Genomic DNA, 55,563 nt, shown 5'->3' with positions numbered 1-55,563 from the left:
TTTTTTTGCGTCTGTTTCCCCTGCGCAGGGCTCCGTCTCCTGCCGTCACTCCATCTGATTGCCGCGCTTTTTTGCAACATGCAGGTCGTTGCGTGGTCAACGCAAACCCCAATTGTGTTTGGGGCAATGTGCCTGAACCGCTGCCCGGTCCATCACACTCTGCCTGGGTGTAGCTCTGCCACGCCGCAATTGAAACTGGATACACGGACTCTGGAATGACGGATGCTTGAACTTGTTGCTGCCTTTATCTGCCTCACTTCGCTGCTGACCTATGTGAACTTCCGCTTCATCGGTCTGCCGCCCACTATCGGCGTGATGGTCACTGCGCTGATGTTTTCGCTGATCCTGCAGGGCCTGAGCCTGATGGGCTTTCCGGGCCTGGAAAATCGCGTTCAGGAACTGATCGGCCAGATCGATTTCGGCGATCTGCTGATGAACTGGATGCTGTCCTTCCTGCTGTTTGCGGGCGCACTGCACGTCAACCTGGCGGACCTGCGCAGCTACCGCTGGCCTATCGGGCTGTTGGCGACCTTCGGCGTATTGATCGCAACCACCGTGATCGGCGCACTGGCGTACTGGATCTTTGCCCTGTTCGGCTGGCACGTCAGCCCGCTCTACTGCCTGCTTTTCGGCGCGCTGATTTCGCCGACCGACCCCATCGCGGTACTGGGCGTGTTGCGGACTGCCAATGCCTCGAAGCCGCTGAAAACCACCATTGTCGGCGAGAGTCTGTTCAACGACGGCACGGCGGTTGTCGTGTTCACGGTGTTGCTGGGCATCGCGCAACTGGGTGAAACCCCGACCGTCGGTGAAACGGCCATGCTGTTTGTGCACGAAGCCGTGGGCGGCGTGCTGTTCGGCGGCCTGATCGGCTATGCCGTGTACCTGATGATCAAGAGCATCGAGCAGTATCAGATCGAGGTCATGCTAACCCTGGCATTGGTCATCGGCGGATCGGCGATGGCGTCGGAGCTGCACGTTTCCGGCCCTATCGCGATGGTCGTGGCTGGACTGATCATCGGCAACCTGGGACGCAATCTGGCGATGAACGACATGACCCGTCGTTACATGGACGGTTTCTGGGAATTGCTGGATGACATGCTCAACGCCATGCTGTTCGCGCTGATCGGCATGGAGCTGTTGCTGCTCCCATTTTCGTGGCAGCACCTGACTGCCGCAAGCCTGCTGGCCGTGGCGATTCTGCTGTCGAGGTTTGTCACGGTGGCACCGGCGATTATGCTGCTGCGTCGCTGGCGCTCTGTGCCGCAGGGCACCATACGTATTCTGACCTGGGGTGGTTTGCGTGGCGGTGTTTCCGTTGCGCTGGCACTGGCGCTGCCGACCGGGCCGGAACGCGACCTGCTGCTGAGCATTACCTACATCGTGGTGCTGCTGTCGATCCTGTTGCAGGGCCTGACCATCGGCAAACTGGTCAAGGCCGTCACGCGGGAGCCACAGGTGAAGGACTCGGCGCACTGAGTGAGTCGCAATCGGTTGCGGAGCCTCAGGCGCTGCGCGCCGTATTGAACAGGGTCATCGTCATGGCGCGTCGGTAATCGCTGGGCGTCTGGCCTGTCTCGACGCGAAAGTGCCGGTTGAAGTTGGAGAGGTTGGCATAGCCGACCTCGAAGCAGATGTCCGACACCGACATGTCGGACTGCAACAGCAATCGGCAGGCGCGCTGAATTCTCAGTTTTCGCATCAGGTCGATGAAACCGTGACCGGTGTTGCGTTTGAAGAAACGTGAAAATCCCGGATCGGTCATCTCCAGGCGTTGGGCGATCACCGACAGACGGATGTCATTGGTCAGCTCGCTCAACAGATAGTCGAACGCCTTGTTGATCCGCTCGGCGCTGCGCGCGTCCAGCGTCGGTGCGTAGCAACTGCTGGCAAGCAGATGAGCTTCCTGAGACGGAGCCTTGACCAGCGTATTGATCAACTGCAGAAAAAGTATCAGCCGCTCCAGACCCTGCGCCGTACCGATGTCTTCCATCAACCGCGCCGCCTGCACCGCCGTTGCACCCGAGAATTCAAGACCGCGACGCGCCTGCTCGAACAGACGCTGCAACTCGCCCAGTTCCGGCAGCGTCTTGCGCAACGCCAGCAGCGCAGCACCGTCGAACTGCAAGACCACGTCGCGCCCCGGCAGATGCTCGCCCGGCGCCAGATCACCTATCCAGTCATGGGGCAGGTCGGGGCCGATCAGCGCGACATGCCCTGCGTCGAAACCGCCGATGTAATCGCCCGCCACCAGCTTGCCGCTGCCACGGCGGATCAGGTGAATCTCGAATTCGGGATGATGATTCCAGCGCGCCAGGGCGTAGGGATAGTCGTGCTCGTACCAGCGAAAACACTGGTCCGGTTCGGGAAGAATGACTTCCAGTTCGGCGGGACGCTGCTCGAAAAGAGCGGCTCGGCTGTCAGGCATTGCAGGCGCCTTTTATCGTTATGGGTGCTTCGTGCAGGCACCAACATACGCCTGCCTGATCCTCTCTCGCTAGCGGCGATACCGACCGGCACTGATACTTTTTTGATTTCGGACGACCGGAGGACATTCGGTTAAAAAAGTATCGGAATGGCATCCGCAGTGCGTTTGTCCGGGTTCGGTTTGGCTGCTGTAATCGGGTCTCCGCCGTGGCAGTTGCCTACCACAAAAGCAGCCTCGTTTCACGAACACCACGGCCAACAACAAAAACAATGACTCCCGCCATCAGCGGCGCGGAGTGGAGAGCACGACGATGAAGATGCACAAAGCGCTTTTCCTGTCTGCCGGTCTGTCCTTCGCCCTTGTCAGCCACGCGGCTGAGACCATCACCATCGCTACCGTGAACAACGGCGACATGATCCGCATGCAGCGCCTGTCGAAAATCTTCGAGCAACAGCACCCCGACGTGAAGCTCAACTGGGTGGTGCTGGAAGAAAACGTACTGCGCCAGCGCCTGACCACCGACATTGCGACCCAGGGCGGCCAGTTCGATGTGCTGACCATCGGCACTTACGAAACTCCGTTGTGGGGCGCCAAGCAATGGCTTGAGCCGATTACCGGTTTGCCGCCTGAATACGACCTGCAGGACATTTTTCCGGCCGTGCGTCAGGGCCTGTCCGTGAAAGACACGCTATACGCCCTGCCGTTCTACGGCGAAAGCACCATCACCTATTACCGCACCGACCTGTTCAAGCAGGCCGGACTGACCATGCCGGAGCACCCGACCTGGACGCAGCTGGGCGAGTTTGCCGCCAAACTGCATCAGCCCGACAAAGGCCTGTACGGCATGTGCCTACGCGGCAAGGCGGGCTGGGGCGAGAACATCGCACTGCTGAGCACCATGGCGAATGCCTTCGGCGCGCGCTGGTTCGACGAACAATGGAAGCCTGAACTGACCAGCCCGGAATGGACCAGAGCGGCAAACTTCTATGTCGACACCCTCAAGAAGTACGGCCCGCCCGGCGTGACCAGCAATGGATTCAACGAAACGCTGGCCCTGTTCAACAGCGGCAAGTGTGCGCTGTGGGTGGACGCCAGCGTCGCGGGATCGTTCACCACCGACAAGGAACAGAGCCGGGTCGTCGACAGCGTTGGCTTTGCGCCTGCACCTACCGAAGTCACCGACAAGGGTTCATCGTGGCTCTACGCGTGGTCGCTGGCAATTCCCGTCACCTCCACACATAAAGAGGCCGCCAAGGCGTTCATCACCTGGGCGACGTCCAAGGAATACATCCAGTTGGTGACCGAGAAAGACGGCATCAGCAACGTACCGCCAGGCACTCGTACTTCGACCTATAACGAGGCTTATCTAAAGGCCGCGCCGTTCGCCAAGGTGACCTTGCAGATGATGCAGCACGCCGATCCTGCGCATCCGTCCGCCAAGCCGGTGCCTTACGTCGGCATTCAGTACGTGACCATCCCGGAATTCCAGGCCATCGGCACCTCGGTCGGCAAGCTGTTCACCGCAGCGTTGACCGGGCAGACCACGGTCGAACAGACCCTCGCTGCGGCCCAGATGGTGACTGAACGGGAAATGAAACGTGCCGGGTATCCCAAGTAATCCGACACACTTCTAAAGGACGGATAACGAATCATGAATAGACTGGAAGGTAAAAGCGCGCTCATCACCGGTTCTGCCCGCGGCATCGGCCGCACCTTTGCGCAGGCCTATATCCGCGAAGGTGCAACGGTCGCCATCGCCGACATCAATCTGCAACGTGCACAAGCCACCGCTAGCGAACTCGGGCCGAACGCCTATGCGGTCAGCATGGACGTGACCGATCAGGCGTCCATCGATCAGGCAATCGCTGCCGTGGTGGCGCAGACCGGCAAGCTGGACATCCTGATCAACAACGCTGCGCTGTTCGATCTGGCACCGATTGTCGACATCACCCGCGAGAGCTTCGAGCGCCTGTTCTCGATCAACGTCGGCGGTGCGCTGTTCACGCTGCAGGCGGCTACCCGGCAGATGATCGCCCAGGGACATGGCGGCAAGATCATCAACATGGCCAGTCAGGCGGGACGTCGAGGTGAAGCACTGGTCGGTGTGTATTGCGCGACCAAGGCTGCCGTGATCAGCCTGACCCAGTCGGCCGGTCTGGACTTGATCAAACATCGCATCAATGTCAACGCCATCGCGCCCGGCGTGGTGGACGGCGAGCACTGGGACGGCGTCGATGCGTTGTTCGCCCGCTATGAAAATCGGCCGCTGGGTGAAAAGAAAAGGCTGGTCGGCGAACAGGTGCCCTTCGGACGCATGGGCACGGCGGATGACCTGACCGGCATGGCGATTTTCCTCGCCTCGGCGGACAGCGAGTACGTGGTGGCGCAGACGTATAACGTGGATGGCGGCAACTGGATGAGCTGATCCTGTGAACAAAAGCCGGTCGCCACTTCCATTGACGGGGCGATTGGCTAAGATGCCCGGACCGCACGTCGTGATCCGCGGCATCACCGAGGCACAGGAGCTGCAATGTCCACCGAAGAGGAGCTCGCCATTTCCGGCGGCACACCGATGATTCCCGATCAGCGTCGAGAGCTGATGCTGCGACAGTTGCGCAAGCATCAGGTGCTCAGCGTGCACCAGTTGATGGAGATGTTCGATTGCTCGCACATGACCATCCGCCGAGACATCGCGTTGCTGGAGCAGGAAGGGCGTGCCTATTCGGTCACAGGCGGGGTGCGCATCGCCAGTCAGGTGCACAGCGAGCCCAGCCATCAATCCAAGGCCGTGGTCGAGCTGCCGCACAAGCAGGGCATGGCGCGACTGGCGGCCGGTCTGCTGCATCCGGACATGACGATCTATCTGGACGCAGGCACCAGTACGCTGGAAATCGTGCCGCACATTGTTGCGCTGTCGGGTATGACGGTGGTCACCAATGACTTTGGCGTGGTGAACGCACTGGCCGATGCCGGGCACGTGGATGTGATTCACACCGGCGGCCTGCTCGATCATCCGAACCGCTCAAGCGTCGGCGGGCTGGCGGCTGCGACCTTGCGGCAACTGGCGACGGACGTGGCGTTCATGTCCACCAGTTCGTGGGATCTGCAGCGCGGCACCACGACGCCCTCGGCACTGAAAGTCGAGGTCAAGCAGGCTGCGATGCAATCTGCTTCGCAAACCGTACTGGTTGCGACCAGCTCCAAATACGGCACCTTTGGCATGTACAAGGTCGCCGCGCTGGACCAGTTCGACACCATCATCACCGACGCCGCCCTGGCCGAGGCTGCCGCCGACGGCATCCGCAAACAACGCATCGAACTGCTCCTCGCCCCGGTAGGCGGCAAGCGCTAGGTTCGTCCCGCCCTCACCTGCGCGTCACCTTTATAAGAGGACGCGGAGCGTCCCGAGATGCATTCACACGCTGGAGCGTAGGAACGATCAGCGTGAGGGCTGAAGCCGTATGAATGATCGTGCCTGTGACGCTCAGCGTCAGCGTCCCACCCTGCCCGATGGAAAAACCCTATCGATGTTAACTTATGTGAAAAATAAAAATACTTCACATTATTTACTCATTGATCCACTATCCGATTCACAGATCAGAACAATAACGTCCACATGCCGGTCTCACAGGCGCGGACACTGACTTTGAGGATTACTGCATGAACACTAAGAATGTTGGCGTCATCGGCCTGGGTGCGATGGGTCTGGGCATTGCCCGTTCGTTGCTGCGCAGCGGCTTCAATGTGCATGCCTGCGATGTGCGCACCAGCGTGACCGAGGCGTTCGCTCAGGAAGGTGGTGTTGCCTGTGAGTCCCCGGCGGCCATGGCCGCTGCCTGTGACGTGATCGTCACGGTCGTGGTCAATGCCGAGCAGACTGAAACCGTGCTGTTCGGCGAGAACGGTGCCATCGCCGCGCTGCGTCCCGGCAGCCTGGTGATCGGCTGCGCCACCGTCGCGCCGACCTTCGCGGTCGAGCTGGGTGAGCGTCTGGCTGCACAGCATCTGCTTTACCTCGACGCCCCGATCTCCGGCGGCGCAGCCAAGGCCGCTTCCGGCCAGATGACCATGATGACCTCCGGCCCCGCCGAGTCGTACGCCAAGGCTGAAGCCATCCTCAACGGCATGGCAGGCAAGGTCTATCGCCTGGGCGACGTCCACGGTCTGGGCTCGAAAGTCAAAATCATTAATCAGTTGCTGGCCGGCGTGCACATCGCCGCGAGCGCCGAAGCCATGGCGCTGGGTCTGCGTGAAGGTGTCGATGCCGACGCGCTGTACGAAGTGATCACCAACAGCGCAGGCAACTCGTGGATGTTCGAAAACCGCGTGCCGCACATTCTCAATGCCGATTACACGCCGCTGTCTGCCGTCGACATCTTCGTCAAGGACCTGGGCCTGGTGCTGGATACCGCCCGCAGCAGCAAATTCCCGCTGCCGCTTTCGGCCACCGCACACCAGATGTTCATGCAGGCCTCCAGCGCCGGTTTCGGTCGCGAGGATGACTCGGCCGTGATCAAGATTTTCCCGGGCATCGAACTGCCGAAAGCCAAGACCGATAAAGCCTGAGGAGCCTTCGATGAGCCTGACTCACTCTCGCCCGTTGCTGGGCTGCATTGCCGATGACTTCACCGGCGCGACCGACCTGGCCAACATGCTGGTACGCGGCGGCATGCGCACTGTGCAGAGCATCGGTATTCCGAGCGCCGAAATGGCGGCCGGTCTGGATGCCGACGCTATCGTCATCGCCCTGAAATCCCGCACCACGCCTTCGGCCGACGCAGTCGCCGAATCGCTGGCCGCGCTGGAATGGCTGCGTGAGCGCGGTTGTGAACAGATCTTCTTCAAATACTGCTCGACCTTCGACTCGACCGCCGCTGGCAACATCGGCCAGGTCAGCGAAGCGCTGCTGGAACAACTGGGCAGCGACTTCACCCTGGCGTGCCCGGCATTCCCGGAAAACGGCCGCACGATTTTCCGTGGTCACCTGTTCGTGCAGGACCAGTTGCTCAGCGAATCGGGCATGCAGAATCACCCGCTGACGCCAATGACCGATGCCAATCTGGTGCGCGTGCTGCAAGCTCAAACCACTCACAAGGTCGGCCTCCTGCGTTACGACAGCGTCGCCAAAGGCGTGGACAACGTGCGCAGCAAAATTGCCGAACTGCGCGCCGAAGGCGTCAGCATGGCGATTGCCGATGCGCTGTCCGACGCCGACCTGTACACGCTGGGCGAAGCCTGTGCCGACCTGCCGTTGCTGACCGGCGGATCGGGGCTGGCGCTAGGCTTGCCGGGTAACTTCCGCAAAGCGGGCAAGCTGCGTGATCTCGACGCGGCCAAACACATCAACGTGGGCGGCGGCGAAGTGGTGCTGGCAGGCAGCGCATCGGTTGCCACCAACGGTCAGGTTGCGGCCTGGCTGGAAGGCAATCGCCCTGCCCTGCGCATCAACCCGCTGGACCTCGCCGCGGGCAAACCCGTGGTCGAGCAGGCGCTAACCTTCGCCAAAGATGCCGGGCAAACCGTACTGATCTATGCCACCAGCACGCCGGATGAAGTCAAAGCCGTGCAGAAAGAGCTGGGCGTGGAGCGCTCCGGCGCAATGGTCGAGGACGCGTTGGGTCAGATCGCCAAGGGTCTGCTGGACGCGGGCGTGCGACGTTTCGTGGTCGCAGGCGGTGAAACCTCCGGCGCAGTGGTTCAGGCGCTGGGCGTGCAACTGCTGCAGATCGGCGCGCAGATCGATCCGGGGGTCCCGGCCACCTTCAGCACTGGCGCCCAACCGCTGGCGCTGGCCCTCAAGTCCGGCAACTTCGGCGCACGCGATTTCTTCTCCAAGGCCCTCAAGCAACTGGCGGGGGAAGCCTGATGATCGACGAAAACGCTCTGCGTCAGGAAATCTGTGATGTCGGCAGGCTGCTCTACGGCCGTGGCTACACCGTCGGCAGCGCAGGCAACATCAGTGCTCGTCTCGACGATGGCTGGCTGATCACGCCGACCGATGCCTGTCTGGGTCGCATGGACCCGGCCGACATCGCCAAGGTCAATCTGGCGGGCGAATGGGTCTCCGGCAACAAGCCGTCCAAGACCCTGGCGCTGCACCGCGAAGTCTACGATCGCAACCCGGAAGTCGGCGGCGTGGTGCACACGCACTCCACGCATCTGGTGGCGCTGACGCTGGCAGGCGTGTGGCGTGAAGACGACATTCTGCCGCCGCTGACGCCTTATCAGGTCATGAAAGTCGGGCACATTCCGCTGATCCCTTACGAACGTCCAGGCTCGCCGAAGGTCGCCGAGCAGGTCGCGCAGCTGGCCAACACCGTGCGTGGCGTGATGCTCGAACGACTCGGCCCGGTGGTCTGGGAAAGCTCGGTGGCCAAGGCCTGCTACGCCCTGGAAGAACTCGAAGAAACGGCCCGTCTGTGGCTGATGAGCAACCCCAAACCTGCCCCGCTGGAGCCTGCGGCTCTGGAAGAACTGCGGCAAGTGTTCGGCGCCAGGTGGTAACCGAAACCCATTGATCCGGAGGCGCGTCGCGCCTCTTGGCCAACCCCGGCGTGGCCGGAAAACAATAACAACAGGAATCGAGAGCATGACTTACCTACATCCCGTTTTTGTTCGGATTTGCTCGCTGTCACCCTTTGTCACTCCTGAAGGGAGCGCGCAGGCATGACGCCAATCATGTTGATGGTCGTGGCCGGTGCGGGCATCGCACTGCTGTTGTTTCTGGTCCTCAAGTACAAATTCCAGCCCTTTGTCGCCCTGATGCTGGTCAGCATCATCGTGGCGCTGGTCGCGGGTGTTAAGCCTGCCGATCTGGTCGCCACGATTGAAGGCGGCATGGGCAAGACCCTGGGTCATATCGCGATCATCATTGCCCTGGGCGCGATGATCGGGCGCATCATCGAACTCTCCGGTGGCGCCGAGGCGCTGGCCAGAACCCTGATCAACCGTTTCGGCAACAAGCGCACGCCGCTGGCGCTGACGGTAGCGGGTTTCATGGTCGGCATTCCGGTGTTCTTCGAAGTCGGCGTGATCATTCTCATGCCGCTGGCTTATGGCGTGGCCCGAGCCGCACGCAAGCCGCTGATGATCTTTGCCCTGCCGATGTGCGCCGCGTTGCTGGCGGTCCACGCCTTTCTGCCGCCGCATCCGGGCGCTGTTGCCGCAGCCAGCCAGTTGGGCGCGGACCTGGGTCGCGTGCTGATGCTGGGTATTCCGATTGTCGCCGTGCTGTGTGTGATCGGTTACTTCGTAGCCGGTCGCATGACCCGCAAGACCTACCCGATGACCGACGACATTCGCGCCGAAGTCTACGGCCCGCACGTCACCAACGAAGACCTGAAAGCCTGGGCACGCAACGACTATTCCAACGTGCGTGAAGCCACCGAAACCCGCTCGATGGGTGCCGAGGAAAGCGCCAGCAGTCTGGCGAGCAAACTGCCGCCTGCGCCTGCACCGGGCTTCGGTCTGATCATCGCGCTGATTCTGCTGCCGATCGTGCTGATCCTGATGGGTACGCTGGCAACCACCATGTTGCCTGCCGATTCGACAGTGCGCGCCATCCTGACTGTGCTCGGCGCGCCACTCGTGGCGCTGTTGATTGACACACTGCTGTGCGCCTGGCTGCTGGGTTCGCGTCGTGGCTGGAGCCGCACGCAAGTCTCCGACGTGATCGGCTCGGCGTTGCCGGGCGTGGCGATGGTGATCCTGATTGCCGGTGCCGGTGGTGTGTTCGGCAAGGTGCTGGTCGATACCGGTATCGGTGCGGTCGTCTCCGAAGCGCTGCGCAATACCGGTCTGCCGGTGCTGGCGCTGGGCTTCCTGCTGACCCTGCTGCTGCGCGCCGTGCAAGGTTCGACCACCGTTGCGCTGGTCACCACCGCCGGCATCCTCAGCCCGCTGATCGCAACCCTGGACCTGAGCGCCAACCACTTGGCCCTGCTGTGTCTGGCCATGGGCGGTGGCGGTCTGGCGATGTCGCACATCAACGACGCCGGTTACTGGATGTTCACCAAGCTGGCCGGCCTGAACGTCGCCGACGGCTTGCGCACCTGGACCGTACTGGTCACGCTGCTGGGCACACTGGGCTTCGTGATTACCCTGCTGCTTTGGCCATTCGTCTGACCCTTTGAAGACTGGAGTTAACATGCCTCGTTTTGCCGCCAACCTCAGCATGCTGTACCCGCAGCATGATTTTCTTGAGCGCTTTGCCGCAGCGGCCGCCGACGGTTTCGGCGCGGTCGAGTACCTGTTTCCCTACGCCTGGACACCGCAGGAGCTCAAGCAGCGCTTGAGCGACAACGGTCTGGTGCAGGCGCTGTTCAATGCGCCGCCGGGCGACTGGGATGCATGCGAACGAGGCATCGCCACCCTGCCGGGTCGTGAAGCGGAATTTCGCAGCGGCATCGAACGTGCGCTGGAGTACGCGCAGGTGCTGGGCAATGACCGGGTTCACGTCATGGCCGGCCTGCTGCCCAGTGAAAACCTGCGCGAACGTCATCAGGCGGTGTATCTGGAGAACCTCGCGTTCGCGGCCGAGCAGGCCAAGGGCGCCGGGGTGACGATCCTGATCGAGCCGATCAACACCCGCGACATGCCGGGCTTTTTCCTCAATCGTCAGGATCAGGCGCAGGACATCTGCAAACTGGTGGGTGCCGATAACCTCAAGGTGCAGTTCGACTGCTACCACTGCCAGATCGTCGAAGGCGACCTGACCAGCAAACTGCGTCGCGACTTTGCCGGTATCGGTCACATTCAGATCGCAGGTGTGCCGGATCGCAACGAGCCGGACCTGGGCGAACTGAACTACGAGCACCTGTTCAACGTCATCGACGAGCTGGGCTATAAAGGCTGGATCGGCTGCGAATACCGCCCCAAAGGCGACACCAGCGAAGGGCTGGCGTGGTTGCGGCAGTTGCAGGGGAAGTAATCACACTGATCGACAGCGGACGCGGGGCGTCCTGAGAGGCGTTACCACGCAGAGCATGGGAACGATCATAGGCCTTGAGAACACTGATCGTGCCTACGCTCCGCGCTCATCGTTATACACAAGTCGCAATGAGCATCTGGAGCGGGCACTATTCCGACCGTGTGCGGACTTGTCCGCGAAAGCTGGTACATACGGTGAAGATGCAGCGTCTGAAACGCAGTATTCGCGGACAAGTCCGCTCCCACTTTCAGGTACCGCATTCATTCAGGTCGACTTGTGTATAACGATGAGTGCTCCGCGTGGGCATGCAGCCCATGACGCTCTGCGTCACATTCCAGAGTGGACGCGGAGGAGCGATCAATACCGCTTACTCAGGCGCGTCAAACTGATCCTTGATGTAGCGAATCTCGGTCCGGCCATGCGGCGCGGGCTGTCCGTCTTCGCCCAGGTTGACGAACACCATCTTCTCGACCGTCAGGATGCTCTTGCGGGTGATCTTGTTGCGGACCTGACACATCAGCGTGATCGAGGTGCGACCAAACTCGGTGGCGGTGATGCCCAGCTCGATGATGTCGCCCTGACGCGACGCACTGACAAAGTTGATCTCGGAAATGTACTTGGTCACCACACGCTGGTTGCCCAGTTGGACAATGGCATAGATGGCCGCTTCTTCATCGATCCAGCGCAACAGGCTGCCGCCGAACAGGGTGCCGTTGGGGTTCAGGTCTTCAGGCTTGACCCACTTGCGGGTATGGAAATTCATGTTCACTCCTGAGCGTCTTCGATAAGAGAACCGCATGATGGCAGAGCCAGCCACTCGCGCCCATGCCTTGACCCATTGTGACTGTGTATCGGGGCAATTGACGCCCCGCAACCCACATGAAAAAACAGCACACCTAAGCCGTTGTGCGCCAAGAACATTCCGGCAAGTGCCGATCCAGACGCCCGCCAGCCGACAGAAAACCTTGGGAAGAATCGCCAGCGCAGCTATACTGCCCTCCGTTTCAAGCGGCCATCCACGCTGATGCCGTTCCCGCCACCTGTCCGAGGGGCGCTGCAGCAGGTTCTCCCTGTCAGGCTCGGATGGGGCGTTGTTTGACCGACTGATGCTCAGTCGGCAAGCCTTAAACGCACAACGGCGCCCATTCGCATTTTTATGGAATGGAGACTCTCAATGAGTGCTGTAATCACGCCCGCAGAATTCAACGATTTCAAGGTTGCCGACATTTCCCTGGCTGCCTGGGGCCGTCGCGAAACCATCATCGCCGAATCCGAAATGCCAGCCCTGATGGGCCTGCGCCGCAAGTACGCCGGTGAGCAGCCTTTGAAAGGCGCGAAAATCCTCGGCTGCATCCACATGACCATTCAGACTGCCGTGCTGATCGAAACCCTGGTTGCCCTGGGTGCCGAAGTACGCTGGTCGTCCTGCAACATTTTCTCTACTCAGGATCAGGCCGCTGCTGCCATTGCTGCTGCCGGTATCCCTGTGTTCGCCTGGAAAGGCGAGACCGAAGAAGAGTACGAGTGGTGCATCGAGCAGACCATCCTGAAGGACGGTCAGCCTTGGGACGCCAACATGATCCTCGACGACGGCGGCGACCTGACCGAGATCATCCACAAGAAATACCCGGCGATGCTGGACAAGATCCATGGCGTCACCGAAGAAACCACCACCGGCGTTCACCGTCTGCTGGACATGCTGGCCAAGGGCGAACTGAAGATCCCGGCCATCAACGTCAACGACTCGGTGACCAAGAGCAAGAACGACAACAAATACGGCTGCCGTCACAGCCTGAACGACGCCATCAAGCGCGGCACCGACCACTTGCTGTCCGGCAAGCAGGCGCTGGTGATCGGCTACGGTGACGTGGGCAAGGGCTCGGCCCAGTCCCTGCGTCAGGAAGGCATGATCGTCAAAGTGACCGAAGTCGACCCGATCTGCGCGATGCAGGCGTGCATGGACGGTTTCGAGCTGGTTTCCCCGTTCATCGACGGCGAGAACGACGGCACCGAAGCGAGCATCGACAAGGCGCTGCTGGGCAAGATCGACCTGATCGTCACCACCACCGGTAACGTCAACGTCTGCGATGCCAACATGCTCAAGGCATTGAAGAAGCGTGCCGTGGTCTGCAACATCGGTCACTTCGACAACGAAATCGACACCGCTTTCATGCGCAAGAACTGGGCATGGGAAGAAGTGAAGCCACAGGTTCACAAGATCCACCGCACCGGCCCTGGCGCGTTCGATGCACAGAACGATGACTACCTGATCCTGCTGGCCGAAGGCCGTCTGGTGAACCTGGGCAACGCCACTGGCCACCCGAGCCGCATCATGGATGGCTCGTTCGCCAACCAGGTTCTGGCTCAGATCTTCCTGTTCGAACAGAAGTACGCCAACCTGTCGCCAGCCCAGAAAGCCGAGCGCCTGACCGTTGAAGTACTGCCGAAGAAACTCGACGAAGAAGTGGCCCTGGAAATGGTCCGCGGTTTCGGCGGCGTCGTGACCAAACTGACCAAGACCCAGGCCGACTACATCGGCGTGACCGTCGAAGGTCCGTTCAAGCCACACGCTTACCGCTACTGATTCATCGCCTGCCCGGAACGTTCGGTGTCTCGACACCGCACGCTCCGGTAGCAGGCAGATGAGACCTGTGGGAGCGGACTTGTCCGCTAAGGCATCTGATCTATCACCCGTCTTTCGTTGATAAGCAGATTTCTTCGCGGACAAGTCCGCTCCCACTCTGCGACCTCCCCGTTCGCTTTAAGATGAGATCGGCCTCCATGAGCCAAGAACGTCGCTACAGCTTCGAGTTCTTCCCCACCAAGACCGACGCTGGACATGAAAAGCTGCTGAACGTTGCCCGTCAGCTGGCAAGCTACAACCCGGATTTTTTCTCCTGCACCTACGGTGCCGGGGGTTCGACCCGCGACCGCACGCTCAACACCGTGCTGCAGCTGGAAAACGAAGTCAAAGTACCGGCCGCCCCGCACCTGTCGTGCGTGGGTGACAGCAAGGCTGACCTGCGCGGTCTGCTGAGCCAGTATCAGGAAGCCGGTATCAAGCGCATCGTTGCGCTACGCGGCGACCTGCCTTCCGGCATGGGCATGGCCAGCGGTGAGCTGCGTCACGCCAATGATCTGGTCAGCTTCATTCGCGAAGAGACCGGCAGCCACTTCCACATCGAAGTCGCCGCCTACCCGGAAATGCACCCACAGGCCCGCAACTTCGAAGATGACCTCAAGCACTTCGTCAACAAGGCCAACGCCGGTGCCGACAGTGCGATCACCCAGTATTTCTTCAACGCCGACAGCTATTTCTACTTCGTCGAGCGCGTGCAGAAGATGGGCGTGAACATCCCTATCGTGCCGGGCATCATGCCGATCACCAACTACAGCAAGCTGGCACGCTTCTCCGACGCCTGCGGTGCGGAGATCCCGCGCTGGATCCGCAAGCAGCTGGAAGCGTACGGCGATGACGTACAAAGCATCCAGTCGTTCGGTGAAGAAGTCATCACTGAAATGTGCGAGCGACTGCTGCAAGGCGGCGCCCCCGGCCTGCACTTTTACACCCTGAATCAGGCGGATCCGAGCCTGGCAGTCTGGAACAACCTCAAACTGCCACGCTGACAGCCGCTGCAATACCGCGATTTCCCTGACAATTTCCGGGAGATCGCGGCGCAATACACCGTTGGGCAGCAGGAAAGCGGCGTATTGCTTTCGCTCTGTTATACTCCAGCCTTCCCGCCAGGCTTACGCCCGGACGCTCGGTCTTGCAAACGCTACCTCGCTCACGCCAACAGCACACTTTTCATCCCGTGCAGGCGTCAGGAGAAGGCTGAAGACCCCGCAGGACCGGACGGGATCGCGTTGTCTTTACACGCCATTCACGCCAGGCAAGACATCCCTTGAGCTTAAGCTCCAACAGAACAGGATTACTCATGTCCTTTGCTTCCCTCGGTCTCTCCGAGGCTTTAGTCCGCGCCATCGAGGCAGCGGGCTACACCCAGCCTACTCCGGTGCAACAGCGGGCCATTCCCGCCGTGTTGCAAGGTCGCGACCTGATGGTTGCGGCACAGACAGGTACTGGTAAAACCGGCGGTTTCGCCCTCCCTATTCTGGAGCGGCTGTTTCCCAATGGTGTTCCGGACAAATCCCAGCGTCATGGCCCGCGTCAACCTCGCGTTCTGGTCCTGACCCCGACTCGCGAACTGGCCGCACAGGTGCATGAGAGCTTCAAGATCTATGCCCGCGACCTGAAGTTCGTCAGTGCCTGCATCTTCGGCGGCGTCGGCATGAACCCACAGGTTCAGGCCATGTCCCGCGGTGTGGACGTACTGGTGGCCTGCCCTGGCCGCCTGCTCGATCTGGCTGGCCAAGGCAGTGTCGACCTGTCCCACGTTGAAATCCTGGTGCTCGATGAAGCGGACCGGATGCTCGACATGGGCTTCGTCCACGACGTGAAAAAGGTCCTGGCCCGCTTGCCTGCCAAGCGTCAGAACCTACTGTTCTCGGCCACGTTTTCCAGCGACATCACGGCGTTGGCCGGCAAGCTGCTGCACAACCCCGAGCGCATCGAAGTCACGCCGCCGAACACCACGGTCGAGCGTATCGAGCAACGTGTTTTCCGTCTGGCGGCCAACCACAAGCGTTCGCTGCTGGCGCACCTGATCACCGTCGGCGCCTGGGAACAGGTGCTGGTATTCACCCGCACCAAGCACGGCGCGAACCGTCTGGCCGAGTACCTGGACAAGCATGGCCTCGCTGCCGTCGCCATCCACGGCAACAAGAGCCAGAACGCACGCACCAAGGCGCTGGCCGATTTCAAGGCGGGCGATGTCCGTATCATGGTCGCCACCGATATCGCCGCTCGCGGTCTGGATATCGATCAGTTGCCGCACGTGGTCAACTTCGAGCTGCCGAACGTCGATGAAGACTACGTTCACCGCATCGGTCGTACTGGCCGTGCCGGTCGTTCGGGCGAGGCGATCTCGCTGGTTGCTCCGGACGAAGAGAAGCTGCTCAAAAGCATCGAGCGCATGACCAAGCAGAAGATCCCGGACGGCGATCTGATGGGTTTCGACATCACTGCAGTCGAGGCTGAAAAGCCTGAAGTGCGTGAGCGTCCCGATGTTCGCAATCCACGTGGCGCACGCCCGGCCCGTGGTGATGGCGACAAGAACAACGGCGGTCGCCGCGACAAGGGAAAGGATAAGGGCAAGGAAAAGTCGGCTGCCGCTGCAGCCAGTGGCGAACGCCCTGCCCGTCAACCGCGCGAAAAAAAACCTCGTGAAGGGACGCCTCGCGGCGAACAGCGTGCCTCGCAGGCCGCTGCACCCCGCCCGCAGTCGGACCGTGCGCCTGACGAGTTCCTGGATGACGAAGTGGATAACTTCGGCAACCGCGCTGATTACGTCAGCCCGTATCAGGGCAAAGGCCAGAATCGTGGTCGTCGCCCGGCGGCAGCGCCTGGCGCAGCAGCACCGGCAGCCGGTGGCGCAGCGCGTCCTGCCAATCCGAGTCGTACCGGTGGCGGCGCACGTACAGGTTCCGGCACTGGCGCACCGAAGCGTAACGGCGCAGGTGCAGGTACCGGTTCTGCACCGCGCTCGCGTGATGGTCAGGCTCCACGCAACCGTCGTCCGTCAGCGCCTCGTGAAGACCGCGCACCTCGCGAGCCGCAGGAACCGGCAGTTCGCAGCCAGCGCGATGGTCAGCCACAGCCGAAGATCGTGCACAAAGAGTCCAAGATCGACCGCTTCCCGTCGGCCGAGCAACTGGATCAGTTGCCAGCCCGCCCACGCGGTGAAAAACCGGCCCTGCTGACCCGCAACCGCGACAGCTGATAGCCGAGCAACAAACAAAACGCCCCGACTCGCTCGGGGCGTTTTTGTTTGTGCAGACTGTTTGCTCGCTGTGATCGTACCCATCGCTGCGCATCACATCCGAAGCGGACGCGGAGCGTCCTGAGAGGCGTTACCACGCGGAGCGTAGGAACGATCAGCGTGATCTCAAGAGCGCCGATCATGCCCATGCTTGTGCCNGAGTCTTGCTGCGACCACGGACTGTGGGAGGCGGCTTGCCGGCGATGCTTTTTCTGAAGCGATCTATCAGTAACTGAACCGACGCCATCGCCGGCAAGCCGCCTCCCACGGGGTATGGTCAGTCACTTTCGTTTTACCCCCCGTTTTGCGCGTCTTGCGGACTTGTGTATAACGATGAGTGCTCCGAGTGGGCATGCAGCCCGTGACGCTCCGCGTCACTTCCTCTGACTGCACAAACACCACACACAAAAACGCCGACCCAAGGGTCGGCGTTTTTTGTTTCAGGCAAACACTTACTTCTTCTGTACGCCTTCGAAGGTGATGTCCAGATCCAGCGTCTGCGACGTCGGGCCTGGGCCTTTGATGCCGAAGTCGTTCAGGTTCAGCGTCGAAGTACCGTTGAAGCCGGCACGGTAGCCGCCCCACGGATCCTTGCCTTCGCCGTTGAAGGTAGCTTTGATCACGATTGGCTTGGTCACGCCGTGCAGGGTCAGGTCGCCGGTCACGTCGGCAGTCTTCTCGCCGGTGGACTTGACGCTGGTGGACACGAACTTGGCTTCAGGGAATTTGCCCGCGTCCAGGAAGTCCTTGCTCAGGATGTGCTTGTCACGTTCAGCGTGGTTGGTGAACAGGCTGGCGGTCTTCAGTTCGACCGCGATCTTGCTCGCTTCAGGCTTGGCAGCGTCAAAGCTGAACGTGCCGTCCCAGTCCTTGAACGTGCCGTGAATGAAGCTGTAACCCAGGTGGCTGATCTTGAAGTCAACGAAAGCGTGCTGACCTTCCTTGTCGATAACATAGTCGGCTGCCATTGCCTGGCCAGCGGACAACAGTGCGGTACCCAAAGCCAGAGCGGCGAGAGACTTCTTCAACATGCTTTTATTCCCGTTTTGGTTGAACAATCAATGACGACCCAACATACGTTTGAGGGTCACATCGCGATCGATGAAGTGGTGTTTCAGTGCAGCCAGGCCATGGAGCCCCGCGAAGATCACGACGGTCCAGGCCAGATACAGGTGAATCCAGCCAGCGGTTTCTGCCTGTTCCGGGAGACCCGAAACCAGAGCAGGTATTTCGAACAGACCGAATACCGGAATCCCTACGCCATCAGCGGTCGAGATCAGGTAACCGGCGAACATCAGGGCAAACAGTGCGACATACAGAAACAGATGCCCGAACGTGGCACCGATGCGCGTCATGCGGCTGTAACTGGACAGCGGCGGAGGCGGCGGGCTGAGCAAACGCCAGACCACGCGAATCAGCATGACTGCAAACAGCGTGATGCCAATGCTCTTGTGCAGATCAGGCCCGGCCTTGCGCCACGTATCGTAGTAATCCAGCCCGACCATCCAGAGCCCCAACGCGAACAAACCAACCACTACAGCCGCTACACCCCAGTGCAGCGCCATGCTGACCAGACCGTAGCGAGAGGATGAGTTACGTAGCTGCATTGCCTATACCTTGTCAGAAGTGTTACCAGACTAGCTTTTTATCTATCGAATGAAAGCGCAAAATTTCGCTTTGATGCATCGAAGAATATGATCGATCGTTTGCAGAAGTTTTTCTGTCTCAGACCGCCCACAGCATCCCGATAATTTCAGCGCTGTAACACTTTGCCGGGACCGTCGGCCGTTCGATGCCGATGAACGGCATGATTGCCCACGCGAACCGGCCCCACCGTCTGCCCCGAAGATAAAACGAATTCGCCGGGCATAAAAAAAGGGGCTCGGTTTGCACCGTGCCCCTTCTGTTCAGCGATTGCCGTCAGTTCTTGACGTCGGCAGGCGCTGTATCGGTTGCAGCCTTGGCTGCAGGTTTCTTCGCGTCATCGGTCTTGGCCGGAGCCTTTTTCACCGGCTCTTTTTTCACGGGTTCTTTCTTGGCCGGTTCTTTTTTCGCCGGCTCCTTGTGCTGCGTCTTCTTCGCAGGCTCCGCCTTGGCAGCAGGCTTCTTGACCGGCTCAGTCTTGGCGGGCGGCGTCACGACAGGCGCAACAACCGGCGCGACAGGAACCGGCGCAGGTGCAGGCGCGGGCTCTGGCGCTTTCTCGACAGGCGCAGGCGCGGCTACCGGCGTGTCCGAACCACCGAACAGACGCGAGAAGAAGCCAGGTTTCTCAGCTTGTGGTTTGGCAGGCTCGACCGGCTTATCGGAAGTGCAACCAAACAGACTGGTGAAGAAATTACATTCCGACTTCTGCGACGCAGGCGCTGGCGCTTTCGGTGGAGCGACCTTGACCGGCTCGAACGACTTGCCTGCCGCCAGATCCTGAACCTGACTGGCCGCACGCTGACCGCTGCGCAGCGCGCCTTCCAGCGTGCCCGGATAAAGGGTATCGGTGTGCTCGCCAGCAAACGCTACACGCTGGATCGGGCGCTCCCACAGGCGCCAGTATTTGCTGATCTGGCCTGGACCAAAGGCCAAGTAAGAACCGCCTGTCGAGGGGTCGACGCTGTAACGACGGATTTCGTAGCCGGTGTAGGCGCCACGAGCTTCGGGGTAGAACGCGTGCAGACGAATCAGCACCTGATCGACCAGCTGCTTGTCGCCAAAGGCCTGCATGATGCGGGCGTTGTCGCCGGACAGGTTGATCACCACGTTGGCGCCGCCCTTGAGCGCAGGCTCGATCCACAGCATGCCAAGACCAGTGTTACTGAACACTTCACCCGACATGCGCGCCTTGCTGTCCCAGACCGGGGTCTTGAACTTGAGCATGATCTGGTCGCGCCAGCCGTAGTTGGTGCTCTTGATCGCACCCATGTGCTGTGCATCCAGCGACGGCGTCATCTGGATCTTGCCCAGCGAACGCAATGGCACGGCCATCACGAGGTAGTCGGCGGTGTAGCTTGCGGTGCCAGCCTTGACGGTGACGTGGTCCTTGTCCTGAACAACGGACGAGACAGGCGAGTTGGTCTTGATGGTTTTCAGCTGTTTGACGAACGCCTGAGCCAGCACCGTGCTGCCACCCGGCAGGCGCGAAGCGCGCAGGTCGCGCTCATCCACCGAGCGATAGACGCTGGACTGCTGAGCGAAATACAGCAGCGACAGTCGCGAAGGCTCGTCATAACGGGTACGAATCTGCTGATTGATCAGCTGACGCGCGGTCGCAGGCAGGTTCAGGCGATCCAGCCAGTTGGCAACGTTGATCTGGTCCAGTGCGAACAGGGTGCTGTTGGACGCCGGGTTTTCCGGATCAGTAATGGAGCGCGCCAGGTTATCCAGCGTGTCGTTGTAACGCTTGATGGCTTCAGCGGTGGCCGGCTGCTTGACCGCCAGATCCGCCTGGGTGAAGTACACGCCGTCGATCAGGTAGCTGGGCGTGCGCACGAACTCGGGAGCAGGCACAGTGGCCAGCTTGAAGGTGTCCAGATAGCGGTTCAGCACCGGCTGGGCCTTGGTGTTGCCGATCCATTCGCTGGTGGCCAGACCCGAACGTCCGCCCAGACTCGGCTTGGCTTCCAGCAGCGTGACCTGCCAGCCCTTGGCCTGCAGTTCGTAGGCCGCCGTCAGGCCTGCCATGCCGCCGCCAACGACAATCGCGGTTCGTTGTTTGTCATCGGCGAGCGTCGAAACGCTGACCAGCCCTGTCACTATCAGCGCACACGCGCGCAGCCACCCAGAAAGCATTCCGTGAACTCCGAAAAAACAAGGGGAAGGTTGGGCAAGTCAGCCCGGAACATCGAATAGCGAGGCAGGATACGCGAGCCATCAGATAGCCGCCAGCAATGTCCGTCGCCCCTTAAAACTGCATCAAAGGTTGTGACACAGCCGGGCATTGCATAGGCTTGCGCGATTGTTCGTCCTCGCCTCGGGCGAGTCGCTACCCGGAGAATGCAAATGGGCCTGAATGACCAGTGGATGCAGCGTGACCTCAAGGTCCTGTGGCACCCCTGCACCCAGATGAAAGACCACGAGAACCTGCCGCTGATCCCTATAAAGCGGGGCGAAGGTGTGTGGCTTGAAGACTTCGAAGGCAAGCGTTACCTGGACGCCGTCAGCTCCTGGTGGGTCAACGTATTCGGGCACGCCAACCCGCGCATCAATCAACGCATCAAGGATCAGGTCGATCAGTTGGAGCACGTGATCCTCGCGGGTTTCAGCCACCAGCCAGTGATCGAGCTGTCTGAGCGCCTGGTCAAGATGACGCCCGAGGGCCTGACACGCTGTTTCTACGCCGACAACGGTTCGTCCTGCATCGAAGTCGCGCTGAAAATGAGCTTTCACTATTGGCTCAATCGCGGTCAGCCCGATAAAAAGCGCTTCGTGACCCTGACCAATAGCTACCACGGCGAAACCATGGCGGCGATGTCGGTCGGCGACGTGCCGCTGTTCACCGAAACCTACAAGGCTCTGCTGCTGGACACCATCAAGGTCCCGAGCCCCGACTGCTACCATCGCCCCGAAGGCATGAGCTGGGAAGAGCACTCGCGCAACATGTTCGCGGCCATGGAACAGACCCTGGCCCAAAACCATACCAGCGTCGCTGCTGTGATCGTCGAGCCGCTGATTCAGGGCGCGGGCGGCATGCGCATGTATCACCCGATCTACCTGAAGCTGTTGCGCGAAGCCTGTGACCGTTACGGCGTGCACCTGATCCACGATGAAATCGCTGTTGGGTTCGGCCGCACCGGCACGATGTTCGCCTGTGAACAGGCAGGCATTCGCCCGGATTTCCTCTGCCTGTCCAAGGCGCTCACCGGAGGCTATCTGCCGCTGGCGGCCTGCCTGACGACCGACGATGTCTACGACGCGTTCTACGACGACTACCCGACCCTGCGCGCCTTCCTGCATTCACACAGTTACACCGGCAATCCGCTGGCCTGTGCGGCGGCGCTGGCGACGCTGGATATCTTCGAGCAGGACAACGTCATCGAGAACAATAAGGCCCTGGCGCAACGCATGGCGACCGCTACGGCGCATCTTGTGGATCATCCCCATGTGGCCGAAGTGCGCCAGACCGGCATGGCGATTGCCATCGAGATGGTTCAGGACAAGGCCACCAAGACCGCCTACCCATGGCAGGAACGCCGTGGCATGAAGGTGTTTCAACATGCCCTGGAACGCGGCGCGCTGTTGAGGCCGCTGGGCAGCGTGGTGTATTTCCTGCCGCCTTACGTGATCACCCCGGAGCAGATCGACTTTCTGGCCGAGGTCGCCAGCGAAGGCATCGACATCGCCACGCGCAGCAGCATCAACGTGGCTGTGCGCGAAAACTTCCACCCGGACTTCAGGGATCCGGGCTGATCCGGCGAGCGCCTTCGCGGACAAGCGGAACGCCGCCCGGTCCGCTCCCACGTCTAACGCATATCTCCTTTTGGAATGCATACTTCGTAGGAGCGGACTTGTCCGCGAAAGCTTTTTCCCAAGACATACACATCAGTACGCCTACAGAGAAACACCATGAGACTGTCCCGTTTTTTCACCGACACGCCGCTGAGTCTTGGCGAACACGAATTGCCCGAAGCCCAGGCGCACTACATCAGTCGCGTGCTGCGCATGACCGAGGGCGATGCGCTGCAGTTGTTCGATGGCTCCGGCAGCGAGTTTCGCGGCACCTTGCTGGAAGTCGGCAAGAAGCGCGTGCGCGTGCAACTGGATGAATGCTTTGCCGGGCAGGTCGAATCCGGTCTGCGCATCCATCTGGGTCAGGGTCTGTCGCGTGGCGAGCGAATGGACTGGGCGATTCAGAAGGCGACCGAGCTGGGCGTCAGCGAAATCACTCCGATCGTCAGTGAGCGCTGCGAAGTACGCTTAAAGGACGAGCGCGCTGAAAAACGCCAGATGCATTGGCAACAGATTGCGGTCAGCGCCTGCGAACAATGCGGCCGCTCGGTGGTGCCGGTGATTCATCCACCGATGCCGCTGGCCGAGTGGCTGAAACAGACCGAAGCAGATCTGAAACTGGTCCTGCACCCGGTTGCCGAACCACTGACCAGCCACGAAAAACCGGCCAGCCTGGCTTTCCTGATCGGCCCGGAAGGCGGATTGAACGACGCCGAAGTCGATCAGGCCCAGACCGCCGGCTTCCACGCCGCCCGCCTCGGCCCACGCGTGCTGCGCACCGAAACCGCCCCCGTCGTCGCGCTCAGCGTGGCGCAGCAGCTGTGGGGTGATTTTTAACGAGGCGGTGACGCTTACGCGTGAGCTTTATCCCATTCGGGCACAAGCCGCACCTCAACTCTTTGTCCGAGTGCGCGTGCAGCACTTGCCAGCGTGGCAAGGGTCATACCTGCGTCATTCTGGTCAAGTGCCCGATCAACGGCGGAACGACTCGTGTGCATACGCTCGGCCAAAGCCTTTTTACTCACCTTCTGCCGTTTCATGGTTTCTGCGAGCTGCCATGAAATCACGCGTTTGAGAGCGGCCGCAGACACCTCCTCGGCGAGACCCTGCTCAGCAAGGAAGTCATCGAAGTCGGAACCTATGTGCTTAGTCATGACTTGTCCCTCTCTATTGTTGCTTTGCGTCGCCTGGCAACTGCCAGATCAGACGCTGGGGTCTTGTCGCTTTTTTTGATGAAGCCGTGAAGCAAGACCATTGTGTTTCCCGACAGCGTGAAAAGTACTCGGGCAATTGTATTTTTCAGATCCGTTCTGACTTCCCAGAGATCAGCCTCCATCTTCCTGACCACAGGCATTCCTATAGGCCAGCCGAACTGCACTGTTTTGATATCAGTCCCTATTGCCTTGCGGTCATCGCGGGGCAAATCTGTCAGCCATTCGCGTACGGGCTCATTACCTGCATCTGTGCAGAAGAATCGAACATTTAAAGTCGGTGTCGGTTTGCTCATTCATAAAGTGTACCAAAATAGGTTCACTTATCAAGGATGGGTTTCTGCCCTTTCCTTGGCCCAACACATACTCTCAAAGCACATAAAAACAGATCGCCACAAAGTGCATCAGGCTGCCGCCGATCACGAACAGGTGCCAGATGCCGTGCCAGTGGCGGATGTGGTCGTAGGCGAAGAACAGGATGCCGACGGTGTACAGCACGCCGCCGCCCGCCAGCCAGATGAATCCGGCCACGCCGAGCGAGGCCAGCAGGGGTTTGATGGCGACCAGTACGATCCAGCCCATCACGGCGTAGATGACGATGGAAAGGATGCGCGCTTCCGAGCGCGGTTTGATTTCCTGCAGGATGCCGATCAGCGCCAGCCCCCAGACAATCCCGAACAGGGTCCAGCCCCACGCGCCACGCAGGGTCACGAGGCAGAACGGCGTGTAGCTGCCCGCGATCATCAGGTAGATCGAAAAGTGATCGACCTTCTGCATGATGGACTTCGAACGTCCTTTCACGCTGTGGTACACGGTCGAGACACTGTAAAGAGTGACCAGACAGACACCATAGATCGCCACGCTGACCACTCTCCAGACATCGCCATGCAGACTGGCCATCACCAGCAGCCAGATGGCTCCGACGGCTGCCAGCACTGCGCCGACGAGATGAGACCAGGCGTTGAATTTTTCTCCGTAATACATCCGCGTAATACCCTGTTTTACCGAAGACACTGATTGCAGAGGCTCCCGTTTATTGAAACAAAGTGCAACATGTCTGTCTGCCGCACAGATTTCGGGCAGCGAACCTTGAGTGAGTTGTGCACAATCCACCCACCCCAACACTAAGCGCCCCGCCATGCAGATTGATGACGAACTCACCCTGAAGAAGCTGGAGATTTTCCTGGCCTTCATGCGCACCGGAAACCTGGCCCGCGCGGCGGCGGAATTGCAGACCAGCAACGTCAGCGTGCATCGCGCCATTCACTCCCTGGAAAGTGCCCTGCGCTGCCCGCTGTTCAAACACGAGGGCCGCAATCTGACGCCGCTGGAAAGTGCCTATGTGCTGGAGGAACGCGCGCAGAAACTGGTGCACGACGTCATCACCACGGTGGAACTAACGCGTCAGGCAGCGGGTTTCTCGGCGGCGCGCTTTCGGCTTGGAGCATTGTATTCCCTGACGGTCAAGACGGTGCCGCAGTTGATCATGGGCCTGAAAATCCGCCGCAGCGAGCTGAATATCGACCTGATTCTGGGTTCCAACATCGACCTGCTCTACAAGCTCAAGAACATGGAAGTGGACGCGATGCTGGTGTCGCTGGACGAAAGCACCAACGACCCGGATTGCGAGCATCTGGCACTGTTCTCGGACGATATCTTTCTGGCGGTGCCGACCGACTCGCCGTTCGCCGAACACAGCGAAGTGGACCTGAGCGACCTGCGTGAAGCGACGTTCATCACCCTGACCCAGGGCTTCGCCACACACCGCGATGGCATCCGGGTATTCCAGCAGGCTGGCTTCGAGCCCAAGGTGGCGATGCAGGTCAACGACATCTTCACGCTGTTGAGCATGGTCAGTTCAGGCGTGGGTTATGCGCTGCTGCCTGGGCGAATTGCGGCGGTGTACGAGAACCGCGTGCGGCTGATCCCGCTGCAACAACGCTATCGCATGCAGCAGCACATCGGCATGGTCTTTCTCAAATCCAAGGAGCGTGATCCCAACCTGCTCGCATTGGTGGCGGAGTGCAGGATGTATGCGAACCGGCTGCTGGAACCGCATTCGACCTGAACGCAACGCACCTCAAGCGCACAGCGGCGCCTGAGGTGTGCCCCGACTATCCCAACAGCCCGCGCATGATCACGAACAGCAGCGACGGCCCCAGCAGGCAACCCAGCGCGGTGTAGAACGCCGCAGTCAGACAGCCATAAGGCACCAGCTTCGGATCGGTGGCCGCAAGCCCGCCCGCCACACCGCTCGACGTGCCCATCAACCCGCCGAAGATGACTGCGCTGCGCGGGTTGTTCAAGCCAATGAAAGGTGCCACGAAGGGCGTCGCGATCATCACCAGAATCGCCTTGATCAATCCCGCTGCAATGGACAGCGCCATGACTTCGGAACTCGCTCCAATCGCCGCGCCGGTGACTGGACCGACGATATAGGTCACGGCCCCTGCGCCAATGGTCGTCAGGCTGACCGCATCGGTGTAACCGAACGCAGTGGCAACCGCGACACCGGCGATGAACGACGTGCCGATGCCGACAAACAGCGACAGTACGCCCACATAGCCCGCCCGCTTGAGCTCATTGACGTTGACGCCGAAGGCCGTGGCGACAATCGCAAAATCCCGCAGCATCGCGCCGCCCAGCAAACCGATTCCGGAGAGCAGCGGCAGATCGACGACGCCCTTCTGCCCGCCGGTCATTGCGCCGCCAATGTACGACAGCACCAGCCCCAGCAGGATGGCGATGGCCGAACCGTGCAGGCGACCTTTGGTGAAGGTGTCCGAAAGCCAATAGGAGAACCACATCGTGATGCCGATCACCGCAAAGCCGCTGATCAGCCCGTAACTGGTGATGACTTTTATCATGGACTCGTACATGGCCCTTACCCCGCCGTCTTGGTGGGAGCGGCAGGCACTTCAGTCTGGCCTTTGCCCATGCGTGTCAGCACCGGAACCATCGCGAAGGCCACCACCACGGCCAGCGTACCCGCGAGGATCGCCATCGGGCCGCCCTTGAGCGCGCCATAGACATTCTGCTGCGCAGCCATTGCGACCACGATCGGGATGTATATCGCGCTCCAGAACTCGACGCCCTGTTCAGTCTTGCCCTTGAACAGGCCGCGTTTGCTCAGATAACTGCCGAGCCCGATCAGCAGCAACATGGCGATACCGACACCGCCGACATTGGCAGGCACGCCGATCAATTTGCCGAGCACTTCACCGATAAAAATACCCACCAGGGTACAAAACGCCAAAAACGCCACACCGTAGATAATCATTGTTGTTATTCCTCTGTTTGCATTGCTGAAGTTGTTGTTTTTGTCCTTCGTAGCAGCTGCACGGCGTCTCTATCAGGTGCGGGCGCCCTCCTCTCGCGATAGCGCGATCAGGCTGTCCAGACGTGCGGCCTGAAAGGCCACCGCCGTTCCCTGGTCGAACACCCGGCGCGCCAGTCCGGTCAGCACGGCACCGGGCGGCAATTCGATCTGCAGGCGCACGCCCCGCTCGTAAGCGGTTTCCACGGTGCTGCGCCAATCCACCACCCGGCACATGTTGAAAGCCAGATCGTCGCGCAACCTTTCAGCGTCCATCACGGGGCGCGCGGTGCTGCCGCTGAGGTAGCGCACGCTCGGTTTGCTGATTTCAACCCTGGCGAACGCATCGGCCAGCGTCTGCGCAGGCGCTTCAAGCAGCGAGCAATGCGACGGCACGCTGACCGCCAGACGCTTGATGGCGGCCGCACCCGCAGCCTTGGCGAGTTGGCCGACCTGACGCATCGCCTCGGCGCTGCCAGCGATGACGAGCTGATTGTCGGCATTGATATTGGCGAGAAACACCGGCGTCCCGGCCTGATGAACCTGGGCGATCATCGCCTCGACCTGCGCCTGATCCAGGCCAATGACCGCTGTCATGCCGTAGCCTTCGGGATAGGCGCTTTGCATCAGTTCGCCGCGCAGCGCCACCAGACGCACGGCATCGTCGAACGCCAGCGCGCCGGCAATCACGGCAGCCGGATAGGCCCCGATGGACAATCCGGCCACGTAATCAGGGGTGCATTCCCGCGCCTGTAACAGCCGGGCACAGGCCACGCCCGCGATCAGCAGACATAACTGAACGGCCCGGGTCGATTGCAGCGCCTGAGCGGTGTCCAGCGCCATGACGTCTTCACCCAGCGCTGTCGAAGCGTCCTGCAGACAGTCGCGAACCACGGGATCGTCCGGCAACTGATGCAGCATGTTCGCCTGCTGCGCACCCTGGCCTGGAAACACCCAGAAGCTGCTCATGCGCACACCTCGGCCAGTTGCCATGGATCGGCAACCAAACGGGCACCGCTGGCACTCTTGAGCAGCACTCGACCCGACGGCCGCGCCCATTCGCGCAGCGCCACGGCACCCTGTTCGAGTTGCAACTGGACGTCGATCCGGCAGACGGCTGTTTCCAGCGCCTCGACCAGTTCGGCTGCCCAGCAGCGCTCTACAGGCTGGGGCGTGCGCAGGATCAAATCCAGATCGCTGCCCTGATGCAGCGCCGAAAAACCGCTCGCCAGTTCGAATCCGGCACTGCCACACACGCCCCAACTCAGTTCCAGCGAATCCATAACGGGACGAATCAGACGCAAGGCGCGCAGCGCAGGCCAGTCGTGCAGACAACCGTCGACCACATCCACCAGTTGCTCCGGACTGACCCGACGGGAAATGTCCGCGCACGCCATGATCGCCGCGTAACGCTGCTCACGAGCATGACCGCGCAAACCCACCGCAACCTGCCCCGCCGCCACGACCTGACGGCGCACCACCACCGGCCGACCAGCCAGCGCTGCTTCGACGGCCCACTCAGGCGCGTCTTCAGGCAAGGCGGAAAGCGGCATGCCCCACAACAAGTCGTGAGGCAGCACGGCCGATGACAAATGCCTCACCACTGCGCTCGCAGCAATTGGCGCACGTGAGCCGATGCCGCCCGGTTGCTCGCACCCAGGCGACTGCTCAGATCAGTGCCACTGGCTTTTACGTCCTTGATTGCACTGCCAAGCACGTTACGCACCTGGACAAGATCCTCCGCGCCCGGTTGTTCGATCTGGCTGACCGACAGGGTTTCCCACAGCAGACCCAGGCTGGCGTAGTTGTCGATGTCGTACGCCATCGGCGGAATGGTCGAGGCGAGTTTTTCCAGCTCTTCGACGCTGCGCAGGGTGACGCGGGCTGCCGACGCTTTGCCCATCGCATGCACCATGACGCCCGGATCACGCAGGGCGATCAGTCGATTGGCCTGATAACCGTGAGCCAGAAACGCACCCGACATCGCCTTGCCGACCAGCAGCCCGATCACCGGATGCCCGGCCAGCCGGGCCCGTGCATAGCTGTCCACTGCACCCGCCAGCGCCTGATGAATGCCCAGCGCTTCTTCGCGTCGGCCATAGGCCTGACTGGGCACATCGACGATGGCGATCAACGCGCGCTTGTCAGGTCGCTCACGATCCAGCTCGATTGCCTCGTCCACCGCCTTGGCCAGGCCCCAGCCTTCCAGCAGACCGACCTCGCCCTGACGCGCCCGAGGAAAGCGGTTATCCGGATCGGCTACTACTGCCAGAAAACGCACCGGCTGATCGCCCAGTGTGCCGTCGGCCACCTTGAGCGACGCAGGCAAATCGCTGACCGGCGTTGCGCCTGCGCTCAATGCGTTGAACCAGTTCAAACCCCGTTGCTGAGTACTCATGACCGGGCTCCTTGAAAGAGGGTGCGGACGGTCTGCGGATCGATCTGCGACGCAGTGTCCAGATTCGCCAGACGCTCCAGAAACAGGGCGTGCTGACCACTGCGGTGCTGCGCAGGCACGCCCTGCCTGAGCCAGTCGCCGACCTGTTGTTTGATCGCTGCCACGTCATCGGCGGCAAAACCGTCCACCAGGTCGCTGGCAAAGCGCTGCTCGCCACCGGTCAGGCTCCAGATGAAGGGTCGGTCGCGGGAGTCGTACTCTTCGATGCCCGCTTCCTGCTCGATCACCTGCGGACCATTCAGGCCGAGACGGGCTTCCTGGGTCACCAGCAGGTAGCTGCACAGCCCGGCCGCAATGGACATGCCGCCAAAACAGCCGACGCTGCCTGCCACCACACCGATCACCGGCTGGTACTGACGCAGGTCGACCATCGCGGCATGGATCTCGGCAATCGCGGCCAGGCCCAGATTGGCTTCCTGCAAGCGCACGCCGCCGGTTTCCAGCAGCACAATGGCGGCGGTCGGGATGCCGTTGCGGTTGTCATCGGCAGCGAGCTCAAGCGCGCCGGCCATTTTCGCGCCGCCCACTTCGCCCATGCTGCCGCCCTGAAACGAGCCTTCGATGGCAGCAATCACCACCGGCAAACCGTCGACCGTCCCTTTCGCGACCACAACACCGTCGTCGGCCTGGGGCACCACACCCTGGCGCGCCAACCAGGGCGACATGACCCGGTCGAACGGGTCGATCAATTCGCGGAAACTGCCCGCATCCAGCAAGGCGCGGGCGCGCTGGCGGGCGCCGAGTTCGATGAAGCTGTGCTGGTTGAGCAAGCGTGCGGTATCAGTCATGGCCGACCTCCTCGAAACCTTGTTCCATGCGCAGTCGCACCACGCCCGGCGTCGCGCCGAAGTCATGAATATCGATGCTCAGCGCAGGCGGCATCTGGCCGTCGAACATGCGCTCGAACAGGTGTTTCCAGCGCAGCGAGGCGCCGTTGACCGAGGTCACCACTTCAATCGTCAGCTTGCCCGGCTGTCCGGGTTCCAGCAGCACTTCCAGGTCGCCGGAGCCGACGCAACCCACCAGCGCACGGCCCTTGGGCGGCTGTCCGGCGGGGAATTCAAAAGACAGGGTTTCCATATCAGGCACTCCTCGGTGCAGGGCTCGATGCATGACTCGATACATAGCAGAGCGCAGGCTCAAGACCATCAATAAACAGGCAGGCCGCCAGCAGGTCGGCTGCGCCACCGGGCGAGGCGTTGAGGGCCAGCAATTGCTTGTCCAGCTCGTGCAGTTCACGACGCCCGGCCAGACTGGCGCTGCCGCCCGCGTCCAGCACGCGTTGCGCGCCCTGTTGCATGGCCTGCAGACCTTCAGGCCCGGCGCGGTACAGCACGCAGGTGTCGGCCAACGTGGTCATGATTGCCAGCAACGCATCCAGACGCGCGTTCTGCTCACCACTGCCCGCCGCACGGCTGCGCTGCAATTGCGGCAGCGCGACATTCATCACGGCGGGAAAACCCTGTTGCGCCTGTTCCCGAGCGCCCATTGCGCCATAGCGTTGCGCGACGATGCTACCGTGGCTGTTGCTGGCGACCACCTGGCGATCCTCGATCAGCGCCAGACGCGCAGCGCGCTGGCAGATCGAGGCTGGCGCGCAATCGTTGACGTCCAGCGCTGCGGCGGTCACGAGAAGACCCAACGCCCAGATCGCGCCGCGATGGGTGTTCACGCCGCCCGTGGTGTGCAGCATCGCGACTTCACCTTCGCGCCCCAGTCGTCCCAGCTCTTCACGCAACGGCTGCCCAACGATCTTGAACTGCGCAGCGGCCTCGGCCATCAGCTTGAAGGTCGGCCAGAGCGACAGGGCCGACGCGTGCATCAGGCCCAGATGCAGATCGGTATGCGCACCATTGCCACGGCGGTCCACCAGCGCAGGCTTGGGCGACAGATTGGCTTCGTCCATCAGCGCATCGACGGCCAGGTCAGCCAGATGCTCGGGCAGTGAGACGGGTTGCGGTGTCTGTTTGAGTGCACTCATCACCAGCTCCTGAATTTGGCAGGCGGGTTATAGAGGCCACCGGACCACTCGACCAGATCGGCGATGCTTTTCGCAGCCAGCAACTCGCGACTGGCGTCGGTGCGGCGGATGCCAAGGTCTTCGGGCAACGCGATCAGCCCTTCGCGGCGCATGCGGGCGGTGTCTTTCGGGTTGTGGCGCAGACCAATGGCCGTCACGCCTGCCACAGCGGCAATCATCGCCTGACGCTCTTCCAGACTGCGCGCCTTGTAGAGATAGGCGATGCCCTCTTCAGTCAGCAGGTGGGTCACGTCATCGCCGTAGATCATGATCGGTGCCAGCGGCATGCCGCTCTTGCGGGCCACTTCGACGGCGTCGAGGGTTTCGACGAAGGTCGGTTTGCCGCCTTCCTGAAAGGTTTCGACCATCTGCACCACCAGCTTCTTGCCGCGCTCCAGATAGGCGGCCGGGCCGTCATCGGTCTGCTGGCGCATGTCCAGCCAGGCCGGGGTGGCGTGGCGACGGCCGCGCGGGTCGTGGCCCATATTCGGCGCACCGCCGAAACCTGCCAGACGGCCTCGGGTCACGGTCGAGGAGTGCCCGTCGCCATCGACCTGCAAGGTCGCGCCGATGAACAGGTCCACTGCGTACTGCCCTGCCAGCTGACACAGCTGCCGATTGGAACGCAGCGAACCGTCGCGCCCGGTGAAGAACACGTCAGGACGCGCAGCGATGTAGTTTTCCATGCCCAGTTCGGTGCCGAAGCAGTGCACACTCTCGACCCAGCCGCTTTCAATGGCCGGGATCAGGGTCGGGTGCGGGTTGAGCGTCCAGTTGCGGCAGATCTTGCCTTTCAGGCCCAGTGATTCGCCGTAGGTCGGCAGGATCAGCTCGATGGCCGCGGTGTTGAAGCCGATGCCGTGATTCAGCGACTGAACGTTGTGTTTCTCGTAAATGCCACGGATGGCCATCATCGCCATCAGCACATGCACCGGCTTGATGTGGCGTGGGTCACGGGTGAACAGCGGTTCAATGTAGAACGGCTTGTCGGCCACGACCACGAAGTCGACCCAGGAAGCGGGAATGTCCACGCGCGGCAGGTCAGTGACGTCATCGACCAGTTGGTTGACCTGCACGATGACGATGCCGTCGCTGAAGGCGGCCGGTTCAATAAGCGCGGGGGTGTCTTCGGTACTCGGCCCGGTGTAGATGTTGCCCGCCCTGTCGGCCATGAAGCCTGCGGCCAGCACCACGTTGGGGATCAGGTCGACCACCAGTCGCGAATACAGCTCGATGTACGTGTGAATCGCGCCGATTTCCAGCAGGCCGTCTTCAAGCAACTGGCTGATGCGCAGGCTTTGCGTACCGGCGAAGGAGAAGTCCAGCTTGCGGGCGATGCCCTGTTCGAACAGGTCCAGATGCTCGGACCGCCCGACACTCGGCATGATCATGTGCAGGTCGTGCACCTTGGCAGGATCGACCTTTGCGAGTGCGCGGGACAGAAAGTCGGCCTGTTTCTGGTTATTGCCCTCGAGCACCACCCGATCACCGGACACCAGCAAGGCCTCCAGCGCTGCGACGATCCTGTCGGTCGGCAGCACCACGCCGTCGGCCAGGGCTCGCACCTGTTCGAGCCGCCGCTGCTTCTCGGTGCGGCGGCGCGTCCAACGCGCGTCGGGGGAAGTTGTTGTTGTCATGATCGCTCCACGATTTCGCTGTCGTGGTTCACCTTAGGAGCGGGAAGGTCCAGGCATCAATCAAGCAGACCACTCAATCATTACGCCTGGAGTAACGATTGCCGATCAAGCCGCGCGCTCTGCAACATTTCCCAACCTCAGGATGACTTTTCTGTAGGAACGGTCCTTAACGGCTGATTCAGGCCTTCGGGCGGGCGTTTTGCACCTAGCATTCGGCGCTCCACACTCCAAAGGAAGCAGCTCTATGCCATTCATAGTCAGGGAAGGTGATACGACCACCCGTGGCGGTCTTGTGTTGAACACCTCGTCACGCGTGATTCTGGACGGGCAACGGGTGGCACTCATGGGCGACCCGGTATGGTGCCCGGCGTGCGGCAGCGCAGGCTTCATCGCTCAGGGCAATCCAACCTATATCGACGAATTTGTAGCGGCTGCCACGCATGGTCACGAAGTGCGATGCGGTTGCCCGTCAGGCAGCAACCGCCTGATCGCTTCTCAGAACACATTCCAGGCCGACATGGACGCTGCCATCGACATTCCCGAGGACATGATCACCGAAGCGCGCCGGCGCGCTGAAGCCCTGACGCTGGAACTCAAGGATGTGCGTTGGTTTCCAGCAAGTGATGCAGGTCGACGAACTGCCTTGTCAGCTTGTGCCGCGGATCAAGGTGGACCAGAGGCAGACAGGCCTCGTGAGACTCACGCATCTTCACTGACGCATTGAGGTAGACCGGCAATACCGGGAGGCCTTCGGCAACCAGTTCATCCAGCATCTGCTGCGGCAGGCTCGCACGGGGCTGGAACTGGTTGACGATGATGCCTTCCACTTGCAGGTTCTCGTTGTGGTCTTCTTTCAACTCCTCGATTTCCCGAAGCAGGCCATAAAGCGCCTGTCGGGAAAAACTGTCGCAATCAAAAGGAATGAGGACGCGATCTGCCGCAATCAGCGCCGACACCGCATAGAAATTAAGCGCAGGAGGCGTATCCAGGTAGATGCGTTCGTAGTCTTCGCCTAACTCATCCAGCAGTTTGCGAAGCTTGTTGATCTTGTGCTTGGCCTCGAGTTTTGGCTGCAGATCGGCAAGTTCTGCCGTGGCAGTGACCACATGCAGGTTATCGAACGGCGTCTCGTAGATATCGACGTGGTTCTTCTTGCCGAACGGTGCGGAAGACAGTGTCTGCTTGAAGAACTCGGCAATCCCCATCGGGATATCGTGGCCTGTGAGGCCGGTCAGGTACTGGGTGGAGTTGGCCTGGGCATCGAGGTCGATCAACAGGGTCCGATAGCCTTCATTAGCGCTGACTGCAGCCAGATTGCAGGCAATGCTCGATTTGCCGACTCCCCCCTTCTGATTGAATACCACACGGCGCATGCTTTGAATTCCTCGAGAGATTAAGAAACGACGTGACTGACCGATAAAGGCTGTACGCGTGGTCGAGTCTAGGCAATGCATACGACAACGGCGACCTTATCGGCAACCCTGTCGCAAAATACGACACATTTATGTCAGTTCAATGACTAGCTTGATTGAGCGTCAATCATGCGTACGCATGAGTTACCTGAATGAGAATGAATGCTGTGTAAACCCTTTACTTGTAACAAATTTGCTAGTCGCGATTCCCACAAGGATAATGCGCGCATTCATTGAACTTACCGCCCAGACTGATGCCGTCCTGGTATCGAAGTAGCGAGAAACAAGCCCGCAGGGGCGGGAAGAGAAGTTTTGATCACCTTCAACATTGCACGATGGCGCGCCTGGGCACCTGGCCTGGCGAGCGCAGACGAGTGGGAGCAATGGAGCCGCACCCCTAGACAGTTGCAGGACAGCAACGAGGCACCGGACGTGTCTTTTCTGCCTGCGATGCAGCGCCGACGGCTGGGCCGCATGGCGCGCATGGCATTCGCGGTCGGCTGGCCACTCAGCGAGGACCACGAGCGCATGCCACTGGTATTCGTGTCCCGTCACGGCGAAACGCCCCGCACGTTCGACATCCTTCGCGATCTGGCCGCTGACGAGCCCATGTCGCCGACCCAGTTCAGCCTGTCGGTGCATAACGCCGTGATTGGTCTGTGGTCGATTCTGCGCGGTGAAACCAGCGAAATGACCGCGCTGGCGGCCGCCGGCGACGGACTTGAATACGGTGCATTCGAATCCGCGGCCCTGCTGGCCGAGGGCGCGCCGGCCGTGCTGCTGGTGGTGACCGAAGAACAGCCTCCGCAGGCCTACGCCCAATGGATCGACGACGTGCCCTTCCCCTATGCCGTCGGCCTGCTGCTGACGCCGGGTAACGAGTGGCAACTGTCCCTGAATACCGACACGCAAGGCGCGCAACGCACGCAGTGGCCTCATGCCCTGAATCTGTTGCAAGCCCTGCACACCGACCAGTCCTCATGCCTGCATCCGTGGAATAACCGATTATGGAAGTGGCAACGCAACCATTGAAGAAAGGCCGGGACGCCTATTACTGGCGTCTGCTGGCCACCGGTTTCAGCTTTGCCCTGTTCGGGATCAGCGGGCTGTGTCTGCGTGTGTTCGTCTTTCCGGTTCTGAGTTGCTTTCCGGGGAGCGTCGCAGACCATCAGCGACGTGCCCGCCGGACCATCAGTCGGCTGTTCTGGCGGTTCATCCGAATCATGGCGCGCCTGGGCGTACTGACCTACGAGATCAAAGGTGCCGAAAAACTGGGACGCCCCGGCCAGATGATCATTGCCAACCACCCGTCCCTGATCGACGTGGTGTTCCTGATCGGCCTGGTGCGTGACGCCAACTGCGTGGTCAAGCGCAGCCTGTGGGAGAACCCGTTCACGCGAGGGCCGGTGCGCTCCACGGGCTATATCAGCAACGACGGCAGCATGGACATGCTCGATGCCGCTGTGGAACGCCTGCAAGGCGGCCAGACCCTGATCATCTTTCCGGAGGGCACGCGCACCCAGCCCGGCCAGCCGCCGGCCTTTCACCGGGGCGCCGCCGCCATTGCCCTGCGCGGCGCCAGCATGATCACGCCGGTCACTATCAAGGTCAGCCCGACCACCCTCACCAAGGCCGAGCCCTGGTACCGGATTCCGCAACGCCGTGTGCATTTCACCCTGCATGTGGGTGCCGATATAGACCCGAAAGCCTTCAGCGTGCTGGGCCCGCCGCCTTTGGCGTCCCGCAGGCTCAACGATTACCTGCATGACTACTTCATCAAGGAGCTCGCCACAGATGAGCGATCTACACCTGGACATTAAAGTGCTGATCATCGATGCCCTGGGCCTCGAAGACATCACCCCGCAAGACATCGGCAATGACCAGACGCTCTTCGGCGAGGGCCTTGGACTGGATTCGGTCGACGCACTGGAACTGGGCCTGGCCATCCAGAAGCGCTACGGCATCAAAATCGATGCCGACGCCAAGGACACCCGCAACCATTTCGCCAACGTCGACAGCCTTGTGGCGTTCGTCAGCGCCAGACAGCCGGTCTGAGGATTGAACATGCAAACCCGTGAAGACATCTTCCAAACCCTGCGCACGGCCATGGTCGAACTGTTCGAACTGGAACCTGAAAGGGTCGTCCCCGAGGCGAACCTCTATCAGGACCTGGAAATCGACAGCATTGACGCTGTTGACCTGATCGACCACATCAAGCGCAAGACCGGCAAGAAAATCGCGGCGGAAGAGTTCAAGTCCGTCAGAACCGTCAACGACGTGGTCGAGGCCGTCTACCGCCTGGTCAACGCCGCCGAATGAAACGGCTGGTGGGTCTGATCCTGGTGCTGGCCGGTGTGCTTTACCCGTTCGCCGTCTACTGGGGAACCGAGCACTTCGCACCCTGGCAATTTGCCCTACTACTGGGAAGCCTGTGGCTGGCGCGAATCGTCACGGGTGAGCGCAAGCCCGGCAGCCTGGCGATGGCGCTGGTGGCGCTGGGGTTTTGCGTGGTGCTCGGGCTGCTCGACAGCCATGTGATGCTGCGCTGGTACCCGGTGCTGGTCAGCCTGTTCATGCTGGGCCTGTTCGGCTCGAGCCTGATCTACGGCCCGCCAATCGTCGAACGCATGGCGCGTATCAACCGGCCTGAACTCTCTGAATCCGGTATTCGCTACACCCGGCGGGTCACTCAAGTGTGGTGTGTGTTCTTCCTGGGCAACGGCCTTGCTGCAGCAGCGCTGACGCTGTGGGCACCGCTGTCATGGTGGACGCTCTACACCGGCCTTGTTTCCTATGGACTGATGGGCCTGCTGTTCGCAGGCGAACTGATCGTCCGCCTGCGCGTCATGGGCGGCCCATGAAATGGATTGCATGAACTGGCTGAATCTTGAAAACCTGCTGCTCGACACCGCCACGGATCGACTGCTGACCACCCCTCCAGCGCTGACGCTCGCCCAATGGCGCGCGCAGGCATTGAGCGTTGCAGGCGGGCTTCAAGCCCGTGGCGTCCGGCAAGTGGCGGTGCACCTTGAAGATGCCGCCGAGCTGGGCATCGCATTGTTCGGTGCCTGGCGCGCCGGGGTAAGCGTGCTGCTGCCTGCCGATCTGCAGGGCCAGACCCGCGAACGCTGGGCCGGTCAGGTCGATCTGTGGATCACCGACCAGCCCGGTGATGCACCGCTGAGCGACCTGCACGCAGCCTCCCTGGCACCGGCAGCGCTTGATCTGGACCAGTGCCGCCTGAGCCTGTGCACTTCAGGTTCCAGTGGCGAGCCGAAGCTGATCGAGAAACGTCTGCGCCAGCTGGCCAATGAAGTCACGGCCCTGGAGCAGCTCTGGGGCGCGGAACTGGGCGAGTCCTGCATGGTGGGCAGCGTGGCGACCCAGCACATCTACGGCCTGCTGTTCCGGTTGTTGTGGCCGCTGTGCGCGGGGCGTTCATTCGTGCGTCGTCAGTTGCCCTTCTCCGAAGACGTGCAGCGCGCCAGCCTCGAAAACGCGCCGTTTGCCTGGGTCGCCAGCCCGGCCCTGCTCAAGCGCATGGGTGACAACCTCGACTGGCCCCGCCTGAGCGCCGTAAGCCGGGTGTTCTCCTCGGGTGGTGTATTGCCGGGCGAAGCAGCGCAAAGCCTGCATGAGCGACTGGGGCAATGGCCGACGGAAATCTTCGGCAGCTCGGAAACCGGCGGCATTGCGTGGCGTCAGGGCGAACAGCGCTGGCAGCCCTTCGAAGGCGTCGAGCTGACCCGGGGCGACGACGGTGCCTTGTGCGTCCGCTCGCCGTACCTGCCTGTTGGCCATGTCGAACACACAGCCGACGCTGTACACATCGACACCGACGGCCGTTTCGAACTGCTGGGCAGGCTGGACCGCATCGTCAAACTTGAGGAAAAACGAATCTCGCTGCCCCTGATCGAACAGGCGCTCGTCACCCATGAGTGGGTCCGCGAGGCGCGTCTGGGCGTGGTTCAGGAGAACCGTGCCTCACTCGGTGCGCTGGTCGTGCTGAGCGACAGTGGCCTGCTTGCACTCCGGACACAGGGCCGTCGTGCGCTGACCGAAGCGCTGCGCCAGCACCTGCGTCCGCATTGCGAAGCCCTGGCGTTGCCTCGTCGCTGGCGGCTGCTGCGGCAGATGCCGCTCAACGCTCAGGACAAACTGCCGCAGGCCGACGTTGAAGCAATGCTGATGGCCGAGCGCCCGAAACTTCCGGAGCTGCTGGATCAGAAAACCGTCGAAGACGAGTTGCAACTGAATCTGGTCGTTCCTCCCGACCTCGCGTACTTCAGCGGCCACTTTCCCAAGGCTCCCGTCCTGCCAGGCGTGGTGCAGGTGGAATGGGCCATGAAACTGAGCCAAAGCCTGCTGGACCTGCCTCCGCGCTTTGCGGGGCTGGAAGTGCTGAAGTTTCAGCAACTGGTGCGCCCCGGCGACTCCCTCACGCTGAACCTGCGCTTCGATGAGCAACGCTCGAAACTGCATTTCGCCTTTCGCAACAGCGAACGCGCGCCCTGCTCCAGTGGCCGGATCGTGCTGGAGGCTGCGCATGCATAAGCCCTGCGCGATCATTCCGGTGTTCGATCACGAGCTGGCCGTGCCCGACGTGGTCAGCGCCGTTCGGCAAGCCGGGCTGCCCTGCGTGCTGGTGGACGACGCCAGCAGCCCGGCCTGCGCGACGGTGTTGCTACAGCTTGCACAGGCCGAGCAGGTCTATCTGGTGCGCCTGCCGATCAATCAGGGCAAGGGCGGCGCCGTGATGGCCGGCTTTCGGGAAGCCGCACGGCTGGGTTTCAGCCATGCCTTGCAGGTCGATGCCGACGGCCAGCATGACCTGACGGATATTCCGCTGTTTCTGCAGCAGTCGCGTGATTATCCAGACGCGCTGATCTGCGGTTATCCACAGTACGACAAGAGTGTTCCCAAAGGACGCCTGTATGCGCGTTACCTGACCCACGTGTGGGTGTGGATCAACACGCTGTCGCTGCAGATTCGCGACTCGATGTGCGGCTTCAGGCTCTACCCGCTGGCGCCGGTCCTGAAGCTGATCGACAGCGCACAGATCGGCAGACGCATGGACTTCGATTCGGAAATCCTCGTGCGCCTGTCATGGCGCAGGCAACCCATGCGCTGGCTGCCGACCCGCGTTCATTACCCGCAGGACGGTCTGTCGCACTTCCGCCTGTTCCACGACAATGCGCTGATCTCGAAAATGCACGCCAAACTGTTCTTCGGCATGCTGGTCCGCCTGCCGGTCATCCTCTGGCAACGGTGGCGGGCATGAGCGTAAAACCCACATCGAAGCAGCATTGGGCCAACCATGAGGAGCGCGGCAGCTTTCTGCTGATGAAGCTCACCGCGTGGGGCGTCAAACTGCTCGGCCGTCGCCTGCTGACGCCGGTGCTGTATGGCATCGTGCTGTATTTCTTCCTGTTCGGCCGCCGCGCCCGGCACAGCATCCACGAGTATCAAGAGCGCCTGTCGCAGTGGAGCAACCGGCCCGAACTGCGCCCCACCCAGCGCCGGGTATTCGGCCAGTTCATGGCCTTCGCCGACGCGCTGCTCGACAAGCTCGACGTGTGGAACGGCAGGCTGGGCATTGACCAGATCGAGATCATTGACCCAGCGCATCTGCGGCAGAACCTGCGCGGATCGCGTGGCCAACTGCTGGTCGGCGCGCACCTGGGCAATCTCGAAGTGTGTCGCGCCCTCGCCGAACTGGGCGAGAAAGTCACCATGAACGTATTGGTGCACACCAAGCACGCCGAACGTTTCAATCGTCTGCTGGGCGAAGCCGGGGCGACCAACCTGCGGCTGATCCAGGTCAGCGAGCTGGATCCGGCCATCATGCTGCAACTGAACCAGCGCATCGAAGAAGGTGAATGGCTGGCCATCGCTGGTGATCGTGTGCCTTTGCATGGCGGACGCAACGTGCGTGTCGATTTTCTCGGCCAGCCCGCCGCATTCCCGCAAGGCCCGTGGCTGCTGGGCGGGCTGCTCAAATGCCCGGTCAACCTGTTCTTCTGCCTCAAAGGTCCGACCGGCTATCGCGTGATTCTCGAGCCCTTTGCCGACGCCATCGAATGGCGGCGCAGCGACCGCCCGCAGGTCATCGAACACTGGGCCACGCGCTATGCCGAACGCCTCGGCCACTATTGCCTTGAAGCACCACAGCAGTGGTTCAATTTCTACCCATTCTGGAAGTCCGATGACGAACCACGCTCCTGACACCATTACCTTCGGCGAACGGGCGCTGTGCATTGAAGACGTGCTGGCGCTGGCCAACCGCCAGGCGCCCACCGTTTTGCAGAGCGATGAAGCGTTCCGCGAGCGCATTGCCAAAGGCGCACGGTTTCTGGATTCGCTGCTGGACAAGGAAGGCGTGATCTACGGCGTCACCACCGGCTATGGCGATTCTTGCGTGGTTGCCGTGCCGCTGGAACACGTCGAAGCGCTGCCACGTCACCTGTACACCTTTCATGGCTGCGGTCTGGGCAAGCTGCTCGACGCACAGGCGACCCGCGCCGTGCTCGCGGCGCGGCTGCAGTCGCTGTGTCAGGGCGTGTCCGGGGTGCGTGTCGAACTGCTGGAGCGCCTGCAGGCGTTCATCGATCAGGACGTATTGCCGCTGATCCCGGAAGAAGGCTCGGTCGGTGCCAGCGGTGATCTGACGCCGCTGTCCTATGTGGCCGCGACGCTCTCAGGCGAGCGCGAAGTCATGTTCCGTGGCGAACGCCGAGCGGCCAGCGACGTGCACCGCGAACTGGGCTGGACGCCGCTGGTGCTGCGGCCCAAGGAAGCGCTGGCCTTGATGAACGGCACGGCGGTGATGACCGGCCTGGCCTGCCTCGCATTTGCGCGGGCCGATTATCTGCTGCAACTGGCGACCCGCATCACGGCAATGAACGTAGTGGCGTTGCAAGGCAATCCTGAGCACTTCGACGAGCGCCTGTTCGCCGCCAAGCCGCATCCGGGTCAGACCCAGGTGGCCGCATGGCTGCGCCAGGACCTCGCGATCGACGCACCGACCGCGCCGCTGCATCGCCTGCAGGATCGCTACTCATTGCGTTGCGCGCCCCATGTGCTGGGCGTGCTGGCCGACAGCCTGAACTGGTTGCGTTCGTTCATCGAGATCGAACTCAACAGCGCCAACGACAACCCGATCATCGACGCCGAAGCCGAACGCGTGCTGCACGGCGGGCATTTCTACGGCGGTCATATCGCTTTCGCGATGGACAGCCTGAAAACGCTGGTCGCCAACGTCGCCGACCTGCTGGACCGGCAACTGGCACTGCTGGTGGACGAGCGTTACAGCCACGGTCTGCCGAGCAATCTGTCGGGCGCCAGCGCCGAGCGGGCGATGCTCAACCACGGTTTCAAGGCTGTGCAGATTGGCGCCAGTGCCTGGACGGCGGAGGCTTTGAAAAACACGATGCCGGCCAGCGTGTTCTCTCGCTCCACCGAGTGTCACAACCAGGACAAGGTCAGCATGGGCACCATCGCCGCGCGCGACGCGATCCGGGTGCTGGAGCTGACCGAGCAGGTCGCCGCCGCCACGCTGATCGCCGCCAACCAGGGCGTCTGGCTTCGAGGCAAGTCCGCCGATGCGCGCCCGCTGCCACCCGCGCTGGCCGCCATGCACGAACAACTGAGTCAGGACTTCGCCCCCGTCATCGAAGACAGGGCACTGGAGGCGGAGCTGCGCCTGTGCCTGAAACACATCGCCAACCGACACTGGAGGCTGCATGCGCAGTAAGGGATTTCTGCAGGTCGACACCGAAATCGTGGTGCCGTTTTTTGACGTCGACATGATGAACATTGTCTGGCACGGCCATTACGTCAAATACCTGGAAGTGGCGCGTTGCGCGCTGCTCGACCACATCGGCCACAACTACATGCAGATGCTCGAATCCGGGTATGGTTGGCCGGTGATCGACGTCCAGCTGCGTTACGTGCGCAGCGCCGTGTTCGGCCAGAAGCTGAACGTGCGCGCCGATCTGGTGGAATGGGAGAACCGGCTGAAGATCAACTACCTGATCACCGACGCGGTCACCGGCGAACGCCTGACCCGCGCCAGCACCGTTCAGGTCGCTGTCGACAGCCAGACTCACGAAATGCAACTGGCCTCGCCCAGGGTCTTCATCGATGCCGTAGAGAGAGCCTTGTCATGAGCCGTCCGCTTCGAGCGTTATGCGTATTGGGCCTCCTGTGCCTGTCGTCGCTGGCACACGCCTTCGACCTGCAACAGCTGAGCGATCAACTGGCCAGGCCTGCCGTGGTGCAAGGGCGTTTCATTCAGGAAAAACACCTGCGCGCCCTGCCGCAGCCGCTGATCAGCAAGGGCCGTTTCGTGCTGGCCAAGGACGCCGGGCTGCTGTGGCTGCTGGAAACCCCGCTGAAACAGGACTACCGCATCAACGCCAACGGCATTGCGCGCCGTGAAGCCGAAGGCAGCGCCAGCGTCTGGAAGCCGGTGCCCAACAAGAACGCCGGAGCCGAACAGAACCGTCTGTTCCTCGCCGTGCTGCAAGGTGACAGCAGTGGCCTGCAACGGGATTTCGAACTGCAACTCAAAGGCGACGCCAACGCCTGGCACCTCACGCTGACACCCCGCTCGCTGTTGCTGCAGCAGGTGTTCACGCAGATCAATATCGACGGCGGCGAACTGGTGCAACGCATCGAACTGCTCGAAACCCAGGGCGACAGTACGGTCCTGAAGATGATCGACAGCACCAGCGCTCCCGCGCTGACCGACGCGCAGCGTAATGACTTTGCGAACTGAGCGCCTGCTGCCGCGCCTGTTCCTGCTGATTCTGGCGGGCGTGCTGGCGCTGGCCGCCTGGCAATGGCGCGACCACTCGCCGCTGTCGGCCAACCTCATGGAGCTGGTGCCGGGCACTGACAACGACGCGCTGGTCAGCACGGCCGAGAAGCGCATTCAGGAACCGCTCAATCGCGAAATGCTGGTGCTGGTCGGTCACGCCGACCGTCAGCAAGCCATCACGCTGGCCCGCACGCTGGCCGAGCAATGGCAGGCCAGCGGCCTGTTCGAAAAAGTACAGTGGACACTGCAGGCCGATCTGCCTGCCCTGCGCAGCCAACTGCTGCAAGGGCGAATCGCGATGCTGCCAGCGGCAGATCGGGCGCAACTGATCGACGACCCGCAGGGCTTCATCGATCAGCGGGTGCAAACCCTGTTCGACCCCTTTGCCGGTTTCAGCCTCGTGCCCAGTCAGGACGACTGGCTGGGCCTGACCGGGCGCATCCAGAACGGCCTGCCCCGCCAGGGATCGGTCGAGCCGGATTTGGCCAGCGGCGCACTGATCGCCTCGGCCGACGGTAAAAGCTGGGTTTTGCTGCGCACACGCACCGGTAACGACGCCTTCGACATGCACCTGCCCGGCCAGGTCGCAGACCTGCTCGCCACTGCCCGCCAGCAGGCGAGTCAGGCAGGGGGCCAACTGTTGGCCGCCAGCGGTTTGCTATACGCGGCAGACGGCCAGAAACAGGCCAGCCGGGAAATCACCTGGGTCGGCGGCGGCGCAACCATCGGTATCCTGTTGCTGCTGTTGCTGGCGTTCAGAAGGTGGAGCGTGCTGCTGGCGTTTGTACCCGTCATCGTCGGCATGCTGTTTGGAGCAGTCGCCTGCGTGGCGGTGTTTGGCAGCATGCACGTCATGACGCTGGTACTGGGCTCGAGCCTGATCGGCGTGGCAGTCGATTACCCGCTGCACTATCTGTCCAAAAGCTGGAGCCTCAAGCCCTGGCGCAGCTGGCCTGCCTTGCGCCTCACTTTGCCGGGGCTGAGCCTGAGCCTTGTCACCAGTTGCATCGGTTATCTGGCGCTGGCCTGGACGCCGTTCCCGGCGCTGACCCAGATTGCCGTGTTCTCGGCTGCCGGTCTCGTCGGCGCATACCTGACCGCGGTATGCCTGTTGCCCGCGCTGCTTGGCAGGATCGAAATTCATCCCGCGCAGTGGCCGCTCAAACTGGCCCAGCAGATGCTCGATTGCCGCGCCGCCTTGCTGCAACGTGTCAGCACGCCGATTTTGCTGGTGTTGCTGCTGGCCTTCTGCAGCGGCGGCCTGTGGCACCTGACCACCAAGAATGACATTCGTCAGTGGGTCGCGGCACCGCAGTCGTTGACCGACGAAGCCCAGGCCATCGCACGCATCACCGGTTATCAGCCCACCAGTCAGTTCTTTCTGGTGCGCGGCAAGGATCAGCAGGAGTTGCTGGACCGCCAGACCGCGCTCACCCAGCGTCTCGATCAACTGGTGAACATGGACAAGCTGCAAGGCTACATGGCGATCAACCAGTTGCTAGACTCGCCTGCCGAACAACAGGCAACCCGCGCCGCCCTAGCGAAATTGCCGCAATACTGGCAGCCACTGGTGCAACTCGGTGTGCCTGAGGCGGCCTTGAAAGCCGAGCTCGCTCGGTTGCAGGCACTGCCGACGCAAGACATCGATCTGGCGCTGCAAGGCCCGCTCGCCGAACCCTGGCGCACGCTCTGGCTGGGGACGAATGAAGAAGGCGTGGCGACCATGGTGAGCCTGCGCGGCCTGAACAGCACGGCATTGCTGCGCATGCAGGCGGGCGGGCTGGACGGCGTGCAACTGGTGGATCGGCTGGGCGAACTCAATCAGGTCTTTGCCAGCACCCAGGTCAGCGCCGCCGAACTGAAGCTGGCCTCCTGCGTGTTGATCGTGCTGTTGCTGATCGTGCCGTTCGGCTTCAACGGCGCACTGCGCATCGTCGCACTGCCGCTGCTCGCTGCATTGTGCAGCCTCGCCAGTCTGGGCTGGCTCGGCCAGCCGTTGACCCTGTTCAGCCTGTTCGGCCTGCTACTGGTCACGGCCATCAGCGTCGATTACGCCATTCTGATGCGCGAACAGGTCGGCGGCGCTGCGGTGAGCCTGCTGGGCACGCTGCTGGCCGCCGTCACCACCTGGCTGTCGTTCGGGCTGCTGGCGATTTCCGGCACCCCGGCGATCAGCAACTTCGGCCTGTCGGTAAGCCTGGGGCTGGCGTTCAGCTTCATGCTCGCGCCCTGGGCCAGCCCGCGTCAGAAGAAACCCGCGGCATTCCCGGAGCCACGCCCATGATGATTCTGGTGTTCTGGGTCATGGCGTTGAGCCTGTTCGCGCTGGCCACATGGGCCGGTCAGCGGCTCGGTCTGATTCCCATCGTCAGTCAATTGCTGCTGGCCACGTTCGGCCTGCCGCTGTTGATGCTGCTGTGGATCGAGCCGCACTGGCAACTCAGCGGCGCACAACTGGTGTCACCGATCTGGCTCAAGAGCCTGTACGGGCTGGCGTTCGCGGTGGTGCTGGGGCAGATTCTCAGTGAAGTGATCGACGTAAAGCTCGACCGGCAAAGTCTGAAAATCGCTGTACCGAGCTTTTTCGTACCGTTTCTGGCGGGCATCGCCTGCGCGATCTGGCTGCTGCCCGAGCAGGTCTGGATCAGTTCGCTGGCGGTGGGGCTGGTGTTTGCCATCACCGCCATTCCGGTGCTGTACTTGTACCTGCACCATATCGATTACCCGCCCGCCGCGACCCGTCGGCTGGTGCAGACCGCGATTCTCATCGACCTGACCTGCTGGAGCCTGTTCGCCCTCGCCCAAGGCAGCCTGCACCTCGGCAGTCTGCTGCTGCCGCTGCTGAGTGCCTGCGTGCCGTTGCTGTTTCGCCTGCTGCGTCTGCGCCAACCGCTGCTCTACAGCCTGACGTTTTTTGCCCTGTTGATGGTGGCCGAGCATTACCGGCTCAATGCGTTGATCTTCGGCATTGGCTACCTGGTGTGCATGGCACGGCTGGGTCAGGCCTGGGTGCCACCGCTGAACGCGACAACGTTGCGCTTCATTCAAAACCGTCTGGCCATCCCGCTGCTGCTGACCTTCGGCATTGTGCAGATCGATGTCCACGCTGCGCTGAACGAGACGGGGTGGCTGCAGCTGGCTGCGCTGATCGTGCTGCCCATCGCCAGCAAGCTGCTCGGCAACTGGATCGGTTTGCACTGGGCAACGCCATCGTTCACCGGGGCCAGCCGCTGGCGTGAAAGCGTGCTGCTGAATATTCGCGGCCTGAGCGAAATCGTGTTTCTCAACCTGCTGCTGCAACAACAGCTGATCAGCCCGGCGCTGTACTTCGCCTTGATGCTGATGGGCCTGATTGCGACACTCATGCCTGCGTTCACCGGCATGGGCCGCCTGCCCTCACGCGCCACTCCTTCAATCGAACCACCGAAAAGGAATACCTGTGCCCATCACTGACAAGGAAATTCGCCAGGTCGTCGTCATCGGTGCCGGTCCGGCCGGTTCGATTGCTGCCGCGCTGCTCAAACGCCAGGGTCACGATGTGCTGATCGTCGAGCGTCAGGTATTCCCGCGCTTCTCCATTGGCGAAAGCCTGCTTTGCCACTGCCTGGATTTCGTTGAAGAAGCCGGCATGCTCGAAGCCGTGCAGGCCGCCGGGTTCCAACAGAAGAACGGCGCAGCCTTTGCGCGTGGCGAGCAGTACAGCGATTTCGACTTCGGCGACACCTTCACCGACGGCAAGCCGACCACCTTTCAGGTGCAGCGGTCCGAGTTCGACAAGCTGCTGGCTGATCAGGCTGAGTTGCAAGGCGTGGAAATCCGCTACGAGCAGGAAATCATCAGCGCCGATTTCGACGGTCCGCAGCCTGTACTGCGTGTAAGACGCGAAGACGGCAGCGAATACAGCGTGCAGGCCGACTTCGTGCTGGACGCCAGCGGCTACGGCCGCGTGCTGCCGCGCTTGCTGGACCTGGAAGCACCGTCAGGGTTTCCGGTGCGCAAGGCCGTGTTCACGCACATCGAAGACCACATCGAAAGCCCGCCTTTCGACCGCCAGAAAATCCTCGTCAGCATCCACCCCGAGCACAGCGATGTGTGGTTCTGGACCATCCCGTTCAGCGAGGGACGCTGCTCGCTGGGCGTGGTGGCGTCGGCCGAGCGGTTCGAAGGCAAACCTGAAGACCTGGACGCCTGCCTGCGGGCGTTCGTCGCGGAGACCCCGCAGTTGGCCAACGTGCTGAAAAACGCAGTCTGGGACACCCCGGTACGCACCATCGGTGGCTATTCGGCCAACGTCAAAACCCTTCACGGCAAGGGCTTTGCGCTGCTGGGCAACGCGGCCGAGTTCCTCGACCCGGTGTTTTCCTCGGGCGTGACCATCGCGATGCGCTCAGCCAGCATGGCGGCAGGCGTGCTGAATCGTCAGTTGCGCGGCGAAGCGGTGGATTGGGAAACCGAGTTCGCCGTCCCGCTCAAGAAAGGCGTCGATACATTCCGCGCTTACGTCGAAGGCTGGTACGACGACACCTTTCAAAACGTCATTTTCTACAAGGGCGGAACGCCTGACATACGCCGCATGATCAGTTCCATTCTGGCCGGTTACGCCTGGGACGAGCGCAACCCGTTTGTCAGCGAACCCAAGCGGCGCCTGCGCGTGCTCTCGGAAATCTGCACGAGCGATGATGCATGAACGGACCGTTCCTGAGCGACAGCTACGTCGAAGAAACCCGCTTTGGCCTGTGGTTTCTGCGCAGCAATATCTGGCAATACCGGGTGCTGCGTGTCGCCATCGATGACCTGCGCAGTCTGTTCACGGGTCCGCTGCCTGCCGCGCCGGTGTTGCTGGACGCAGGCTGCGGACAGGGCAAATCGTTCCGGCACCTGAGCAAAGTCTTCAGCCCGGCCAGACTGCTCGGTGTCGATGCCGACCCGGACAGCCTGTCGCGCAGCCGCGAAGAGGCCGCCGCGCTGGGGATCGACGTCGAACTGATCGGCAGCGACTGCGCCGCGCTGCAACTGCCCGACGCCAGCGTCGACCTGCTGTTCTGCCATCAGACCTTTCACCATCTGGTCGAGCAGGAACAGGCGCTGGCCGAGTTCTATCGCGTCCTAAAGCCGGGCGGCTATCTGCTGTTCGCCGAATCCACCGAGGCCTACATCGACACTTGGGTGATCCGCTGGCTGTTCCGTCACCCCATGCACGTTCAGAAAAGCGCCGCGCAGTACCTGGAGATGATCCGCCGGCAGGGTTTTGAATTCGAAGCCCGCAATGTCTCCTACCCTTACCTGTGGTGGAGCCGTGCCACGGACTTCGGCCTGCTGGAAGCCTTGAAGCTGCGCAAGCCCAAGCCTTTCGGGCAGCGCGAGGAAACGCTGGTCAACGTGGTGGCCCGCAAGCCGTTGCGAGGTGATGCAACATGATCCGAGCATTGATTCTTTCGCTGTTGCTGCTCGCAGGTTGCGCCAGCCAGACGCCATTGCCGACCACCGCACCCACGCTGGCGTTGCCCATGCAGTTGCACATCGAGCGCAGGCAGGCGGATCAGCGTCAGGACTGGATGTTGATCATCCAGCGTGAGAACAAGGGCCTGCGCTGGTCGATGATGGACCCGCTGGGCATTCCTCAGGCGCGTCAGTTGCTGATCGACGGCAAGTGGCAGGCAGACGGCCTGTTGCCGCCCAATCCTGAAGCCCGCGAACTGTTCGCCGCGCTGATGTTTGCCATGACCTCGGATCAGGAATTGAACAGCCGCTACCCGACGGCCTATCGCCAGGGCATGCAGCGCCGTCTTGAGAATCGCTGGCTGGTCGAGTATCAGTCGGCCAATGCCTTTACTGTCCGCCTCAAGGACGGCCTGAGCTACAAAGTGACCCCGTTGAACAGCGAGACCACGCCATGACCGCCCACCTCAACGCACTGGGGCTGATCTGCGCTCTGGGCAACGGCCAGGACGAAGTGTCTCGCCGGCTGTTCGCCGGCGACTGCTCAGGCATGGTTTTCGAAGACGGCTGGGTGGCGGATCGCACGCTGCCCGTGGGCGCGGTCAAGGATGCACTGCCTGTGATCCCCGCATCATTGCAATCGCAACACAGCCGCAACAATCAGTTGCTGCTGGCTGCCGCCTTGCAGATCGAGGGCGACATTCGTCAGGCCATCGACCGTTACGGCGCGTCGCGCATCGGTGTGATCATCGGCACCAGCACTTCCGGCATCGATGAAGCCAGCAGCAGCATGGTGCAGTGGCTGCGTGAGCAGACCTTCCCCGAGCACTACGATTATGCGCAGCAGGAGCTCGGTGCACCGGCCAATTTTCTGGCGAGCTGGTTGCAACTGACCGGCCCGGCTTACGTGATCTCAACGGCCTGCACGTCCAGTGCAAGGGCCTTGCTCAGTGCTCGGCGGGCGTTGGACATGGGGCTCTGCGACGCCGTGCTGTGCGGCGGCGTGGACAGCCTGTGCAAGCTGACCCTGAACGGGTTTTCCTCGCTGGAAGCCATGTCGCCGCAGCTGTGCAATCCGTTTTCCAGCAACCGCAACGGAATCAACATCGGCGAAGCCGCGGTGTTGTTTCTCATGACCCGCGAAGCCGGTGGCAACCACTCAATCGCCTTGCTGGGCGCGGGGGCCAGTTGCGATGCGCACCATATCTCGGCCCCGGAACCGACCGGGCGTGGCGCACGCGATGCCATGCAGCAGGCATTGAGCAATGCACGGCTCGCGCCGGAGCAGATCGGTTATCTGAACCTGCACGGCACCGCAACCTTTCACAACGACGCCATGGAAAGCCTGGCGGTGCAGGCGGTGTTTCCGAACGGCGTGCCGTGCTCGTCGACCAAGCCGCTGAGTGGCCATACCCTCGGTGCAGCCGGGGCGCTGGAAGTCGCGTTCTGCTGGTTGAGCCTGTCGCCCGACAACCTTGAACACGCCCTGCCGCCTCATGTTTGGGACGGCGCGGCCGATCCATCCGAACCCGCGTTGCAACTGACTGTACCGGGCGCACGTCTGGCCGCTGGCGACAGCCGCTACCTGATGAGCAATTCCTTTGCCTTCGGTGGCAACAACATCAGCCTGATTATCGGAGATGCACCATGATCGATTGGCCGCTCGCCGAACTCATTCCGCACGCTGGCGACATGATCCTCATCGATCAGGTGCTGGCCTTTGATGAAGAGCAGATCCAGACCTGCCTGACCGTGCGCGCCGGCGGACTCTTCAACGAAGCGGACGGCAGCCTGCCCGCCTGGGTCGGCGTGGAGCTGATGGCCCAGAGCGTGGCGGCGTTTGCCGGCTGTCAGGCACGCAGCAAGGGCGAAGCGGTCAAGCTGGGCTTTCTGCTCGGCAGCCGCAAGTTCGACTGCAACGTTGCGCACTTTCCGGCTGGCAGCGAACTGAACATCCACGCCGTGCGGTCGCTGCAGGACGACAGCGGCATGGGTGTCTTCGAATGCACCCTGACAGGCCCGGACATCAACGCCTTTGCGCGCCTCAATGTATATTGCCCACCCAACACTGCTGACTACCTGGCTGAAGGAGCCCCGGCATGACTGAATCCATACTGGTCACCGGCTCAAGCCGTGGCATCGGCCGCGCCATCGCCTTGCGTCTGGCTCAGGCCGGATACGACCTGATCCTGCACTGCCGCACCGGCCGCAGCGAAGCCGAAGCGGTGCAGGCCGAGATCATCGCGCTGGGTCGCCAGGCCCGTGTCCTGCAATTCGACGTGTCGGACCGTGCCGCCTGTAAGGAAATTCTTGAGCAGGACGTGGAAACCCACGGCGCCTATTACGGCGTGGTGCTCAACGCAGGCCTCACCCGCGACGGTGCCTTTCCGGCGCTCACTGATGAGGACTGGGATCAGGTGCTGCGCACCAACCTCGACGGCTTCTACAACGTGTTGCATCCGCTGACCATGCCGATGATTCGTCGTCGTTCGGCTGGCCGTATCGTGTGCATCACCTCGGTGTCCGGCCTGATCGGCAATCGCGGGCAGGTCAACTACAGCGCCTCCAAGGCAGGGCTGATCGGTGCGGCCAAGGCGTTGGCCATCGAACTGGGCAAACGCAAGATCACGGTCAACTGCGTCGCACCGGGCCTGATCGACACCGCCATGCTCGATGAGAACGTGCCGGTGGATGAACTGATGAAGATGATTCCGGCCCAGCGCATGGGCACGCCTGAAGAAGTGGCGGGTGCGGTGAATTTTCTGATGTCGGCCGAAGCCGCTTACATCACGCGCCAGGTGCTGGCCGTCAACGGAGGCCTGTGTTGATGAAACGCGTGGTGGTCACCGGCATGTCCGGCATTACATCGATTGGCAGCGACTGGGCCAGCGTCGAAGCGAATTTCACCGCCAATCGCAGCGGCATCCGGCGCATGGACGAGTGGAACCGGTTCACGGAACTGAACACGCGACTGGCCGGGCCTATCGATGACTTCGCCGTGCCCACGCACTGGACGCGCAAGCAGTTGCGCAGCATGGGGCGTGTGTCGCGCTTTGCAGTGGGCGCCTCGGAGCAGGCGCTGATCGACGCCGGGCTGCTGAACGACCCGATCATTCGCGATGGCCGCATGGGCACGGCCTGCGGTTCGTCCACTGGCAGCACCGATGAGATCAAGGCGTTCGGAGCGATGCTGATCAACTCGGTGGCAGTCGGTCTGAACGCCAACTCCTATGTGCGAATGATGCCGCACACCACGGCCGCCAATATCAGTATCTTCTTCGGCCTGACCGGGCGGCTCATCCCGACGTCCAGTGCCTGCACCAGTGGCAGCCAGGGCATCGGCTATGCCTACGAAGCGATCAAGTTCGGACGTCTGCCGCTCATGCTGGCAGGCGGCGCGGAAGAACTGTGCCCGACCGAAGCGATGGTGTTCGACGCGCTGTACGCCACGAGCCTCAAGAACGACGCCCCTCACACCACGCCACGCCCTTACGACACAGGCCGCGACGGGCTGGTGATCGGTGAAGGCGGCGGCATGCTGGTGCTTGAGGAACTGGAGCATGCCCAGGCACGTGGCGCCCACATTTACGCCGAGATCGTCGGCTTCGGCAGCAACGCCGACGGCGCGCACAGCACCCGCCCGGAGCAGATCACCATGCGACGCGCCATGGAGCTGGCCCTGGAAGACGCCAACCTGCCGCCCGAGGCCATCGGCTACGTGAACGGTCACGGCACGGCGACGGAACAGGGCGACATCGCCGAGACCCTCGCCACCAGCAGCCTGTTCGGTTCGCGCATGCCGCTCAGCTCGCAGAAAAGCTTCCTCGGCCACACCCTGGGTGCCTGCGGCGCGCTGGAGTCGTGGTTCAGCATCGAAATGCTCAACAGTGATCGCTACATCCACACGCTCAATCTTGATGCGATTGATCCAGCGTGTGGCGATCTGGATTACATCGTTGGCGAACCCCGGCGAATGAGCAACGAATACGTCATGAACAACAACTTCGCGTTTGGCGGGGTCAATACGTCGCTGATCTTCAAGCGCTGGGCGTGATTGGCGAGACCGGACACTGTGCGGTCTCTGATGAGCACCAGAACTGTGGGAGGCGCCACCACGTCTTTCGACGTAGCACTATCGCGCAGCAAACACCGGACTGTGGGAGACGGCTTGCATTCAGTCAGACATTACTGCAGCAGCGCCCTAGCCCTTTGTCGCCAGCTCAAAAAACGCTCTGGCCATCGCTGACTGTTCGTCCTTGCGCTTCACCAGCCACACCGGGCTGGTGGCGCCGGGGTCGAGCAGGTTGCGGTAGACCACGCCGTCGATGCGCATCCGGCGATACGGCGCGGGCAGTACCGTGACCCCCAGCCCCGCTGCCACCAGACCGATCATGGTCATGGGCTCGCCCGCTTCCTGGGTGATCAACGGGTTGAAACCTGCCGCACGGGCCAGGCTCAGGATCTGACCGTAGATCCCGCTGCCGTAGGTTCTCGGAAAGAACACGAACGGCTCAGCCGCCAGCGCTGCCATGTAGATCCCGTCTTCACTGCCCGCCGCCAACGGATGATCGGCCCGCATGATCGCGATCAGGGGTTCGTTCAGCAGCTCGAACACTTCCAGAGAATCAGGCAATTCCAGCGGCCGCATGATCCCTACTTGAATGCTCTTGTCCTCCAGCCCCGCCGCGACCTGCTGGCTGGTCATCTCAGTCAGGTCCAGATGCACCTGCGGGTACGCCTGGCGAAAGGCAAAGATTGCCTCGGGAATATTCGACGTCAGCGGCGCGGAAGACGTGAACCCGACCTTCAGCTCGCCCAATTGCCCCAGTTGCGCACGCCGGGCCACGTCGGCGGCCTTGTCGACCTGCGCCAGCACCAGACGCGCGTCGTCGAGAAACAGCCGGCCCGACTCACTCAACTCGACGCGCCGATTGGTGCGGTCGAACAGACGCGTACCCAGCTCCTGCTCCAGCGCCTGAATCTGCTGGCTCAGCGGCGGCTGGGAAATGCCCAGCACCTGGGCGGCACGGCCGAAATGCAGCTCCTCGGCCACGGCGATGAAGTAACGCAGATGGCGCAGTTCCATACAACCTCAATCAAGTCGTTTTACATATCAAACAGGTCGAACAATATATTGGATTGAATCATTAGCCAGCTATATGATTTTTTCATTGCCTGCCCGAACCGTGCTCCGAGGTTGACCGTGAACCCTGCCGCCGCTCCATCCGCCATCAAGTCAAATACTGCGTCTACCGAGTCTTCGGTCCCGCTGGGTGACAGCTACATCGAAAAAAACACGCCGCTGTTCAAGCGCACCGCGCTGGCCCTGTTCGCAGGCGGCTTCTCGACGTTCACCCTGCTGTACTGCGTGCAACCGATGATGCCGATGCTCTCGCAGGAGTTTTCCATCACCGCTGCCCAGAGCAGCCTGATCCTTTCGGTCGCCACCGCCATGCTCGCCATCGGCCTGTTGATCACCGGTCCGGTTTCCGACCGGCTGGGGCGCAAGTCGGTGATGGTCATGGCCCTGTTCTGCGCTTCACTGTTCACCATCGCCAGTGCGTTGATGCCGAGTTGGGAGGCCGTGCTCGTCACCCGGGCGCTGGTCGGCCTGTCGCTCAGTGGTCTGGCGGCGGTGGCCATGACCTACCTCAGCGAAGAAATACACCCCACGCACCTGGGGCTGGCGATGGGGCTGTATATCGGCGGCAGCGCGGTGGGCGGCATGAGCGGACGATTGATCGTCGGGGTCATGATCGATTACGTCAGTTGGCACGCCGCGATGCTGGTGGTCGGCGGTCTGGCGTTGATCGCAGCGGCGGTGTTCTGGCGAATCCTGCCTGAGTCGCGCAACTTCCGCGCCCGCTCGCTGCATCCGCGCAGCCTGCTGGATGGCTTTGTTGTGCAGTTCCGCGACAAGGGCCTGCCGCTGCTGTTTCTGACCGCTTTCCTGCTGATGGGCGCGTTCGTCACGCTCTTCAACTACATCGCCTATCGCTTGCTGAGCGAACCGTATCACCTGAGTCAGGCCGTGGTGGGCGTGTTCTCGGTGGTGTACCTGTCCGGCATCTACAGTTCGGCAAAGGTTGGCTCACTGGCTGACCGACTGGGCCGTCGCCGCGTGCTGTGGGCAGTGATCGTGATGATGCTGTTCGGCCTGAGCCTGACGCTCTTCACGCCATTGCCAGTCGTGATCACAGGCGTGCTGATCTTCACCTTCGGCTTCTTCGGCGCTCACTCGGTGGCCAGCAGTTGGGTCGGCCGCAGGGCCACCGTCGCCAGAGGCCAGGCGACCTCGCTGTATTTGTTCTGCTACTACGCAGGCTCGAGCGTGGCCGGTACCGGCGGCGGCGTGTTCTGGCATTACGCGGGCTGGAACGGCATCGGGCTATTCATTGGCGTGTTGCTGCTGATGGCGCTGGGTGTGGCATGGCGACTGGCGAAATTGCAGCCGCTGGCGGGACGGGGCTAAGCGTTGGTTGAGCGTTGAATACACCAGACTGTGGGAGGCGGCTTGCCGGCGATGCAGTCGACGCGGTATGTCAGGAAAATCGCGTCATCGTTCATCGCC

The 55,563-nt window shown here is 61.7% G+C and carries 55 protein-coding genes, 1 pseudogene and 1 riboswitch; of the genes and pseudogenes, 37 read left to right on the top strand and 19 right to left on the bottom strand.

Annotated features, from left to right (window positions below):
- Positions 1-222: 222 nt before the first annotated feature.
- A complete protein-coding gene (locus tag AO065_RS25310; protein WP_004880268.1) occupies positions 223-1,479 on the top strand; it encodes a cation:proton antiporter in 1,257 nt (418 codons plus the stop codon).
- A 25-nt stretch (positions 1,480-1,504) separates the two neighbouring features.
- Here AO065_RS25310 and AO065_RS25305 read toward each other — a convergent pair whose 3' ends face one another.
- Complete coding sequence (locus AO065_RS25305) at positions 1,505-2,428, bottom strand: AraC family transcriptional regulator (RefSeq protein WP_004880269.1); 924 nt, start codon at positions 2,426-2,428, stop codon at positions 1,505-1,507.
- A gap of 310 nt (positions 2,429-2,738) precedes the next feature.
- On the opposite strand from AO065_RS25305, the gene AO065_RS25300 reads away from it, so the two are divergent.
- The 8 genes from AO065_RS25300 (at position 2,739) to otnI (ending at position 11,357) form a co-directional block, all read left to right on the top strand.
- On the top strand, positions 2,739-4,046 hold the full coding sequence (locus AO065_RS25300; protein ID WP_004880271.1) for an ABC transporter substrate-binding protein: 1,308 nt from the start codon (positions 2,739-2,741) through the stop codon (positions 4,044-4,046).
- Positions 4,047-4,079: 33 nt separating this feature from the next.
- The gene (locus AO065_RS25295) at positions 4,080-4,853 is read left to right on the top strand and encodes an L-iditol 2-dehydrogenase (RefSeq protein WP_004880273.1); all 774 of its coding nucleotides are present in this window, start codon (positions 4,080-4,082) and stop codon (positions 4,851-4,853) included.
- Positions 4,854-4,958: 105 nt separating this feature from the next.
- On the top strand, positions 4,959-5,780 hold the full coding sequence (locus AO065_RS25290) for a DeoR/GlpR family DNA-binding transcription regulator (RefSeq protein ID WP_004880275.1): 822 nt from the start codon (positions 4,959-4,961) through the stop codon (positions 5,778-5,780).
- A 308-nt stretch (positions 5,781-6,088) separates the two neighbouring features.
- A complete protein-coding gene (gene ltnD, locus AO065_RS25285; RefSeq protein WP_004880277.1) occupies positions 6,089-6,994 on the top strand; it encodes an L-threonate dehydrogenase in 906 nt (301 codons plus the stop codon).
- Positions 6,995-7,004: 10 nt separating this feature from the next.
- On the top strand, positions 7,005-8,294 hold the full coding sequence (gene otnK, locus AO065_RS25280) for a 3-oxo-tetronate kinase (RefSeq protein WP_004880279.1): 1,290 nt from the start codon (positions 7,005-7,007) through the stop codon (positions 8,292-8,294).
- Positions 8,294-8,932 (top strand): 3-oxo-tetronate 4-phosphate decarboxylase, encoded by a 639-nt coding sequence (otnC, locus tag AO065_RS25275; RefSeq protein WP_004880282.1) that lies wholly within the window; start codon positions 8,294-8,296, stop codon positions 8,930-8,932. The genes otnK and otnC overlap by 1 nt, the downstream gene beginning before the upstream one ends.
- Before the next feature lie 162 nt (positions 8,933-9,094).
- Positions 9,095-10,552: a GntP family transporter gene (locus AO065_RS25270; protein ID WP_004880284.1), complete on the top strand. Its 1,458-nt coding sequence runs from the start codon at positions 9,095-9,097 to the stop codon at positions 10,550-10,552.
- 22 nt (positions 10,553-10,574) lie between these two features.
- Positions 10,575-11,357 carry a 2-oxo-tetronate isomerase gene (otnI, locus tag AO065_RS25265; RefSeq protein ID WP_004880286.1) on the top strand — a complete coding sequence of 261 codons (783 nt, stop codon included), beginning with the start codon at positions 10,575-10,577 and terminating at the stop codon, positions 11,355-11,357.
- Positions 11,358-11,724: 367 nt separating this feature from the next.
- On the opposite strand, the gene AO065_RS25260 is transcribed toward otnI, so the two are convergent.
- Positions 11,725-12,120, bottom strand: coding sequence for an acyl-CoA thioesterase (locus tag AO065_RS25260; RefSeq protein WP_004880288.1), 396 nt, complete (start codon positions 12,118-12,120; stop codon positions 11,725-11,727).
- A gap of 277 nt (positions 12,121-12,397) precedes the next feature.
- Positions 12,398-12,508, top strand: a riboswitch (S-adenosyl-L-homocysteine riboswitch).
- 23 nt (positions 12,509-12,531) lie between these two features.
- Between AO065_RS25260 and ahcY the strand changes: the two genes are divergently transcribed.
- The 3 genes from ahcY (at position 12,532) to AO065_RS25245 (ending at position 17,200) form a co-directional block, all read left to right on the top strand.
- A complete protein-coding gene (gene ahcY / locus AO065_RS25255; protein ID WP_004880290.1) occupies positions 12,532-13,941 on the top strand; it encodes an adenosylhomocysteinase in 1,410 nt (469 codons plus the stop codon).
- Between the two features lie 182 nt (positions 13,942-14,123).
- Positions 14,124-14,984, top strand: a complete 861-nt coding sequence (metF, locus tag AO065_RS25250) for a methylenetetrahydrofolate reductase [NAD(P)H] (RefSeq protein ID WP_257013800.1) — start codon at positions 14,124-14,126, stop codon at positions 14,982-14,984.
- A 311-nt stretch (positions 14,985-15,295) separates the two neighbouring features.
- On the top strand, positions 15,296-17,200 hold the full coding sequence (locus AO065_RS25245) for an RNA helicase RhlE2 (RefSeq protein WP_004880294.1): 1,905 nt from the start codon (positions 15,296-15,298) through the stop codon (positions 17,198-17,200).
- 491 nt (positions 17,201-17,691) lie between these two features.
- Here AO065_RS25245 and AO065_RS25240 read toward each other — a convergent pair whose 3' ends face one another.
- The 3 genes from AO065_RS25240 to AO065_RS25230 all read right to left on the bottom strand — a co-directional run bounded on the left by AO065_RS25240 (position 17,692) and on the right by AO065_RS25230 (position 21,022).
- A complete protein-coding gene (locus AO065_RS25240; protein WP_004880308.1) occupies positions 17,692-18,270 on the bottom strand; it encodes a YceI family protein in 579 nt (192 codons plus the stop codon).
- Between the two features lie 27 nt (positions 18,271-18,297).
- A complete protein-coding gene (locus AO065_RS25235; protein ID WP_004880310.1) occupies positions 18,298-18,846 on the bottom strand; it encodes a cytochrome b in 549 nt (182 codons plus the stop codon).
- Positions 18,847-19,159: 313 nt separating this feature from the next.
- On the bottom strand, positions 19,160-21,022 hold the full coding sequence (locus AO065_RS25230) for an FAD-dependent oxidoreductase (protein WP_004880312.1): 1,863 nt from the start codon (positions 21,020-21,022) through the stop codon (positions 19,160-19,162).
- Between the two features lie 210 nt (positions 21,023-21,232).
- Between AO065_RS25230 and AO065_RS25225 the strand changes: the two genes are divergently transcribed.
- Together AO065_RS25225 and AO065_RS25220 are read left to right on the top strand one after the other, a co-directional pair.
- Complete coding sequence (locus AO065_RS25225; RefSeq protein WP_004880313.1) at positions 21,233-22,639, top strand: adenosylmethionine--8-amino-7-oxononanoate transaminase; 1,407 nt, start codon at positions 21,233-21,235, stop codon at positions 22,637-22,639.
- Positions 22,640-22,795: 156 nt separating this feature from the next.
- Positions 22,796-23,515 carry a 16S rRNA (uracil(1498)-N(3))-methyltransferase gene (locus AO065_RS25220; RefSeq protein ID WP_004880315.1) on the top strand — a complete coding sequence of 240 codons (720 nt, stop codon included), beginning with the start codon at positions 22,796-22,798 and terminating at the stop codon, positions 23,513-23,515.
- 14 nt (positions 23,516-23,529) lie between these two features.
- Here the strand turns inward: AO065_RS25220 and AO065_RS25215 are convergent, their stop codons facing one another.
- From AO065_RS25215 to trhA, 3 genes are all read right to left on the bottom strand, one after another.
- Positions 23,530-23,832 carry a helix-turn-helix domain-containing protein gene (locus tag AO065_RS25215; protein ID WP_004880317.1) on the bottom strand — a complete coding sequence of 101 codons (303 nt, stop codon included), beginning with the start codon at positions 23,830-23,832 and terminating at the stop codon, positions 23,530-23,532.
- On the bottom strand, positions 23,829-24,185 hold the full coding sequence (locus AO065_RS25210; RefSeq protein WP_032650523.1) for a type II toxin-antitoxin system RelE/ParE family toxin: 357 nt from the start codon (positions 24,183-24,185) through the stop codon (positions 23,829-23,831). The genes AO065_RS25215 and AO065_RS25210 overlap by 4 nt, the downstream gene beginning before the upstream one ends.
- Positions 24,186-24,258: 73 nt before the next feature.
- The gene (trhA, locus tag AO065_RS25205; RefSeq protein ID WP_004880322.1) at positions 24,259-24,873 is read right to left on the bottom strand and encodes a PAQR family membrane homeostasis protein TrhA; all 615 of its coding nucleotides are present in this window, start codon (positions 24,871-24,873) and stop codon (positions 24,259-24,261) included.
- A gap of 154 nt (positions 24,874-25,027) precedes the next feature.
- On the opposite strand from trhA, the gene AO065_RS25200 reads away from it, so the two are divergent.
- Entirely contained in the window at positions 25,028-25,957 is a 930-nt protein-coding gene (locus AO065_RS25200; RefSeq protein ID WP_004880324.1) for a LysR family transcriptional regulator, read from the top strand.
- A gap of 46 nt (positions 25,958-26,003) precedes the next feature.
- Here AO065_RS25200 and madM read toward each other — a convergent pair whose 3' ends face one another.
- From madM to mdcA, 9 genes are all read right to left on the bottom strand, one after another.
- Complete coding sequence (gene madM, locus AO065_RS25195; protein ID WP_004880326.1) at positions 26,004-26,768, bottom strand: malonate transporter subunit MadM; 765 nt, start codon at positions 26,766-26,768, stop codon at positions 26,004-26,006.
- Positions 26,769-26,773: 5 nt separating this feature from the next.
- Positions 26,774-27,169 carry a malonate transporter subunit MadL gene (gene madL / locus AO065_RS25190; protein ID WP_004880328.1) on the bottom strand — a complete coding sequence of 132 codons (396 nt, stop codon included), beginning with the start codon at positions 27,167-27,169 and terminating at the stop codon, positions 26,774-26,776.
- A 72-nt stretch (positions 27,170-27,241) separates the two neighbouring features.
- Positions 27,242-28,174, bottom strand: coding sequence for a malonate decarboxylase subunit epsilon (gene mdcH / locus AO065_RS25185; protein WP_004880330.1), 933 nt, complete (start codon positions 28,172-28,174; stop codon positions 27,242-27,244).
- Positions 28,171-28,797, bottom strand: a complete 627-nt coding sequence (locus AO065_RS25180; protein WP_004880332.1) for a malonate decarboxylase holo-ACP synthase — start codon at positions 28,795-28,797, stop codon at positions 28,171-28,173. Before AO065_RS25180 ends, mdcH begins: the two co-directional genes overlap by 4 nt.
- 5 nt (positions 28,798-28,802) lie before the next feature.
- Positions 28,803-29,603 carry a biotin-independent malonate decarboxylase subunit gamma gene (gene mdcE / locus AO065_RS25175; protein WP_004880335.1) on the bottom strand — a complete coding sequence of 267 codons (801 nt, stop codon included), beginning with the start codon at positions 29,601-29,603 and terminating at the stop codon, positions 28,803-28,805.
- Positions 29,600-30,451, bottom strand: a complete 852-nt coding sequence (locus AO065_RS25170) for a biotin-independent malonate decarboxylase subunit beta (RefSeq protein WP_004880336.1) — start codon at positions 30,449-30,451, stop codon at positions 29,600-29,602. The genes mdcE and AO065_RS25170 overlap by 4 nt, the downstream gene beginning before the upstream one ends.
- Positions 30,444-30,743, bottom strand: a complete 300-nt coding sequence (locus AO065_RS25165) for a malonate decarboxylase subunit delta (RefSeq protein WP_004880339.1) — start codon at positions 30,741-30,743, stop codon at positions 30,444-30,446. Before AO065_RS25165 ends, AO065_RS25170 begins: the two co-directional genes overlap by 8 nt.
- Position 30,744: 1 nt before the next feature.
- A complete protein-coding gene (locus AO065_RS25160; protein ID WP_004880340.1) occupies positions 30,745-31,644 on the bottom strand; it encodes a triphosphoribosyl-dephospho-CoA synthase in 900 nt (299 codons plus the stop codon).
- A complete protein-coding gene (mdcA, locus tag AO065_RS25155) occupies positions 31,644-33,320 on the bottom strand; it encodes a malonate decarboxylase subunit alpha (protein WP_004880343.1) in 1,677 nt (558 codons plus the stop codon). Before mdcA ends, AO065_RS25160 begins: the two co-directional genes overlap by 1 nt.
- A gap of 244 nt (positions 33,321-33,564) precedes the next feature.
- On the opposite strand from mdcA, the pseudogene AO065_RS26865 reads away from it, so the two are divergent.
- Positions 33,565-33,936: pseudogene (locus AO065_RS26865) on the top strand (PAAR domain-containing protein); the annotation flags it as partial.
- Here the strand turns inward: AO065_RS26865 and AO065_RS25150 are convergent.
- A complete protein-coding gene (locus AO065_RS25150) occupies positions 33,914-34,693 on the bottom strand; it encodes a ParA family protein (RefSeq protein ID WP_004880345.1) in 780 nt (259 codons plus the stop codon). The pseudogene AO065_RS26865 and the gene AO065_RS25150 overlap by 23 nt on opposite strands.
- Positions 34,694-35,044: 351 nt before the next feature.
- Between AO065_RS25150 and AO065_RS25145 the strand changes: the two genes are divergently transcribed.
- The 20 genes from AO065_RS25145 to AO065_RS25050 are packed head-to-tail and all read left to right on the top strand — an operon-like array spanning position 35,045 to position 53,046.
- Complete coding sequence (locus tag AO065_RS25145; RefSeq protein WP_004880346.1) at positions 35,045-35,764, top strand: beta-ketoacyl synthase chain length factor; 720 nt, start codon at positions 35,045-35,047, stop codon at positions 35,762-35,764.
- A complete protein-coding gene (locus AO065_RS25140; protein WP_004880347.1) occupies positions 35,740-36,552 on the top strand; it encodes a lysophospholipid acyltransferase family protein in 813 nt (270 codons plus the stop codon). The genes AO065_RS25145 and AO065_RS25140 overlap by 25 nt, the downstream gene beginning before the upstream one ends.
- Entirely contained in the window at positions 36,527-36,787 is a 261-nt protein-coding gene (locus AO065_RS25135; protein ID WP_004880350.1) for a phosphopantetheine-binding protein, read from the top strand. The genes AO065_RS25140 and AO065_RS25135 overlap by 26 nt, the downstream gene beginning before the upstream one ends.
- A gap of 9 nt (positions 36,788-36,796) precedes the next feature.
- Positions 36,797-37,051 carry an acyl carrier protein gene (locus AO065_RS25130; protein WP_004880351.1) on the top strand — a complete coding sequence of 85 codons (255 nt, stop codon included), beginning with the start codon at positions 36,797-36,799 and terminating at the stop codon, positions 37,049-37,051.
- The gene (locus AO065_RS25125; protein ID WP_004880353.1) at positions 37,048-37,593 is read left to right on the top strand and encodes a COG4648 family protein; all 546 of its coding nucleotides are present in this window, start codon (positions 37,048-37,050) and stop codon (positions 37,591-37,593) included. The genes AO065_RS25130 and AO065_RS25125 overlap by 4 nt, the downstream gene beginning before the upstream one ends.
- A gap of 10 nt (positions 37,594-37,603) precedes the next feature.
- Positions 37,604-39,286 (top strand): ApeI family dehydratase, encoded by a 1,683-nt coding sequence (locus AO065_RS25120; RefSeq protein ID WP_004880354.1) that lies wholly within the window; start codon positions 37,604-37,606, stop codon positions 39,284-39,286.
- Positions 39,279-40,013, top strand: coding sequence for a glycosyltransferase family 2 protein (locus AO065_RS25115; RefSeq protein ID WP_004880356.1), 735 nt, complete (start codon positions 39,279-39,281; stop codon positions 40,011-40,013). Before AO065_RS25120 ends, AO065_RS25115 begins: the two co-directional genes overlap by 8 nt.
- Positions 40,010-40,957 carry an LpxL/LpxP family acyltransferase gene (locus AO065_RS25110; RefSeq protein WP_004880358.1) on the top strand — a complete coding sequence of 316 codons (948 nt, stop codon included), beginning with the start codon at positions 40,010-40,012 and terminating at the stop codon, positions 40,955-40,957. The genes AO065_RS25115 and AO065_RS25110 overlap by 4 nt, the downstream gene beginning before the upstream one ends.
- Positions 40,938-42,485 (top strand): HAL/PAL/TAL family ammonia-lyase, encoded by a 1,548-nt coding sequence (locus tag AO065_RS25105; RefSeq protein WP_004880360.1) that lies wholly within the window; start codon positions 40,938-40,940, stop codon positions 42,483-42,485. The genes AO065_RS25110 and AO065_RS25105 overlap by 20 nt, the downstream gene beginning before the upstream one ends.
- On the top strand, positions 42,475-42,900 hold the full coding sequence (locus AO065_RS25100) for an acyl-CoA thioesterase (protein WP_004880361.1): 426 nt from the start codon (positions 42,475-42,477) through the stop codon (positions 42,898-42,900). The genes AO065_RS25105 and AO065_RS25100 overlap by 11 nt, the downstream gene beginning before the upstream one ends.
- Positions 42,897-43,511, top strand: a complete 615-nt coding sequence (locus AO065_RS25095; protein ID WP_004880363.1) for an outer membrane lipoprotein carrier protein LolA — start codon at positions 42,897-42,899, stop codon at positions 43,509-43,511. The genes AO065_RS25100 and AO065_RS25095 overlap by 4 nt, the downstream gene beginning before the upstream one ends.
- Entirely contained in the window at positions 43,495-45,837 is a 2,343-nt protein-coding gene (locus AO065_RS25090) for an MMPL family transporter (RefSeq protein WP_004880366.1), read from the top strand. The genes AO065_RS25095 and AO065_RS25090 overlap by 17 nt, the downstream gene beginning before the upstream one ends.
- Positions 45,834-47,006: a hypothetical protein gene (locus AO065_RS25085; protein ID WP_004880369.1), complete on the top strand. Its 1,173-nt coding sequence runs from the start codon at positions 45,834-45,836 to the stop codon at positions 47,004-47,006. Before AO065_RS25090 ends, AO065_RS25085 begins: the two co-directional genes overlap by 4 nt.
- The gene (locus tag AO065_RS25080; RefSeq protein WP_004880370.1) at positions 46,993-48,240 is read left to right on the top strand and encodes an NAD(P)/FAD-dependent oxidoreductase; all 1,248 of its coding nucleotides are present in this window, start codon (positions 46,993-46,995) and stop codon (positions 48,238-48,240) included. The genes AO065_RS25085 and AO065_RS25080 overlap by 14 nt, the downstream gene beginning before the upstream one ends.
- Entirely contained in the window at positions 48,237-48,971 is a 735-nt protein-coding gene (locus tag AO065_RS25075) for a class I SAM-dependent methyltransferase (protein ID WP_004880371.1), read from the top strand. Before AO065_RS25080 ends, AO065_RS25075 begins: the two co-directional genes overlap by 4 nt.
- Positions 48,968-49,450, top strand: coding sequence for a hypothetical protein (locus AO065_RS25070; protein WP_004880373.1), 483 nt, complete (start codon positions 48,968-48,970; stop codon positions 49,448-49,450). Before AO065_RS25075 ends, AO065_RS25070 begins: the two co-directional genes overlap by 4 nt.
- A complete protein-coding gene (locus tag AO065_RS25065; RefSeq protein WP_004880374.1) occupies positions 49,447-50,643 on the top strand; it encodes a beta-ketoacyl-[acyl-carrier-protein] synthase family protein in 1,197 nt (398 codons plus the stop codon). The genes AO065_RS25070 and AO065_RS25065 overlap by 4 nt, the downstream gene beginning before the upstream one ends.
- On the top strand, positions 50,640-51,095 hold the full coding sequence (locus tag AO065_RS25060; RefSeq protein ID WP_004880376.1) for a hotdog family protein: 456 nt from the start codon (positions 50,640-50,642) through the stop codon (positions 51,093-51,095). Before AO065_RS25065 ends, AO065_RS25060 begins: the two co-directional genes overlap by 4 nt.
- Complete coding sequence (gene fabG / locus AO065_RS25055; protein ID WP_004880379.1) at positions 51,092-51,820, top strand: 3-oxoacyl-ACP reductase FabG; 729 nt, start codon at positions 51,092-51,094, stop codon at positions 51,818-51,820. Before AO065_RS25060 ends, fabG begins: the two co-directional genes overlap by 4 nt.
- Entirely contained in the window at positions 51,820-53,046 is a 1,227-nt protein-coding gene (locus tag AO065_RS25050; protein WP_004880381.1) for a beta-ketoacyl-ACP synthase, read from the top strand. Before fabG ends, AO065_RS25050 begins: the two co-directional genes overlap by 1 nt.
- A gap of 147 nt (positions 53,047-53,193) precedes the next feature.
- On the opposite strand, the gene AO065_RS25045 is transcribed toward AO065_RS25050, so the two are convergent.
- Positions 53,194-54,078 carry a LysR family transcriptional regulator gene (locus AO065_RS25045; protein ID WP_004880384.1) on the bottom strand — a complete coding sequence of 295 codons (885 nt, stop codon included), beginning with the start codon at positions 54,076-54,078 and terminating at the stop codon, positions 53,194-53,196.
- A gap of 117 nt (positions 54,079-54,195) precedes the next feature.
- Between AO065_RS25045 and AO065_RS25040 the strand changes: the two genes are divergently transcribed.
- Positions 54,196-55,464: an MFS transporter gene (locus AO065_RS25040; protein ID WP_004880385.1), complete on the top strand. Its 1,269-nt coding sequence runs from the start codon at positions 54,196-54,198 to the stop codon at positions 55,462-55,464.
- Positions 55,465-55,563: the final 99 nt, after the last annotated feature.

Origin of the sequence: Pseudomonas viridiflava (genome assembly GCF_001642795.1) — a bacterium.
Taxonomy (GTDB): domain Bacteria; phylum Pseudomonadota; class Gammaproteobacteria; order Pseudomonadales; family Pseudomonadaceae; genus Aquipseudomonas; species Aquipseudomonas viridiflava.
The sequence above is the reverse complement of the archived record's forward strand: the minus strand, read 5'-3'. Positions and strand labels throughout refer to the sequence as shown.

What these genes read in the sequence shown, in the direction of transcription:
- otnI (WP_004880286.1), top strand. Translation starts at nt 10,575, where the DNA reads ATGCCTCGTTTTGCCGCCAACCTCAGCATGCTGTACCCGCAGCATGAT.
- AO065_RS25200 (WP_004880324.1), top strand. Translation starts at nt 25,028, where the DNA reads ATGCAGATTGATGACGAACTCACCCTGAAGAAGCTGGAGATTTTCCTG.
- AO065_RS25110 (WP_004880358.1), top strand. Translation starts at nt 40,010, where the DNA reads ATGAGCGTAAAACCCACATCGAAGCAGCATTGGGCCAACCATGAGGAG.
- mdcE (WP_004880335.1), bottom strand. Translation starts at nt 29,603, where the DNA reads ATGAGTACTCAGCAACGGGGTTTGAACTGGTTCAACGCATTGAGCGCA.
- AO065_RS25230 (WP_004880312.1), bottom strand. Translation starts at nt 21,022, where the DNA reads ATGCTTTCTGGGTGGCTGCGCGCGTGTGCGCTGATAGTGACAGGGCTG.
- AO065_RS25150 (WP_004880345.1), bottom strand. Translation starts at nt 34,693, where the DNA reads ATGCGCCGTGTGGTATTCAATCAGAAGGGGGGAGTCGGCAAATCGAGC.
- AO065_RS25245 (WP_004880294.1), top strand. Translation starts at nt 15,296, where the DNA reads ATGTCCTTTGCTTCCCTCGGTCTCTCCGAGGCTTTAGTCCGCGCCATC.
- AO065_RS25135 (WP_004880350.1), top strand. Translation starts at nt 36,527, where the DNA reads ATGAGCGATCTACACCTGGACATTAAAGTGCTGATCATCGATGCCCTG.
- AO065_RS25210 (WP_032650523.1), bottom strand. Translation starts at nt 24,185, where the DNA reads ATGAGCAAACCGACACCGACTTTAAATGTTCGATTCTTCTGCACAGAT.
- ahcY (WP_004880290.1), top strand. Translation starts at nt 12,532, where the DNA reads ATGAGTGCTGTAATCACGCCCGCAGAATTCAACGATTTCAAGGTTGCC.
- AO065_RS25170 (WP_004880336.1), bottom strand. Translation starts at nt 30,451, where the DNA reads ATGACTGATACCGCACGCTTGCTCAACCAGCACAGCTTCATCGAACTC.
- trhA (WP_004880322.1), bottom strand. Translation starts at nt 24,873, where the DNA reads ATGTATTACGGAGAAAAATTCAACGCCTGGTCTCATCTCGTCGGCGCA.
- AO065_RS25290 (WP_004880275.1), top strand. Translation starts at nt 4,959, where the DNA reads ATGTCCACCGAAGAGGAGCTCGCCATTTCCGGCGGCACACCGATGATT.
- AO065_RS25220 (WP_004880315.1), top strand. Translation starts at nt 22,796, where the DNA reads ATGAGACTGTCCCGTTTTTTCACCGACACGCCGCTGAGTCTTGGCGAA.
- AO065_RS25165 (WP_004880339.1), bottom strand. Translation starts at nt 30,743, where the DNA reads ATGGAAACCCTGTCTTTTGAATTCCCCGCCGGACAGCCGCCCAAGGGC.
- AO065_RS25075 (WP_004880371.1), top strand. Translation starts at nt 48,237, where the DNA reads ATGAACGGACCGTTCCTGAGCGACAGCTACGTCGAAGAAACCCGCTTT.
- AO065_RS25070 (WP_004880373.1), top strand. Translation starts at nt 48,968, where the DNA reads ATGATCCGAGCATTGATTCTTTCGCTGTTGCTGCTCGCAGGTTGCGCC.
- AO065_RS25300 (WP_004880271.1), top strand. Translation starts at nt 2,739, where the DNA reads ATGAAGATGCACAAAGCGCTTTTCCTGTCTGCCGGTCTGTCCTTCGCC.
- mdcA (WP_004880343.1), bottom strand. Translation starts at nt 33,320, where the DNA reads ATGACAACAACAACTTCCCCCGACGCGCGTTGGACGCGCCGCCGCACC.
- AO065_RS25310 (WP_004880268.1), top strand. Translation starts at nt 223, where the DNA reads ATGCTTGAACTTGTTGCTGCCTTTATCTGCCTCACTTCGCTGCTGACC.
- AO065_RS25215 (WP_004880317.1), bottom strand. Translation starts at nt 23,832, where the DNA reads ATGACTAAGCACATAGGTTCCGACTTCGATGACTTCCTTGCTGAGCAG.
- AO065_RS25045 (WP_004880384.1), bottom strand. Translation starts at nt 54,078, where the DNA reads ATGGAACTGCGCCATCTGCGTTACTTCATCGCCGTGGCCGAGGAGCTG.
- AO065_RS25115 (WP_004880356.1), top strand. Translation starts at nt 39,279, where the DNA reads ATGCATAAGCCCTGCGCGATCATTCCGGTGTTCGATCACGAGCTGGCC.
- AO065_RS25260 (WP_004880288.1), bottom strand. Translation starts at nt 12,120, where the DNA reads ATGAATTTCCATACCCGCAAGTGGGTCAAGCCTGAAGACCTGAACCCC.
- AO065_RS25105 (WP_004880360.1), top strand. Translation starts at nt 40,938, where the DNA reads ATGACGAACCACGCTCCTGACACCATTACCTTCGGCGAACGGGCGCTG.
- AO065_RS25065 (WP_004880374.1), top strand. Translation starts at nt 49,447, where the DNA reads ATGACCGCCCACCTCAACGCACTGGGGCTGATCTGCGCTCTGGGCAAC.
- AO065_RS25090 (WP_004880366.1), top strand. Translation starts at nt 43,495, where the DNA reads ATGACTTTGCGAACTGAGCGCCTGCTGCCGCGCCTGTTCCTGCTGATT.
- AO065_RS25225 (WP_004880313.1), top strand. Translation starts at nt 21,233, where the DNA reads ATGGGCCTGAATGACCAGTGGATGCAGCGTGACCTCAAGGTCCTGTGG.
- AO065_RS25100 (WP_004880361.1), top strand. Translation starts at nt 42,475, where the DNA reads ATGCGCAGTAAGGGATTTCTGCAGGTCGACACCGAAATCGTGGTGCCG.
- AO065_RS25130 (WP_004880351.1), top strand. Translation starts at nt 36,797, where the DNA reads ATGCAAACCCGTGAAGACATCTTCCAAACCCTGCGCACGGCCATGGTC.
- madL (WP_004880328.1), bottom strand. Translation starts at nt 27,169, where the DNA reads ATGATTATCTACGGTGTGGCGTTTTTGGCGTTTTGTACCCTGGTGGGT.
- metF (WP_257013800.1), top strand. Translation starts at nt 14,124, where the DNA reads ATGAGATCGGCCTCCATGAGCCAAGAACGTCGCTACAGCTTCGAGTTC.
- AO065_RS25295 (WP_004880273.1), top strand. Translation starts at nt 4,080, where the DNA reads ATGAATAGACTGGAAGGTAAAAGCGCGCTCATCACCGGTTCTGCCCGC.
- AO065_RS25140 (WP_004880347.1), top strand. Translation starts at nt 35,740, where the DNA reads ATGGAAGTGGCAACGCAACCATTGAAGAAAGGCCGGGACGCCTATTAC.
- AO065_RS25270 (WP_004880284.1), top strand. Translation starts at nt 9,095, where the DNA reads ATGACGCCAATCATGTTGATGGTCGTGGCCGGTGCGGGCATCGCACTG.
- otnK (WP_004880279.1), top strand. Translation starts at nt 7,005, where the DNA reads ATGAGCCTGACTCACTCTCGCCCGTTGCTGGGCTGCATTGCCGATGAC.
- AO065_RS25305 (WP_004880269.1), bottom strand. Translation starts at nt 2,428, where the DNA reads ATGCCTGACAGCCGAGCCGCTCTTTTCGAGCAGCGTCCCGCCGAACTG.
- madM (WP_004880326.1), bottom strand. Translation starts at nt 26,768, where the DNA reads ATGTACGAGTCCATGATAAAAGTCATCACCAGTTACGGGCTGATCAGC.
- AO065_RS25060 (WP_004880376.1), top strand. Translation starts at nt 50,640, where the DNA reads ATGATCGATTGGCCGCTCGCCGAACTCATTCCGCACGCTGGCGACATG.
- AO065_RS25085 (WP_004880369.1), top strand. Translation starts at nt 45,834, where the DNA reads ATGATGATTCTGGTGTTCTGGGTCATGGCGTTGAGCCTGTTCGCGCTG.
- otnC (WP_004880282.1), top strand. Translation starts at nt 8,294, where the DNA reads ATGATCGACGAAAACGCTCTGCGTCAGGAAATCTGTGATGTCGGCAGG.
- AO065_RS25235 (WP_004880310.1), bottom strand. Translation starts at nt 18,846, where the DNA reads ATGCAGCTACGTAACTCATCCTCTCGCTACGGTCTGGTCAGCATGGCG.
- AO065_RS25240 (WP_004880308.1), bottom strand. Translation starts at nt 18,270, where the DNA reads ATGTTGAAGAAGTCTCTCGCCGCTCTGGCTTTGGGTACCGCACTGTTG.
- AO065_RS25095 (WP_004880363.1), top strand. Translation starts at nt 42,897, where the DNA reads ATGAGCCGTCCGCTTCGAGCGTTATGCGTATTGGGCCTCCTGTGCCTG.
- mdcH (WP_004880330.1), bottom strand. Translation starts at nt 28,174, where the DNA reads ATGAGCAGCTTCTGGGTGTTTCCAGGCCAGGGTGCGCAGCAGGCGAAC.
- AO065_RS25160 (WP_004880340.1), bottom strand. Translation starts at nt 31,644, where the DNA reads ATGAGTGCACTCAAACAGACACCGCAACCCGTCTCACTGCCCGAGCAT.
- AO065_RS25120 (WP_004880354.1), top strand. Translation starts at nt 37,604, where the DNA reads ATGAACTGGCTGAATCTTGAAAACCTGCTGCTCGACACCGCCACGGAT.
- fabG (WP_004880379.1), top strand. Translation starts at nt 51,092, where the DNA reads ATGACTGAATCCATACTGGTCACCGGCTCAAGCCGTGGCATCGGCCGC.
- AO065_RS25125 (WP_004880353.1), top strand. Translation starts at nt 37,048, where the DNA reads ATGAAACGGCTGGTGGGTCTGATCCTGGTGCTGGCCGGTGTGCTTTAC.
- ltnD (WP_004880277.1), top strand. Translation starts at nt 6,089, where the DNA reads ATGAACACTAAGAATGTTGGCGTCATCGGCCTGGGTGCGATGGGTCTG.
- AO065_RS25050 (WP_004880381.1), top strand. Translation starts at nt 51,820, where the DNA reads ATGAAACGCGTGGTGGTCACCGGCATGTCCGGCATTACATCGATTGGC.